This window comes from Propionivibrio sp., from assembly GCF_016790145.1.
Taxonomy (GTDB): domain Bacteria; phylum Pseudomonadota; class Gammaproteobacteria; order Burkholderiales; family Rhodocyclaceae; genus Propionivibrio.
Genome location: NZ_JAEUOI010000018.1, coordinates 1 through 48,759, shown reverse-complemented (window position 1 = coordinate 48,759; position 48,759 = coordinate 1). Strand labels below are relative to the sequence as shown.

The following is a 48,759-nucleotide window of genomic DNA, read 5'->3' as shown; positions in this document are numbered from 1 at the left end:
GCTGCTGTCGGCCTTCCAGTTGACCGTCGCGATGGGCGCCGAGGTGAGATAGAACCCGCCCTCGAAGTTGTAGTTGACGAAGGGCTGGATCAGGCCGTTGTTGTACGAACCGCCCTGCTGGTTGCTGGAGAGCGACCAGATGTTGTTGGCCAGCACACCGTAAACCCAGGGGTCGCCCTTTTCGAGGTGCAGGACGACGACCGATGGCCCCAGACCCCAGTTCTTGTTGCCCAGTTCCGAGTTGCTGTCGGTCGGCAACTGGAGTACCGGGCCGGCACCCCAGATCCAGTGCCCCGGAACGGCCGGTGACAGGAAGGCCGTAAACACGGTGTCGCCGATGCCGTTGGTGCGATCGTCGCCGGGGTAGAGCGAGGGATTCGAGATCACCGGTACGATGGTGCGGGTGATGACGTTCCACTCGCTATTCACCGAGATCGGGATCACCGGCTGGATGTTGAGGACGTTCTGCGTTCCCTTCTCGGGACCGAAGTTGAGGTTGGTGTTGTTCTGGAAGGGCAGGCTGATCAGGTTGCCGACCGGGTTCTGCGCGAGCTTGGCGAGTTCTTCGGCGCTCATTTCGGCCTGCGCGGGAGCGCACGTCAATGTCGCCGCGAGTACCATCAGAACCCCGGCAGACCAGGTCCGTTGATGATGCATGGCTATTCCTTATGGATATTCAGCGGGAATCGAAGCCGACGATTTGCCGATTCCCGACTGAATAGGGGTCTAGGGTCGGTTGGCCGAGGTGATGACGATCTCGACGCGGCGGTTTTTGGCGCGGCCTTGCGGCGTGTCGTTGCTGGCGACCGGGCGTGATTCTCCGAAGCCCTGGGCCGACATGGTGCTCATCGGGACGCCCTTGGAAGCCAGAAAGCGCAGCACATCGCCGGCCCGTGCCGATGACAGTTCAATGTTCGAGGGGAAACGCGACTTCAGCCCTGGCCCGATCGGAACATTGTCGGTGAAGCCCTCGACGATGATCTGCTGGCCCGGCAGATTGGACAGCGTCGGCGCAATCCTCGCCAGCGTCGCTTCGCCCTTGGCACTCAGTTGCCAACCGCCTTCGGGGAACAGGATCTCATTGACGATGGTGACCTTGAGCTGGTTCTGCAGGTCCTGGATCGTCGCCTGGTCCTGACCGAGTTCGGCCGAAAGCTGCTGGTTCAGCGCGGCGTAGGTATCGGCTTTCTTTACTTCGGTGTTGTACGTCTGTTGCGAAACGCAAGCGGCGGCCAGCAAGGCAGCGCAGAAAACGACACTAAGCTTGGATGACTTCATGGCTATTTCTCCTTGTGGAATTGAACAAAACCGCGCCGGTTTCATCGACCCCCGACGAACCGCGCCATGATACCTATCGTGCCGATCGATGTAAATCGATGTACCCGATGCGGGCGGCGCAAAGCCCTGCGGTTGCTTGGCAAAACAATGTGCATTCGCGCAGCGTCGTCGGCCAGGCAGGCCGTTCTCGACTTGGCCGCATGCACTCCGGTATCATCCCCCATCCCGAATGACCGAGATTCCCATGCTCACTGCGTTGCTGACGGTACTGGTCTGGCTGGTCCACCTGGGCTTCATGGCGCGCGCCATTCTGCGTCCGCACCGTGACCCGGCGTCGCGTTTCGCCTGGGTGATCGTCATGGCCGTGTTGCCGGGAGTCGGCATCGTCGCCTACCTACTGCTCGGTGAAACCAGCATTGGCCGCCGCCGCGTGGCCAGCCTGCGGGGCGTGCTCGGGCGGCTGCCGGATGTGGCCGACACGCCGGGTGCGCAGGACGTGAATTTCCAGGCGGACATTGCGCCGCACTACGCCCACCTGTTCCAGGTCGGGAGTTCGGTGAATGGCTTTCACCCGGTCGGCGGCAATCGGGCGCGTCTGATGCCGGATTCCGATGCGAGCATCGAGGCCATGGTCGCTGATATCGATGCCGCCAGCGAGCATGTGCATCTGATGTTCTACATCTGGCTGCCCGACAACAACGGGCTGAAGGTGGTCGAGGCGCTGAAGCGTGCCGCAAGGCGCCAGGTGGCCTGCCGGGCGATGGCCGACGGGCTGGGTTCGCGCACGATGATTGCCTCGGAGCACTGGCGTGACCTGCGCGCTGCCGGCGTCCAGGTGGCCACCGCGCTGCCGATCGGCAATCTGCTGGTGCGTGCGTTGCGGGGGCGCATCGATCTGCGCAACCATCGCAAGATCATGGTCATCGACAACCGGATCACCTATTGTGGCAGCCAGAATTGTGCGGACCCCGAGTTCCGCGTCAAGGCGAAGTTTGCGCCCTGGGTCGATGCCATGATCCGTTTTACAGGCCCGATCGCCCGCCAGAACCAGCACCTGTTTGCCAGCGACTGGATGGCCGAGGTCGATGAGGACATTTCCGACGTGCTGCGCCAGCTGCTGCCGCCGGGCGAACCCGGCTTCACGGCGCAGGTGATTGGCACCGGGCCGAGCGCGCGCTATTCGGCGATGCCGGAGGTGTTCGAGACGCTGATGTTTGCGGCGCGGCGCGAGCTCTTCATTACGACGCCCTACTATGTGCCCGACGAGGCGATGCAGGGTGCCCTGTGCGCGAGCGCACGGCGTGGTGTGGCGACGACGATCATCTTTCCGGCACGCAATGATTCGTGGATTGTCGGAGCGGCCAGTCGAAGCTACTACGCCGATCTGCTCGCCGCCGGAGTCCGGATCTTCGAATACCAGGGCGGTCTGCTGCACACCAAGTCATTGACCGTTGATGGGGAGATTACGCTGATCGGCTCGGCCAACATGGACCGCCGCAGCTTCGAGCTGAATTTCGAGAACAACATCCTGTTCCACGACGCGGCCCTCACCGCCGAGGTGCGTCGTCGCCAGGACGCCTACCTGGCGCAGTCCCGCCCGGTGACTGCCGCGATAGTGGCGCAATGGCCTTTGACTCGCCGGTTGTTGAACAACACCGTCGCGATGTTCGGACCGGTGTTGTGAGCGGAGCGACGATCCTGAAAACGCAGTTGAGCGCAATGCCAATATCGTAGGCCCTCATCCCCGGCCCTTCTCCCGCAGGGCGAAGGGTGCAAACCCCCTCTCCCTGCGGGAGAGGGTCGGGGTGAGGGCCAAAGACTCGTCTCTAGCCTGGTGTTGCGTGGCACGCACTCAACTGCGGTTTCCAGGATGCTCAACGCGCTTCGAGTTCCGCCACCAGCGCTTTGACATTTGCATTATCCGGCAGCAACCCGGCGAGTTCTCTGGCGTAACCCAGAGCCGCTGGCCTGTCGCCCGACTCGCGACTCATTGAAAGAAGTGCGCCGAGGATGTCGAGATTGCCGGGATGGCGCTGGTTGGCGTTGCGCAGGATGACCAGGGCCTGATCGCGCTGACCGGCCGAATGCAGAGCAATGGCCTGGACATAGGCATAGCGCGCGTTGTCCGGAGCGAGCCGGGCGGCCTCGACGAATTCCTTGAGCGCTGCCGCGCTCTCCTTCTTGCGCGTCAGCAGCAGGCCCAGCGCATGGTGCAGGTCGGCATCGCGCGGCATCACGGCCAGGCCCTGGCGCAAGACTTTCTCGCCTTCCGCTTCCCGCCCTTGCTGGCGCAGGGCGTCGGCCAGATTGACATAGGCCCCGGGGAATTTCGGGTCGAGTGCGATGGCCCGCTCGTAGGCGGCAATGGCCTCGGCGGCGCGGCCCTGGCGCAAACGCAGATTGCCGAGGTTGAGGTTGCCCGAAGGCCAGTCGGCCTCCAGCGCCAGTGATTCTTCAAGCTCCTTGCCGGCCGCCGCGCGCGCCGCGAGCTGGCCCGCCGGAAGCTGGCTGTCCGGCACATCGGACAGAAGACGCGCGGCCTCAATGCGAACTCCGCGGACGGGGTCGACGAGCGCTGGGGCCGCACTGAGCACGCGGTTGACGCGGTCCATCGGCTCGATCATGCCGAGCGCGGCGAGGCGAACCTGCGGATCGCTGTCCTTGAGCAGCGCACGCGCGTTGTGCAAGGTGCCGGGGCTGGCAAAGGGCTGCGCCAGCGTTGCCGCTGCCGCGCGCACCACGCCCGGTTGCGCGGTGTTGCCGGCCAGATCAAGCAGCTCGGGCAATGCTTTCAGGCCCTGCGTGGTGGCCGCATGCAGCGTCGTGCCGTAGTGCGGGCGCTGGCGCCAGGCGGTGCCGTACCAGGTGTCCATGGCGCTGGCCGCCCATTGCGGTTTCCTGTCGGTATGGCACTGGGTGCATGCATTCGGGCTGCCCAGCGCGATCGACAGATCGGGGCGCGGGATGCGCAGGCTGTGATCCTGCCGCGCATGGATCACCATGTAGTTCTGCGTCGGCATGTGGCAGGTGACGCACTGCGCTCCCTTGCCGTCGGCGACGTGCCTGTGGTGTTTGGGCGCATCGAACTCGGCGGCATTGTGGCAGCGTGTGCACAGCGCATTGCCTTCGGCGCGCGTCTTCAGCGAGTGCGGCTCGTGACAATCCATGCAGGTGACGCCGGACTGGTGCATTTTGCTCTGCAGGAACGAGGTCCACACATAAACCTCCTCCCGCTGCTGACCATCGGCGTGATAGTTCGGGGCCAGCGGCAAGGCCAGGCGATGGGTATTCTCCAGCGCTTCGCCGGCCTTTCTGTCTTCGCTCAGCGTCGAACGGCGGGAATGACATGCGGCACAGGTATTCATCCCGGCCGCCTCGGCCGGGTGGTCGCGCAAGGCAAACCGGGCGTCGGCTGTGGGGAATTTCCAGGCCTCCTGCCAGCGCGATTTCAGGCTGGGCAAGCCCTTGTCCCCGGTTGCCGGGTAGGGAGGCCGGGCGTTGGCCGCCCACTGCACATGGTTCGATCCCTGGGAATGACATGCTTCGCAGGCGACGTTGATTTCGCTGAACGTGGTTTTATAGGTGTTGCTGGCCGCGTCGTAGCCCTTGCGTAAATCGGTTGAATGGCACTCGGCGCATTGCAGGGCCCAGTTCTGGTAAAGGCCGGTCCAGTGCAGGGGATCCCTGGAATCGACTTTCTGGCCGGGTTGCAGGTGGAACCAGCGTTGCCCGCCCTGGCTTTTTGCCCGCGCGTCCCAGGCGTGCTGAAGAAACTGGTAGCGTCCGCCTGGAAAGGCGACCATGTACTGCTGCAAGGGGTAGGCGCCGAAGGTGTGACTGATTTCGTAGTCGGCCAGCTTGCCGTCCGGCCCGTCGGTACGCACCATGAACTTGTCGCCACGCCGGAAAAAGGTGGTTTCGATGCCGTTGTACTTGAACCTGGCGTTGGCGAAATCGCCGAGGACGGTGGCTTCGGTGGCGACTTGCATGGCCAGATCGTGATGCGAGCCCGACCAGGCCTTGAATTCGGGCTCGTGGCAGCTCTTGCAGACTTGTGCGCCAACGTAGCTCGCCGGACTGGCCGGCGGTGCGGCCGCTGCCGTGGCGAGAGGCGATGGCGATGAGAGGAGGGCGGGCGGTGGTGCCTTGGGTGAAGTGGCAAAGTAGACGATGACGGCGATCACAAGCAGCAGCGCCAGGCCAGAGACAAGCAGCACGTTGCGCTTGGGCTCTGCAGCGGCTGGGACGGGCGGCAAGGTAGCCGGAGGCGGGGTGGCCTTGCTTCTGGGTTTTCTGCTCATTTTGCGGCACGTTTTGCTGACGTTAAAGGCAGGCTGGCAGGCATCGAATCCGACTCGCCTGGGCCGGGGCGGGAATTGCGGCGAGTATAGCTGAATTGCCGCGGCCTCAGCATTTCACACCCATCAGATCCAAGATCAGATTTCTTTCTGGAAACTTATGGTCATTCCGGTGAATGCTGGAATAAAGATTAGTACATCTGATCGAGCTGTTTGGGCTTGGTCTCAATCAAGCGAGCCGGACAAAAGCGCACACGAGGTGAATAAACGACAGGAAGGACTTGGCAAGTTTGTCATATCCAGTGGCAATGCGTCTGCATTTCTTGAGACGAGCACATAAACGCTCGATCAAATTGCGCTCGCGGTAGAGATGGGAATCGAATTGGCGCGGGGAGCTACGATTGGAACAAGGAGGTATAAGCGCTTGGGCTCCCGTGGTCTCGGCTCTGGCGACGAAGTGCTCGGCGCCGTACCCTTTGCCGGTGATCACCGCCTGGGCTGGAAATTGGTCGATGAGATTCGGAGCCTGTTCGATATCGGAGACCTGCCCGGCCGAGAGAAGCACCCTCAGGGGATCGCCCAGGGCATCGACCGCCCCATGCAATTTGGAGGTTAAACCGCCGCACGATCGGCCGATTTCCTGGCCCTCCATTTTATTAAGGCGCCGACAGAATGCTGACGGGCGCTGACAATCGTAAAATCGATGAACAAGTACTCCCTATCAGCATCACCGCACAAGGCATCAGCCACCCGCTTCGAGGCACCGTTTTCGTGACAGCGCGCGACGCGTACATTGATTCGGTGCCAATGACCGTACTCGGCAGGCAAGTCCCGCCAATGGTTTCCGGTGCGAATGATCCCGAATAACGCCTCGACGAACGGACGATCATCCTTGGCAGTGCGGCCCGGATCCTTGACCTTGCTCTGCAATAGATTGTCAATGTGTTCCCATTTGTCATTTAGTAGCATCTTTCAGTACATCCTGACTCCACAGAAAAGTCAGGTTATGACCATAGTTAGTCTGCGTGAGCAGTACCTGGCTAGGTCATTGACTGTAGACGGATTTTCAGGCCCTGTTGCTATTGAATGTGATTACTTCTGATTGAGAACAGGCTGCTAGGCAGATCAAACGTAGCGCCACAATGAATATCAAGGAGCGACAGATTGAATATTGTCTTTCTTGGTGAAACTTCGTGCCCTTTGTTCCTTTGTGGTTCGCCTTTTTTACGGTTTTCTCGTTCCTCCGATGCCCTTCAATTCTTTTCTGGGTATCCCTGTTACAGGGTGCTTCTGCTATGCTTGGCTGCTCTACAGAACGGCTGGGCCATCATGAAATACTTGCTCCTGATCGCGTTGTTTTTTGTTGTGTTGTGGGCGTTGCGCAAGGCGCAATCTTCTCGCTCGGGGGTGCAAGCGCCGCCCACTTCGCGGGTGCCGGAACAGATGGTCAAGTGCGCGCACTGCGGTGTTAACCAGCCGATAAGCGAAAGTATTTTGACCCAGGGGCACTATTACTGTTGCGAAGACCATCGACATCAAGCCGAATTACGGGACACCTGATTCTCCATGCTGAATCTGCTTGAACCTGTTACCGGGCCGTTCTCTGAAACGCGTTGGACGTCGCTGCGTTATTTCAACCTTTACCGTTTGTGCATTGCCGGGCTGCTCTTTGCTTCCTCGGTTCTTCACTCCTCACCCTTTTCGATTCTCAGTCCGGGTCGCGGATCGTTTCACCTGGCTGTGACCAGCCTCTATCTGCTGGCTACGATTCTTTCCTTGCTCGGGCTGTATTTCTATCGCCAGCATTTCAATCTGCAACTGAGTGCGAATGTATTGATCGACGTACTGGTGCTGACCCTGCTGATGCACACCGGTGGCGGCTTGCGCAGCGGTCTGGGCGCCATGTTGCTGGTGACGCTGGCCGGCGCCGGTCTGGTTGGTCAGGGGCGTCTCGTGTTGTTTTACGCAGCATTGGCGACTCTCTCGGTGCTTTTCGAACAGTCCTATCGGGCGATGGAGGTTGACTTTGAAATGGTCGATTTCTTTCAGGCGGGTCTGTTGAGCGCCGGATTTTTCGCCATTGCCATTTCAGCTCGCCTGCTGGCACGGCGTTTGATTGCCAACGAAGAACTGGCGCGCAAGCGCGGAGTGGAGCTTAGAAACCAGACCTTGCTCAGTCAGCGCGTTATTGAGGAAATGCAGGACGGCGTTCTCGTGCTGGACCGTGACGGATGGGTCAAGCAGCACAATCCGCGTGCCGAACAACTGCTTGGCCTGGGCGATCCTGCCGAGCGCAAGCTGGCAAATTACTCGACCGAGCTGGCGCAGGGATTTGCCGACTGGTGCGCGCATGCCAGCGATGAGCCGATGCTGGTGAGGGCGCCGGCCAGTGGCATGCAGTTGCGCGCACGCTTTGTATCAACCGAGAGCTCGGAACGCGATGTGCTGGTTTTTCTTGAGGATATGGGGAGCTTGCAGGAGCAGGCGCGACAGCTCAAGCTGGCAGCACTCGGGCGTCTGACGGCGAATATCGCGCATGAGATCCGTAATCCGCTCTCGGCGATCAATCATGCCGGAGAATTGATGCGCGAAGAGTTTTGCAGCCCGACGAATGATCGCCTGTTGCGTATCGTGCTCGACAACACGCAACGGGTGGAGCGAATCGTGAGCGATGTGCTCGAGTTGGGGCGGCGCGACCGCGCGCACCAGGAACTGATCGAGTTGCGTCAAACCCTGCCGATTCTGGTCGAGGAATATACGGTGAAAGAGAAAGTGGCGAGCGGCGTGGTCGTGTGCGAATTTTTGGGGCTGGCGACACTGTTCTTCGACCGCTCACATTTTCATCAGGTGTTATGGAACCTTCTCGGTAACGCATTACGTCATTCGCAGGGCATGGCGGGAAGTATCCGTCTGCTGGTGCAGGATGCCAGCCGCGAAGGCTGGGTGGCCCTGCATGTCATCAACGATGGCGAGGGGGTTGACGATAGCCTCAGTGAGCAGATCTTTGAGCCATTCTTCACTACGCATAGTCAGGGTACCGGCCTGGGTCTCTACATTGCGCGTGAATTATGTGAAGCTAATGATGCGCGGCTCGAATTGTTAAGCAGCGAGTCCGGTGCTGATTTTTGTATCACGGGGAGGGCAGCCGAGTGTCAGTAAGCAAAGTGGGGCGTCGAGCACGTGGCGAGTTGGCGAGGGTTCTGGTGGTTGATGATGAGGCGGATATTCGCGAACTCCTCGATCTGACGCTGGCGCGCATGGGCCTTTCGGCTGATTGTGCAGGTACGGTGGCCGAAGCCAGGAGCTTTCTCGAGCGCGAGCATTACAGTCTGTGTCTGACCGATATGCGTCTTCCCGATGGCGAGGGTCTGGAAATAGTGCGCCTGATAGGCACGCACTATGGAGAAACACCGGTAGCCGTGATTACGGCCTTTGGTAGCGCTGATAATGCGGTGGCGGCGTTGAAGGCCGGGGCATTCGATTATCTGGCCAAACCGGTTGCACTGCATCAACTGCGAACCTTGATCAAGTCGGCGCTCAGTCTGCCGCAAGCCGGTGAATTGCAGGACGGCACATCGGCTGTTGCGGGTATGGCGGCGCAACTGATTGGCGAGTCTCCGGCCATCGACTATGCGCGCGAGATGATTGTCAAACTGGCGCGTAGTCAGGCGCCAGTATATATCTCGGGAGAATCTGGAACCGGCAAGGAGCTTGCGGCACGGCTGATCCACGGTCAGAGCGCACGTCATGCGGCACCCTTCGTTCCGGTGAATTGCGGTGCAATCCCCGAGAATTTGATGGAGAGCGAGTTCTTTGGATACCGCAAAGGAGCCTTTACCGGAGCCGAGAGTGATCGTGACGGTTTCTTTCAGGCGGCAAACGGCGGAACGCTGTTCCTTGATGAGGTGGCCGATTTGCCCTTGATCATGCAGGTCAAGCTACTGCGCGTGATTCAGGAAAAGAAAGTACGCAAGGTCGGGAGCACCAATGAAGAAACAGTCGATGTGCGCATCGTTTCGGCAACACACCGCAAGCTTAAGGATTGTGTTGATGCGGCGACGTTTCGCCAGGATCTGTATTACCGGCTGAATGTGATCGAGTTGAAAATGCCGACGCTGCGCGAGCGTCAGGAGGACATCCCGCTGCTGGTAAAGGCGATGCTCTCGCGGATTTGCGGAGCCAGTCCTCCGGAGTTGTCTCCGGAAGCAATGCGCGCACTTTGTGCTTATGCTTATCCCGGCAATGTGCGTGAGCTTGAGAACATTCTCGAGCGGGCAACCGCCTTGTGTGTTGACGGCAAGGTGGTGCTTGATGATCTTCAACTCGCGGCCGAGTCGGCTATTGACGGCGAAGTCGCCCGCAATGGCGAAACCCTTGATGATCATGTGAATCGTGTCGAAAAACAACTGATTCTCGAGGCGCTGGCTAAAACAGGTTTTAACCGGACGGCTGCGGCTAGGTTGCTCGGTGTGACTTTCCGCTCCTTGCGTTATCGCATTGAACGGCTCGGTATTGAAGAATGAACGGCATGGGTGAAGATCGGGCGGCGGCTGCCGGCCTCTCGATCGATGGCTGGATGAGTGCCGCACGGCGTATCGACTCGCCAAACTTTGATGATCGACCCGCCGGGGAGGCCATCTCGCTGGTGGTGGTACATGCCATCAGTTTGCCTCCCGCGCAGTTCGGCAGCGACGATATTGCGCGCTTGTTCACCAATTCGCTGGATCCCGACGCGCATCCCTATTTTTCCAGGATCAGCGGCCTGCGTGTTTCAGCGCATTTCCTGATTCGGCGCGACGGAGCATTGATTCAGTTCGTGTCCTGTCTGCAGCGTGCCTGGCATGCCGGCGTGTCATTCTGGAATGGCCGCGAGCGGTGTAATGATTTCTCGATCGGCATCGAACTGGAGGGTTGTGATGAGTTGCCCTTCGAGGTTGCACAGTATCTGCGGCTTGTCGATCTGATTCAGTCGTTAAGCGTGTGTTATCCGATTAATTCTGTCGTAGGACATTCCGATATAGCTCCAGGGCGCAAGACGGATCCCGGGCAGTGCTTTGACTGGCAGCGGCTTGCACCCCTTGGCGCATTGCTTGGGCGAGCGCGTTGATCTTTGTTGTGGCACGGGCGCTTTCTTTTTGTCATTATTTCTATATGGCGTACTAACGCTGCAGCACTATGCTATTCAGGTTCCACGTAATTGAAAAATTCGCGTTGTTGAATTGAGACAACTTGCATATTGTTTTTGAAATACATAATAAATTTCTTGCGTCAAGTGGTATGCGCTACTACAATTAGTCGCAATTTGCAAGGGCGGCACAACATCTAGTAGTTTGAGTGTGAGTGCCAAATTTCTACTTTGTGCTGGTTTTCGTGTCGGGCTGGTTTGCTTCGCTAGCCTCTGAATGCCGATTGTGATGGACGTAACCGGATTGCAAGAACAAGGAATTCACTTCTACTCATCATGCATATCGTGCTCACCGGCAACTTCCGGTCTTGCCCAGGCACCTGCCCCTCTTTGTTTTGCGCGTTTTTTTTCAACCTCCCGATTGCTTTCGGCAGCTTCAATTTTCCCTTACGCCGTGTCCCGGTTCTTGGATTATTGTCGCCTGGTTGATCGTTCCGTCGAGCGCTATGTTCGATCCACGATTTACACGAATGCGCCGTTGCCTGGTGCGCATGCAAGCCAGGATGTTTGTCATATTTCTCGGCGGAAGTCGCCGCTTACGGATTCAATAGGCGCATTTCAGATACGCCCATTGAATGGTCCGGTTTTTTCGGATCGTTTTTTGCAGTGCTCTAGCTTGAATTTTTCCTTGAAATCAGAGAAGGAGGTTGACATGGCAACAAGTGCAAAGAAACCCGCGGTGGCTGCGAAGCCGGCCGCCAAGAAGGTAGCGCCGAAAGCCGCTGCCAAACCGGCGGTAAAGAAGGCGGCTCCCAAGGCTGCGGCCAAACCGGCCGCCAAGAAGGCGGCTCCAAAAGCTGCAGCCAAACCGGCCGCCAAGAAGGCGGCTCCCAAGGCTGCGGCCAAACCGGCCGCCAAGAAGGCGGCCCCAAAAGCTGCGGCCAAACCGGTAGCCAAGAAGGCGGCTCCAAAAGCTGCAGCCAAACCGGTAGCCAAGAAGGTGGCTCCAAAAGCTGCAGCCAAACCGGCCGCCAAGAAGGCCGCTCCAAAAGCTGCAGCCAAACCGGCCGCCAAGAAGGCCGCTCCGAAAGCTGCGGCCAAGCCGGCCGCCAAGAAGCCAGCAGCAAAAAAACCGGCACCAGCGCCTCAGGCAGCGTCGGCCCCATCAACGGCAGCAACACCTGGATTAAAGTCGGCACTAAACCCGACTGGCGCCTGGCCGTTTCCGACGGGCTCACGTCCGAAGTAACTGCGGCATGGCCGGGTGGGGGCAGCCTGCTTGCCCCACCTGTTTTTGCTTTGCCTGAGGCGTAACGTTTTTTACGCCTCTTTTTTTGCATGGAGTTGCGCGCGAGTGTTTAGCGCGATTTGACCAAATAGTGGTGGATGCGATCCACGGCTTCAATCAGACGTTCGCTGCGGGTGGTATAGGCGAAGCGCAAGTGGGACTTTGCCGCATGCGAGCCGAAATCAAGCCCCGGTGTGGTTGCGACGCCGGCCGTATCGAGCAGGTCGCGGGCAAAGCGCTCACTGTCCGAGGTAAATTTACTGCAGTCAGCATAGAGGTAGAAGGCACCTTCTGGTTCGGCGCTCAAACGGAAACCGAGCTTTTCGATTTCGGGTACGAGATAGTCGCGACGTCGACGAAACTCGATGCGTCGTTTCTCAAGAATGGCGATCGTATCCGGCTGGAATGCCGCCAGTGCCGCGTATTGGGCCGGGGTGGAGGGGGCAATGAAAAGATTCTGCGCCAGCTTTTCGATATCGCGCGCAAATCGCTCCGGGACAACCAGCCAGCCAAGGCGCCATCCGGTCATGTTGAAATACTTCGAGAAGCTCTGCACGACAAAAATATCGTCTCCGAATTGCAGCGCCGTTGTGGCCTCACGCTCGTAGGTGAGTCCGTGATAGATCTCGTCAACGATCAGTTGTCCCCTTTTGTGCCTTACAAACCCGGCAATGGCCGCCAGTACATTGTCATCAAGCAGGGTGCCGGTGGGATTGGCTGGCGAAGCGAATAGGGCACCGGCCGTGCGCTCGTTCCAGTACTGTTCGAGATCGGTGAGCGTCGGCTGAAAGTTGTTTTCGGCGTGCACGGGAATGAAGACGGGCTTTCCCTCGAAGCTGCGCACGATGTTGCTGTTGCAGGGATAACCCGGGTCAGTCAGCAGCCATTCGCTGCCGGGTTCGGCAAGGCAAGCCAGCGCCAGCAGCAGAGCGCCCGAAGCCCCTGCGGTGACGACGATGCGCGAGGCCGGTACGGTGAGACCGTAGCGTGTTGCATAGAAACCGGCAATGGCACTGCGCAGTTCGGGCAGGCCAAGCGCAGAGGTATAGAACACACGACCGGTGGCAATGTGAGCCTGCGCGGCGGCAATGATCGGGTCGGGTGTCGGGAAGTCCGGTTCGCCGACTTCCATGTGGATGATATCCCGGCCTTCGGCTTCCAGAGCCTTGGCGCGTGTCAGCAACTCCATGACGTGGAAGGGTGCGATTCCGGCAAGGCGGCTGGCGGGAAAACCTGGCATGGCAAATTGAACGATACGGTAAGGATGCGGGTAGTTTAACCGGAACACCGGCGAAAAAAAGGCCGCCAAAGGGCGGCCTTTCTTGGTGTAACCGGGTCTGCTTAGGCGAACTTGGCTGCGAGATCGTCGCGGATGGTCGCCAGCTTGGCAGGAAGCTTGGTGCCCATCTTGCCGAACCATTCCTTGACGCCTTCGAGTTCGCCCTGCCAGGTTTGCTTGTCGAGGTTGGTCACGTTGGCAAACTGCGCCTTGGAGAAATCAGCACCGGTCCAGTCCATGTCTTCGTAGTTGGGCATTACGCCAAGGACGGTTTGCTGGCCGCCAACCTTGCCTTCACAGCGCTCGATGATCCACTTGAGAACGCGGGCGTTGTCACCGAAGCCAGGCCAGGCGAAGCCGCCTTTTTCGTCGGTGCGGAACCAGTTGACCACGAAAATCGGTACTTGCTTGTCGGCTACGGCGCCCATCTTCAGCCAGTGGCTGTAGTAATCGGCCATGTTGTAGCCACAGAACGGCAGCATGGCAAACGGGTCGCGACGGACAACGCCTTGCTGGCCGAAGGCCGCAGCGGTTGTTTCGGAACCAAGCGTGGCTGCAGCGAAAACACCGTGCTCCCAGTCGGCGGTCTGGCAGACCAGAGGCACGGTCGAAGCACGACGTCCACCGAACAGGAAGGCCGAAATCGGCACGCCGTCGGCGTTCGACCAGTCCTTGTCGATACACGGGCACTGCGAAGCCGGTGCGGTAAAGCGTGAGTTCGGGTGTGCAGCCTTGGTGCCTTTTTCCTTGGCAATTTCCGGCGTCCAGTCGTTGCCCTGCCAATCGATGGCGTGTGCCGGTGCCGGGCCCATGCCTTCCCACCACACATCGCCATCGTCGGTCAGCGCGACGTTGGTGAAGATGGTGTTTTCGGCCAGCGAGGCCATGGCGTTGAAGTTGGTCTTGTCGTTGGTGCCCGGGGCAACGCCAAAGAAGCCGGCTTCCGGGTTGATCGCGTAGAGACGGGTGACGCCGTTCTTGTCCTTGCGCGGCTTGATCCAGGCAATGTCGTCACCGATGGTGGTGATCTTCCAGCCCTTCATTTCCTTCGGCGGGACGAGCATGGCGAAGTTGGTCTTGCCGCAGGCCGACGGGAAGGCGGCGGCGACGTAGTGTTTGTCGCCGGCAGGCGATTCGACACCGAGGATCAGCATGTGCTCGGCCAGCCAGCCGTCGTCACGCGCCATGTTTGAAGCGATGCGCAGCGCCAGACATTTCTTGCCGAGCAGCGCGTTGCCACCGTAACCGGAACCATAGGACCAGATTTCACGGGTTTCGGGGTAATGAACAATGTATTTGACGGTCGGGTTGCACGGCCACTTCGGATCCTTCTGGCCGGTTTCCTTCGGTGCGCCGATGGTGTGAACGCAGGGCACGTACATGCCGTCGGTACCCAGCACCGGGAAGACATCCTTGCCCATGCGAGTCATGATGCGCATGTTGACCACGACGTAGGCGCTGTCGGTGATTTCAATGCCGATCTGTGCAATCGGGGAACCGATCGGGCCCATCGAGAAGGGGATAACGTACATGGTACGACCCTTCATGCTGCCCTTGAAAACGCCTTTAAGCGTCTCGCGCATCTTGGCCGGGTCTTCCCAGTTGTTGGTCGGTCCGGCATCTTCTTTCTTTTCGGAGCAGATGTAGGTGCGGTCTTCAACGCGAGCTACGTCGGAAGGATCGGAAAAGGCCAAGAAAGAATTCTTGCGTTTCTTTAGCTTGATGAAAGTGCCGGCTTCGACCAGTTCGTTGCACAGACGGTCATACTCTTCCTGCGAACCGTCGGCCCAAACAACACGGTCGGGCGTGACCAGAGCTGCGACTTCGGCGACCCACTTCTTCAGGCCTTCGTGCTTGACGTAATCAGGGGCATTGATGGATATTGTTTGAGTCATGACAGTTCACCCTCCAAGGACAGTTATAAAACAGGGAAACCATGCTGCGGCACATTAAAAACACGCCCGATGGATCCGGAACAGACCGGAACAATCCGGGCGCGGTGTTACATCGGTCGCGGCTGGATAAAAAACTTGTTCAGCGAAGGGCCCGATAATCTAGTCATGCCCGACGTTGGTTTTACTAGTTTTAGCAAAAAAAAATTATACCATAGCTCAATTCGGTCAAGCTGTCACAAGGCTGGTATTTCAAGTTAGCTGACCAAACGTCCTTTGCTGGCGGATTGTGGACGCCTCGTTCAGCTTGTGATCGCCCACTGTTGCCCCATAAAGCATCAATCCAGTTATCATTAGGCATACCATGAATCGACAGGGTTCTTTTTCGGTCAGCAACGGCAGAACGGCACTGATCCTAGCGGGTGGCGGTGCCCGAGCTGCCTATCAGGCCGGAGTATTGCTCGCCATTCGTGATCTGTTGCCCGAAGCCGGCCGCAATCCTTTTTCGATTCTCTGTGGCACCTCTGCCGGTGCCATCAATGCGGTAGCATTGGCTTGTAATGCCGACAACTTCAGCGTTGCTGTCGAAAATCTGGCGGATGTCTGGAGCAACTTTCGTGCAGGTCAGGTTTATCGCTCCGATCTTGTAGGGATCGCTGCTTCCAGCGCGAGCTGGTTGGGTGCGCTTATGTTTGGCTGGCTGTTCAAACAAACTCCGCGCTCACTGCTCGACAATACGCCATTGCGACAGTTACTGGAACAAAGGCTGGATTTTCGCAACATTGGCCGATCAATTGCCAGCGGTTCGCTCTATGCAGTCAGTCTCACGGCATCCGGATATAGCTCCGGTCAAAGCGTCAGTTTTTTTCAGGCCCGCCCTGATGTGGAAACCTGGGAGCGAACGCATCGCTTCGGCTGTCGCATACCGCAACTCAATATGGATCATTTGATGGCGTCCAGCGCGATCCCTTTCATCTTTCCAGCCGTTCGTCTTAATCGTGAATTTTTTGGTGATGGCTCAATGCGCCAGTTGGCACCAATTTCTCCGGCGATTCATCTTGGCGCAGAAAAAGTGCTGGTTATTGCTGCGGGTCGGATGTTCGAGAAAGCGGCGCGCGAAAGATCCAGCACCTATCCGACGCTGGCACAGATCGCCGGCCATGCACTGTCATCAATCTTCATTGATAGTATGTCTGTAGATATTGAACGAATGCAACGAATCAACCGTACCTTGTCGGCTATTCCTGATAATGTCAAAGAACAGATGAAAATTCCACTGCGGCCGATTATGACCCTGGTTTTTTCGCCATCGGAACAACTTGATTCACTAGCCACTCACCATGTTAATGCCTTGCCTTGGCCGGTGCGCTGGCTTCTTCGGGGGGTAGGAGCAATGAACTCAAAAGGTGGGGCCTTGGCCAGCTATCTCTTGTTCGAGAGTTCCTATACGCGCGTTCTGATCGAGCTCGGGTACAAAGACGCGATGGCACGCCGTGAAGAAGTCGCGGCTTTTTTCTCCGCATAATAATGTTTCAAGTCGTCTCTTAACTACTATCGCTATCTCGTTATTTTTCTTGATTTTATTATTTACGATGATAGACTCAGTCAGAATTGTTCTCATAATCGATTTTTGCGGGAGGTTTTTCCAATGCAGATCAGGCTGAAAACTGCGTTGTTGTTCTCTGCGTTGCTGGGCGTTGGAGTTACCAGCGTCGGTAGTACGCAGGCCGTTGAAAAAGATATAACCAGGACTGTTGCACAAAAGCAGAAGAGCAAATCGACGGTGTCGAAGAGTAAAGCCGTGCCGGTTGCCAAGAAGGGCAAAACCGCGTACGCAGCCAAGAAGAGCAAACCCGCGTACACCCCCAGGAAAAATCCAGCCAGTATTCTTGCGGCGAATAACTCGGCAGCATGGACGGAAACGAGCAAGCTGGTCGTGCAATCGGGTTCAGCACTGGTCATCGAGCAGGTCGGTGGCGACGCTCTCTACCAGAAGAACGCCAGCGCTGTGGTGCCGATCGCCTCGATCACCAAGTTGATGACGGCCATGGTTGTGCTGGACAGTTCGCCGAACCTGCACGCACCCATTACCATATCGGATGACGATGTCGATTACCTGCGCGGCAGCCGGTCGCGTCTGCATGTCGGTTCGGTAATGACACGTGAATACGCTCTGCTGCTTGCCCTGATGTCTTCAGAGAACCGTGCGGCCAACGCGCTGGCCCGACATTATCCGGGAGGAATGTCAGCGTTTCTGGCCGCCATGAACCTCAAGGCGCAAGCACTTGGCATGAGAGACACCCATTTTGAAGACCCGACGGGGTTGACCAGCAATAATGTATCGACGGCCCGCGATCTGGCAAAGATGGTTGCCGCAGCGCACCGTTACCCGCTGATTCGTGAATTTTCGACAACGTCCGAGGCTACGGTGGACGTCGGTGGTCGCGAGCTGGCCTATCGCAACACGAATCCGCTGGTGAAAAGCGCGGCCTGGGATGTCGGTCTGTCCAAAACCGGCTACATTCATGAAGCCGGCAAGTGCCTGGTCATGCAAGCACGCGTTGCTGACAAGCCGGTGGTCATCGTATTACTGGATTCGGCAGGAAAACAGACGCGTGTCGGCGATGCCAACCGGATCAAGCACTGGATGGAGAGTACGCAGACGCATACGCAGGCTTCGCGCAAACTTTCTCCGCAAGCCGCGCTTGCGCAGGAAAGTGCCCGCCGTCCGGGCTAACTGCTGCAACCGCATTCAGGAAAAAGCCACGGCGATCCGTGGCTATCGACCAGTCTATCCAGTGCGTGGCTGGCTAAAACCCAGAGCACGTGAAATCGCGGTTGCCGTGTCGTTGATTTGAGCCACCCAGCCGGGGTCGTGCCGATCTGTCGGTGCCGAGATGGAAAGACCGGCGATGATCAATCCTTCGTCACTACGAATCGGCGAAGCAATGCAGCGGAGGCCGATTTCTGCTTCTTCGTTGTCGTAGGCCACATCATGCCGACGAATCTTCTCGAGTTCCTTTTCCAGCGTGCCCAGATCGGTCAGCGAATGCGGTGTCCTGCCCGGCAATCCGGTGCGCCTGGCATAGGCGCGAACGTCTGTCACACTCTCGGCGGCAAGAAACAGTTTGCCCAGCGAGGTCAGGTGCAAGGGCGCACGACCTCCGACCAGATAGACGACGCGCACCAGCGAACGACCGCTTGAAGTGCGTTCAACGTAAATGATTTCGTCATTGTCGCGAATGCCGAGATTGATCGCTTCACCGATCGTTTCGTGCAGGCTCTGCATGAAGGGCAGGGCGACTTCGCGGATGTTGATCCGCGACTTGACGATACTGCCGAGTTCGAGCAGGCGAATGCCAAGCGCGTAGGTACTGGCATGGTGTCGTTCAACCAGACGTGCCCGGGTCATTACCGCCAGAATACGGTGCGCAGTTGAGGGATGCAGTCCGGTGGCCTGAGAGAGGGTCTTGAGCGATGCCGGCTCCGTAGAGTCGGCCATTACATCGAGCAGTGACAACATGCGCTCAATGACCTGGATCGACGCCTTTGCTTCGTATTGTTCGGCCATCACGGTCCTGTTTTACCTTTCGTTTTGTGCTTCGGCAGCATACTATTGGGCGCTCTGCCCGATCTAACGATTGAATACTCGCCGCGCCTTGTGCGCTGCAATAATCTTACTATCATGCGTGTTGCCCTGTTTGTCACCTGTCTTGTCGACCTCCTGCGCCCGAGTGTCGGATTCTCGGCAATCCGCCTGCTTGAGTCTGGCGGGTGCACCGTGTGCGTTCCTCCCACTCAGACCTGCTGCGGGCAGCCGGCGTTCAATTCGGGAGATCGCCTGGCCGCGGGCGCGCTGGCCAGGAAGACGATCGCCGAGTTCGAGGGCTACGATTATGTCGTCGTGCCTTCCGGCGCCTGTGCCGATCAGCTCAGGAACGAGTATCCGGGGCTCTTTGCCGGGAACCGGGTTTGGCGTGCACGTGCCGAGCGACTGGCCGCACAGGTCTATGAGCTGACCGATTTTCTGGTCAGCATCCTCAAACTTTCTTCGCTACCGGGCGAGTTTTCAGGCACGGTCAGTTATCACGATTCCTGCAACGGTCTGCGCCGTCTCGGCATCAGGGACCAGCCGCGTGCCTTGCTGGCCGGGATGACCGGCCTGACCCTCAGGGAAATGCCGGCGAGTGGCGAGTGCTGCGGGTTTGGCGGTTCCTTTTCAATCCGCTTCGGTGCACTCTCGGCAGCGATTGCCGAAAGAAAATGCGTCAATGTGCAGATCGCCGGTGCCGATGCCGTGGTGGGTGGCGAACTGGGCTGTCTGCTGAATATCGAAGGCAGGTTGCGCCGCATGGGTGACGAAAAGACTCGAGTCCTGCACGTTGCCGAAGTGTTGGCCGGAGCGGAAGGAAAGCTCGACTGATGCGCCAGCAATCGATGTTCTTCAGCGCACGGGTTGACGAGAAACTGGCCGATGTGCGCCTGCAAGCCAATCTGCGCAAGGTGAAGGACAATTTTGTCCATGTTTTCGCCGCAGCCAAGCACGACTACAATCAGGAGGCTGATTTCGAAGCGCTGCGCGATGCCGGTGCGGCCATCCGCAAGCGTGTGCTCGACAACCTGGATATCTGGCTGGAACTTTTCGAGCAGAACGCCACGGCACGCGGGGCCAGCGTACTCTGGGCACGCAACGGCAGGGAAGTCTGCGAGCATGTGGTAAACATCGCCAGGCAGCACGGCGTGAGCAAGGCGGTCAAGTCGAAGTCGATGCTCTCCGAAGAAGCCGATCTCAACGCGGCTCTGTCAGCGGCCGGCATTCAGGCGGTGGAAACCGATCTGGGCGAATACATCCTGCAGATTGCCGGCAATGAAGCGCCTTCGCACATCATCGCCCCGGCCATGCACAAGAACCTCGACGAGGTGGCCGATCTGTTCGCCAAAACACACCACACGCCACGCAAGACAGGGATTCCTGAACTCGCGCGCGAGGCGCGCGAGGTGCTGCGCGAGCATTTTACGAGCGCGCAGATGGGCATCACCGGCGGCAACTTCCTGATCGCCGAAAGCGGCAGTGTGGCGCTGGTGACCAATGAAGGCAACGCGCGCCTGGCGACGACGCTGCCCAGGGTGCATGTGGTCATCACCGGGATAGAAAAGATTGTCCCGACGCTGGAAGATCTGGCTACCCTGCTGCGTCTGCTGACGCGCTCGGCGACCGGTCAGTCGATTTCCAACTATGTCTCCGTGCTCGGCGGAACCAGGGAGCGAGCCGATCCGGAGGGCCCGCAACACAGGATGTTCATTCTGGTCGATAACGCTCGTTCCGGGCTGCTCGGCAGCGACATGCAGCCGATGCTGCATTGCATCCGTTGCGCGGCGTGCATGAACCACTGCCCGGTGTATCACAGCATTGGCGGTCACGCCTATGGCTGGGTTTATCCGGGGCCGATGGGCTCGATACTGACTCCCATGCTCACCGGTCTCGAGAACGCGCTCGAACTGCCGCAGGCGTCGACGCTTTGCAATCAGTGTGGCGACGTTTGTCCGGTACGGATTCCTCTGCCCGAACTGCTGCGCATGCTGCGCGAGAAGCAGACGGCCCGCGGCTTGCGTCCCTTCCGGGAGCGCGCGCTGCTCAAGGCCTGGGCGTGGCTTGCCGAGAGGCCGGGTTGCTATGCTTTGGCGACAAGATTCGCTCGGCGTTATCTCGCCTGGCTGGCCGGTGGCCGTGATCGGATTGATCATCTTGCTGTCGTCCCCGGCTGGAGCAAAGGCCGCGATTTCCCGGCGCCTCAGGTCCGGACTTTTCGCGATTTATACGCCAGTCAACAACGAACTCACTGCAGAGGAAGCTGATGCTGAAAACCGACGCTCCGCTGGCCATCCCCTTGTGGATCAATGGCCACGCTTACCTGACGCTGGCTCCAGCCTTTCAGGATGTCCGTAACCCGGTCAGCCACGAGGTCTTGCGGCGAACTCCGCTGTGCGGCGCCGCTGAGGCGCAAAAAGCCGTCGAGGCCGCGCACGCCGCGCTGCCGTTGTGGTGTGCACAGCCCGCAACAGCGCGCGCCGCCTTGCTCATTGCCGTGGGCGAAGCGCTGGCCGGCTACGCTGGGCATTTCGCGCGGCTGATTGTTGAAGAAACCGGCAAGGAAACGCCTGCGGCCGAGGCCGAAGTGGGCAAGGCGGTGGCCCTGTTGTGCGGCAGTCTGAACGCTAAGGCTTCCGGCGCGCCGGGAGTGGTGGGTATTGTCGGTAATGCGGCAGCACCCCTGCTTGACCCGCTAGGGCTTGCGGTCCCGGCCTTGATGGCGGGTGCGGTCGTCGTCATCAAGCCGGACCCTGAAATGCCATCGGCGATATTCGCGCTGGCCGAACTGACCGCCCGTTGCGCATTCCCCGGCGGTGTATTCAGCATCCTGCATGGCGCCGAGGCGGCGGTGGACGGGCTGCGTGCACTAGAGGGCGTCAGCCTGTTATTCGCATGACCGGTACAGATTCGCGTGATGACATTCTGGCGCGCGTGCGGGCCGGGCTGGCGCACGATCCGGCGCTGGTCGACACCCGGCGGCGAGCAGCGCTTGATTACCTCAGTGCGCGGGCACAGAACTCGCGTCCGCGGCTTGCGGGTGATTTGACGCAGCGCTTCTGCCAGCGCGCACTGGCGATGTCCTCGACGCTCGACAGGGTCGCCAGCCTGGCGCAGGTACCGGCGGCCGTTGCCCGCTATCTGACCGCCAATGGCTTGCCGTTGAAGGGCGTTTGCTGGACGTGCCATGCCGCGCTGGACTGGGCGGCGGCGGGGCTGCACGTCGAAGCGCGTGCGGCAGGTCATGACGATCTGGTCGGCATTACCGGTGCCTTCTGCGCGATTGCCGAAACAGGGACCCTGATGCTGCTCTCCGGGGCGGAAACGGCGGCCACGACCAGCCTGCTGCCGGAAACCCACATTGCGATCGTTCCTGCTTCGCGCATTGTCGCCGGGATGGAAGACGGCTTCGCCTTGCTGCGCGCCGAGCATGGCGAACTGCCGCACGCCGTCAATTTCGTTTCCGGCCCATCGCGTACCGGCGATATTGAGCTGACCCTGGTTCTCGGTGCGCACGGGCCATATCGAGTGCATCTGCTGATTGTCGCTGACGAATGAATTGCTCGACGCTGCAGGGTATGGACGAGTTTGAGTAGGTCGGGTTAGCGCTAGCGTAACCCGACTGGGCTCCAGTCCTGAAACGCCGGGTTACAGCCTGGCGGCCTGACCCGACCTACTCGCTACTCGCTGATCGCTTCGTGATCAAGCATTCATGCCCTTATAATCATTCGACACGCATTTGACTTGAGGTTTTTATGGAGCTGACTTGTCGCGATATCGGCACGGTGCGCGTGCTGTCAGTTGAGGGGCGTATCGATCATTCCCGTGCAGCGGATTTCCAGCAGGCCCTGGCGCCGTACCTGAATGATTGCAGCGCCCAGGGACAAGCGCTGGTGCTCGACTTTGGCGCGGTGGATTACGTAAGCAGCATCGGCTTGCGTGCCCTGATGCTCGCCGCCAAGCAAGTCAAGGCGCAGAACGGCCAGATCGCCATTGCGGCGCTGTCTCCGGTGGTTTCGGAGGTGTTTCAGATCAGCCGTTTCAATCTCGTCTTCACTATTTACGACAGCGTTGACGCCGCCGCCGCGGAGCTGGCCAAATGAAAATCCGGTTCTGGGGGACACGCGGGTCGATTCCGGTTTCGCTGACTACGGCTGACATTCGGGTCAAGCTGATCGAGGCCGTCCAGGGCGCACGTGATCGTCGTCTCGATCACCGCGCCGATATCGAGGCCTATATCGACGGTCTCGGCTTTGACATTGCCGGTACCTATGGCGGGCACTCCAGTTGCGTGCAGATCGAGGCCGGCGGCGATGAGTTTGTCGTTCTCGACATGGGCAGCGGCGCGCGCCCGTTCGGTCAGTCAATGATCGAGCGCTTCGGTCCGGGCAAGCCGCAGACCTACCACGTATTCATGTCGCATCTGCACTGGGATCACATCATGGGGTTTCCGTTTTTTACCCCGATCTACATTCCCGGCAATCGCATCGTTGTCCATTCATGCCATGAAAACGTCGAGTATGCCTTTCGCCGCCAGCAACGCGAGCCCTCGTTTCCGGTCGATTTTGAACAACTGGGCGCCGACATCCGGTTCGACGTCCTGCAGCCGGACACGCCGTATTCCATTGCCGGCCTGACGGTGCGTGCCAAACTTCAGCGCCATGCCGGCGATTCATACGGCTGGCGTTTCGAGCACGAGGGCAAGAGCGTCATATATTCGACGGACTCCGAACACCGACTCGAAGACGAAGCCGAATGCGCCGCTTTTGCCCAGTTCTTCGCCAACGCCGATGCCGTCATTTTCGATGCCATGTATTCGCTGGCCGATGCCATTTCGGTCAAGGCCGACTGGGGGCATTCGAGCAACATTGTCGGCGTCGAACTGTGCCAGATGGCGCGTGCTCGACGGTTGGTCATGTTTCATCATGAGCCGGCCTATGACGATGGGCGCATCGAGCAGGTTCTCGGCGAGACCCGTCGCTTCGAGGAAATTACGCGTGACGGCCATGCGGTGGAGGTTCTTTCCGCCTGGGATGGGTTGGAACTGACGCTTTGAAGGCATTGTTCGGCCGGCTGAAGAAAATCTTCCTGGCCGGGCGGGGACGCCCGGTTGCCGCAGGAATCCTGCTCTGGATGCTGTTTGCCAGCGTGATCAGCGAAGCCGATCTGCCGGCCTGGTGGAGCGGGTCGTTGCCCGGTCAGGCAATGGAAATCGCCGCCCATCCGTTCAAGGCCGGGCGCCAGTTCCTGTTCGACGGTTATCAGCGCACGTTCCCGCGCCAGCCGGAATCGCAGCCGGTCACCATCGTCGCCATCGATGAACAAAGCCTGAAACTGCTTGGACAGTGGCCGTGGCCGCGCAACCGGCTGGCCGACCTGATCGATGCCATCGGCAAACACCGGCCCGCAGCCGTCGGGCTCGACATGTTCATGCCGGAACCGGATCAGACTTCTCCCGCTCGTGTGGCCGCCAATCTGCCACCGGAGCAGGCAGCGCTGGCGCGTGCACTCGAACGCCTGCCGAGCCATGAGGCCCGGTTGGCGCAGTCGCTGCACGCGGTGCCCAGCGTGCTCGGCGCCACCGGTTTTGATTTCGCCACGTACAGCACCAGCTCCGGGATGCGCACGGTTCCGCTCAGTGTTACCGGCGGCGACGCGCTGCCCTATCTGAAAAATTTCCCTTATGTACTGGCCAGCCTGCCCGAATTGCAGGCCGCAGCCCACGGGCAGGCGTTGCTCACCGTTTCCCGCTACGAAGGGGGCGTCGTTCGCCGGGTGCCGCTGATCCTGGCGCTCAATGAGCAGCCGGTGCCCGGACTGGCCATGGAAATGCTGCGTGTGGCCAGCGCATCGTCGGCCCTTGAAGTGGAGGTTGGGGGGCAGGGCATAACCACCGTCCAGGTTGCCGAGTTGCGGGTGCCGACACAGAGCGATGGCGAAGTGTGGCTGTATTATGCGCCAGTCAGGGCCGGCGCAGCACGCACCCTGTCGGCCGCCGACGTGCTGGCGGGCAAGGTCGACCCCGAACGGCTGGCAGGAAAACTGGTGCTGATCGGGCTGACCGGCTCGGGCCTGTCTGACATGCGCATGACACCCCTGGGCGATCTGGTGCCCGGTGTCGAGATCCAGGCGCAATTGATCGAGAGCTTGTTCGACGGCCATTTCGTCCTGCGGCCATGGTGGATGAAGTGGCTCGAATCATCGGCGATGGCGCTGATCGCGCTGGTCATGATCGCCTTCATACCGCGTACCGATGGCAAGGTCGCGCAGGTGCTGAAAAAGTCGGCACGTGCGCCAACGTGGGTTGTGATGGGCCTGAACGCGCTGATCATTTCACTTGGCTACCTCCTGTTCTACGGCAGCGGGCTGATGTTCGACTCGGCGTCGACGTTCATCGGCCTTTCCGCCGTGCTCGGCAGTCTGATTTCAAGCGCGATGATCGAGATCGACCGGCAGACCCGGCGGCTCGAGGAAGACCGTCAGCGCCTGCGCGAGAATGAGGCGCGGGCGGCTGGCGAACTGGCCGCAGCACGGCGTATCCAGCTCGGTTCGCTGCCCGATGCAACGCGCCTCTTTGCCGGCGAGACGCGCTTCTCGCTGGCAACCCTGCTCGAACCGGCGCGTGATGTCGGCGGCGATCTTTACGATTTTTTCATGATTGACGAGAAACATCTGTGCTTCATGGTCGGCGACGTATCCGGCAAGGGCGTCCCGGCCAGCCTGTTCATGGCCATCGCCAAGACACTGGCCAAGAGCATCGCCATGCGCGTGCACGAAGGCCTTGGCGCCATTGCCACCCTGGCCAACCAGGAACTCGCGCGCGAGAACGCCGAGCTGCTGTTCGTGACGCTGTTGATCGGCGTTCTCGATGTCGACAACGGCGAACTGTCGCTGGTCAATGCCGGCCATGATGGCCCGTGGCGAATCGCGCTCGACGGCCACTTCGAGCATATCGTTTGTCCGCTCGATGCCGGGGGACCGCCGCTCTGCGTGATCGACGATTTTGCTTACGTCGCGCAGCAGGTGCGCTTGTCGCCGGGCGATACGCTGTGCCTGATTACCGATGGCATCAGCGAAGCGATGAACGCCGCAGGCGAGGCCTACGGCAGCGAGCGTCTGGTGCAAGTGCTGAAAGCGGCTTCAGCCTGCGCGTCTCCCGCCGATGTGGTGCAGCGGGTGCAGGACGACCTCGCCGCTTTTGTCGGCGAGGCCGAAGCGTCAGATGACATGACGCTGCTGGTATTGCGCTGGACAGGCTTGGCAGAGGCTGTCCGGGCTGGTTGTCCGTCGGATTCAAATGCATTGCCGGCAAGGCAGGTTCCTGGTTCAGCGTAGTGGCAGACCCGCAGGCCGGCTGGGCATCTCATGGCCCTGACCGCCTGTCCCAAGCGAATTCACGGCCTGTTGCGCCAGCGCTCTGCCGCTCAGCCATGCCCCCTCGACCTTGCCGCCGTTGAGCCAGTCGCCGCACAGTCCCAGACCGTGCTCGGCCTGCCAGGCGCAGGCCATTTCCAGTGCCGGGTCGCTGTCGGCATAAAGCCAGCGGTGCGCCGTCCACGCTTGCGGGGAGGTGCCGCCGAGTTGCTCGAATGCGTGCAGCAGGAGCGCAGCAATGTTGTCGGCGTCTTCGGCAAGATGAGCTTCGCTCCATTCCGCGCTGGCATGCAGCAACCAGGTTTCTGTTCCGTTGCGCCCGGGTTTGCTGCTATCGCGCGCGATCCAGCGCAGCGGGCCTTGATTGACGAAAGCGGCATCGAACGGCAGCTCAAGCGGCGTCGCATAGCGCAGCATCAGCGCCCAACTGCCGCGCATCACGGCACTGCCGGCCAGCGCGCCGAGTTGTACCAGGGCGGATGACGTCTGCTGCAGCAAGGTCGCGGCCTGTGGTGCCGGGAGTGCCAGCAGAATGGCGTCAAAGCATTCAGGCAGCACCCCGTGTTCAAGCGATAGCAACTGCCAGCCCTCCTGGTGGCGTTGCAATTGCTTGATCGTGGTCTGCGCGCTGAACGCCAGAGAATCGGCCAGCCAGCAGGCCGGCGCTGTCATGCAGGGAACGCCGACAAAACGCTCGAGCGTCGAATCCCGGTCTTGCGAGGATAGGCCATCAAATACTTTCAGTCTGGGCTTCCACAGTCCAGCCACGCCGGCCTCTACCCAACGCGACACTTCGGCCCGGAAGTCAGGGTCGCGGGCGGTGAAATACTGGGCGCCGTGGTCGCACTGCCAGCCGTCCCCGTGTCGGGTACTCATGCGCCCGGCCGGTCCGCGGCTCTTGTCGAACAGGCTGACCTTGAGGCCGGCCTGCTGAAGCGCAGTGGCACAGGACAAGCCGGCGATGCCGGCGCCGATAACCGCAAAATGATGATTGAAATTGATCATTCCCGACCCGGTAGTCGAAAACCTTGACAAGAACAGGACGGGCGAAGCGCCTGCAAGGCCGTGACCTGGGTGTTCCCGCTCACTGCCAGCCCTGCAGCCACTGACTGCTGTCATTCAGCACACGCCACGGCAGGGTATATACGCGCCGGGTGAACACCGCTTCCAGTTCTATGCTTTTGATCCGCGTAGCGTGCGCTTCCTCAGCAGTCACCCGGGTAACCAGGAAATGCTTTTCCTTGCTCTGCGGATTGGCCGCCGTCCACTTGCTGAGCAGCAGCTTTTTCGGGCTCAAGCGGCGGGTGCTTTGCGGATTCATTGACTTTGCCTAAGCGACATCGCGGGTCATCCTAAGCGTCATCGCGCGTCTGGCTTACCCAGATCAATTGCTCGACATCAATCCCCAGTTCCCTGGCCTGGCGCAGCAGTTGCCCACGCACATCTGCCGGCAACTGCTTGTCCCTGGACAGTATCCACAGATAATCGCGCTCGGGTCCGACCACCATCGCCCAGCGATAATTTTGCTGATCGAGCGCAACGACATGGTAGCCCCCATAAAACGGCCCGAAGAACGAAACCTTCAGCGAGGCGCGGTTCGGGTCGCCGGTGAACAAGGCCCGGCCGCTCGCCTGGCGCCAGTCACCCTGCTTGTTGTCGTAACCCCGGTTGATGACCTCCAGGCTGCCATCAGCTTTCTGGCTGTAGGTGGCGCTTACGTCGCTCAGACCGCGCTCGAAGGAGTGGTCGAGACGAGCGACTTCGTACCACTTGCCGGCATAGCGCTTGATATCGAACGGGGTAACGGCGGTCACCCCGTCGGGTGGCGTTGTCGAACAGGCGCCCAGGCCGATCAGGGAAGCCAGCAACAGCAAGAGCAGCCGAATCGAAAGCGCGCCGGTCTGCTGCGAATTACGCAAATCGTGAGTCATGGTCAATGCCTGAAAAAAAGGGTTGTCAGGAGGAGTATCGTATACCCTGATAAGGGACCTACAGGCCATACTTCAATTGAAAAAACGAGAATTTACTTTAATTGTCCTAGACAAATAATAAATAAAGTCTACAATAAATGAAAATAACGTGTAATACGTGATAATTTTTATTTATTGTCCAGGACGTTAGTATTGATCTGATTGTTTTAACATCACGATATCAGACACCGTAACAAGCTGGTGCATGATACCTTTCTACGACGAGGCAACGAGAAGCATAGTGGAGGTCGCATGGAAAAAGTAGCACTGGTCACCGGCGCCGCTGGCGGGCTGGGCCAGGCGGTGGCTGACAAGCTTGCCGCTGCTGGCTGGAAACTGATCTTGAGCAGCCGTGACGGTGAGCGTCTGGCTCGTGCCTACGGTAACAGACATCTCCAGATCGTAGCGGACTGCTCCAGCGTTGCCGGAGCGCGCCTCATTCTCGAAGTCGCCAAGGCCCATCAATTCCAACCCGTCGCTCTCGCCCACTGCGTTGGCAACATTCGTCTCGGCGCCTTGCATCGCATGTCCGAGAGCGACTTCATGGACTGCCTCAACGCCAATCTGATCAGCGCCTTCCATACCTTGTCGGCCTTTGTCGGCGCGTTGAAAGACGCCAACTCTGCTGGCGCAGCGGTGCTGGTGTCGTCGGCGGCGGCGCGTATCGGAACGCCCAATCACGAGGCCATAGCGGCGGCCAAGGCCGGTGTCGAGGGCTTGGTGCGCGGTGCGGCGGCGACCTATGCGGCTTCAGGCATCCGCATCAACGCCGTCGCGCCCGGCATCATGGACACCCCGGCGGCGGCGCGTATTCTCGGCAGTGCGCCGGCCCGCGAAGCGGCGGCTCGCCAGTACCCCCTGCCCGGCATTGCCACCCCCGATCAACTCGCCGAACTGATGGTCTGGTTGCTCTCTGAAAGTGCCGCCCGCGTCACCGGCCAGGTGTGGTCGATGGACTCCGGTTTTTCCAGCATCCGGCCGCTGATCAAGTAAATCGCCATGAACTCACCTCTGCCCGCTTCTCTCCCGCCCACCGTCGCCTGGCTCGGCTATGGCGGGTTGCTGCCGTTTATTTTTCTGACGCTGGCTATCTTTGTTGACGATCAACATGCCCCGATCTACAGCAGTGCGCTTATCGCCTACGGGGCCGTGATCCTCAGCTTCGTTGGCGCCCTGCACTGGGGCTTCGCCATGACCCTGAGCGAACTCAACCATGAATCCAACCATCATCGTCGCAATGCATGCTTTATCTGGAGCGTTGTTCCGGCCATGCTGGCCTGGCCGGCACTTCTGCTCTCGCCGATACTCGCGAGCATTCTGCTGATTACCGGTTTTATCGTTCACCTGTTGCAGGACACTCGTCTTGGCACCCACGCCAGACTGCCCCCATGGTATCTGCCTTTGCGTTTCCGATTAAGTCTGATTGCCTGCGTTTGTCTGGCCGCAGCCGCCATGGCCAAGTTTTGACAAGAACTCTGACCTATCCTGACGGAGAACCGAGGATGAACTTTTTTACCAAATTACCCGGATTTACGAAGTCCCCTCCAGGTCTGGAGCGTGAGGTACTGCGTCTTTTACCCAGAATACTCCTGCTCGGAACGCTTTTCCTGTGCGTTCCATCGCTCCTGGCCCGGCTGTACCCTTGGGATGGCAGCGAAACGCTGGTCGCCATGCGTATCACCAGCATAGACATCTACATGATCAGTGCAGTCATCCTGCACTGGAGCATTGTCTGTACCGTAGCCATCGCGGCCTTTATCGTCATGGTGATGAAAGGCCCGGCCTATGTCGCCGATGCCTATCCGCTTGAAGATTCGGATAATCCGGCGGTGGCGAAGAGTGCGAAATCTGCGAAGACCGGGAACGTCCCCCGTCCCGGTTCCTGAGTGAACGGGGATAGCCCCGAAGCCAAGACCTTACCGGTTCCCGGCGGACGCTGGTCAAGGCTGGCCCGACTAGGTAGCCTGGCTACCGGTGTCGCCGGCGGCATGCTCGCCGAAGGAGCCCGCCAGTTCGCCCAGGGCAAGCGTCCGAGTGTCAGCGATATGCTGCTCACACCGGCCAATGCACGTCGCGTTACCAATCAACTTGCGCAATTGCGCGGCGCTGCGATGAAGGTCGGTCAACTGCTGTCGATGGATGCAGGAGACCTGTTGCCGCCCGAACTGGGCGATATTCTGGCGCGCCTGCGCGCCGATGCCCGCCCGATGCCGATGAGTCAACTGGTTACGGTGCTCAATGCCAATTGGGGAGAAGGCTGGGACCGGCACTTCCGGCAGTTTTCCTTCTCTCCCGTTGCGGCAGCGTCGATTGGTCAGGTGCATCTGGCGCAGACCATCGACGGCCGCCACCTGGCGATCAAGGTCCAGTACCCCGGCGTACGCCAGAGCATCGACAGCGACATCGATAATGTCGCCTCGCTGCTGCGCATTTCCGGCCTGCTGCCCAGTGGGCTGGATATCGAACCGCTGTTGCAGGACGCCAAGCGCCAATTGCACGCCGAAGCCGACTACCTGCGCGAAGGCGGCTGGCTGAGCCAGTACGGCAGGCTGCTGGCCGAGCAGCCTGAGTACCTGCTGCCGGAAATGCACGCCGATCTGACGACCGAGAACGTCCTCGCCATGTGCTGTATGGGTGGAGTTCCGGTCGAATCCCTGATTCATTCCCCGCAGGCCGAACGGGATCGCGTGGTGGGTTTGCTGATCACCCTGCTGTTCCGGGAAATTTTTGATTTCCAGCTCATCCAGACCGACCCGAACTTTGCCAATTTCCGCTATGACACGGCGACCCGGCAATTGATCCTGCTTGACTTCGGCGCCACCCGGGTCTACCCGGCCGCCATCGTCGATGCCTATCGCCGGCTGCTGCTCGGCGCCATGTCTGGAGATCGTCCGGCGATGAGCACCGCCGCCTCGGACATCGGCTACTTCCAGGGCAGCATTCAGGAAAAACACCGCCAGGCGATACTCGATATTTTTGCGCAAGCCTGCGCACCCTTGAGCCATGCCGGGGAATTCGATTTCGGACAAACCGACCTGGCGGCACGCATCCGTGATGCGGCGCTGGTGTTGAGCAGGGAAAAGGATCTCTGGCATACCCCGCCGGCCGATGCGCTGTTTCTGCACCGCAAACTCGGCGGGCTCTATCTGCTGGCCGTAAAATTGAAGGCACGGGTCAATGTGCAAAGTCTGGTAAAGGGCTTTTTGTAACGCCAGGGGGAGGAAGACTCTGCGTATCCGTGGTGCATCTCGCGGCCCGGGAGACCTGTTCCGGATAGAACAGCTTCGCAATTATCCCCGGGGTGTCCGATAATACGCAGAAACCAACCGGATCTGCCTCCATGTGCCAACTCCTGGGGATGAATTGCAACGTCCCTACCGACATCTGTTTTTCGTTCACGGGCTTTCAGGCGCGTGGCGGAGTCACGGATGTGCATCGCGACGGATGGGGCATCGCTTTTTTCGAGGGCCGCGGCGTGCGCGTCTTTCTCGACCCGCAGCCCTCATGCGAATCGCCGGTCGCCGAGCTGGTGCGCCATTACCCGATCCGTTCGCTGAACGTCATTGCCCATATCCGCAAGGCCACCCAGGGTGCGGTCGGCCTCGAAAATACGCACCCCTTCATGCGCGAACTCTGGGGCCGCTACTGGATCTTTGCACACAACGGCAATCTCGAGGATTACCTGCCGGAGCTCGATGGCAGCTTCCTGCCGGTCGGTCAGACCGACAGCGAGCTTGCGTTCTGCCACCTGCTGCAAACGCTTCGCCTGCGCTTTCCCGCTGGTTCGCCCGATCGTCTGGCGCTTCGTGAAGCCCTGGAAGAATTCGCGGCGCAGGTCAGGCCGCACGGGCCCTTCAATTTCATGCTGTCGAACGGCGATTGCCTGTTCGTCCACCGCTCGACCGAATTGCACTACATCGTCCGCCAGGCGCCATTCACTGTCGCCCACCTCAAGGATCAGGACGTGGCGGTCGATTTCAGCGAATTGACCACACCGGAAGATCGCGTGGCGCTGATCGCCACCCTGCCACTGACCGACAACGAAACCTGGACGCCGCTGCCGGTCGATCGCGTGGCGATGTTCGCCGAAGGTTCGTATCAACCCGCCTGATCCAGACTGGTCTCCCGCGCCACGGTTTCAGGCCGCAAGGCCGGGCGACAACACTTTCCCGAAGCCCGGCATTGCGCAGCGGAAAATGGCTTAGTGAGCAGGGTATTTGGCTGGATCAGCCATTTTCTCGGTAAGCTTGTTCAGTTCGTCAAGCGTGAGTTTTTCGTCATAGACCCCGGCGGCGACCTGGATTCCGGTCGAGAAAGCGATATTGGCGGTGAGTGCATAGGACAGCTTGCGCGATACGCGTCCGGCCCCCGGCCGCGTCCAGACGTACTCGACCCAACCGCCACGAGGCTGGGAACCGACCTTGCACAGTTCCTTGAAGACGTACTTGCCGTTGTTGTCGGTGATCTGCATGATTGGGCGACCAACCAGGTCCGGACGCATCGGATGGGCGACCATCCGGTCAAGGCGACAGTCAAAGGCGAAGACATAGCTGTCTTTCCAGACCCAGGGACCATCCTTGCTGTTCAGCGAAGCAAAACCGGACACTCCCTTGTCTTGCAGGAATTTTGCCGCAGACCACACCTTGGTGATGACCTCGTCGGGTGTAGCCGCCTCGTCGGCGACCGGGGGCGCGGCGCAGGCCAGACCGGCAAACAGTGAAACCAGCAACGCAAGTACGTAATTCCGGATTAGTAGCATTTCAGACTCTCCAAATGATTCAAACAATGTCCCATGCACGCGCACGGAAGAAACCGGGCATGAAGTTCCATGCCTCGTTCAAAGCCAGGGCTTGCCGACCGGCAGCACATCGCGACCGAAGACGTCGGCAAAAATGATGTGCGCCATTATGTACCAAGCCATCGCTGCCGTTGCCATCAGTTCGTAGCCGGCGACCACGGTGAGCTCGGGAAAGCCGAAATGTGCCAGATCGAGCAGCACGAAGCCAATCAGCAGCAGCGTGAAGGTCAGTCCCAAAGCGCCGCTGATGCGCATCGATCCGATCCAGAGAATCGCTGTAAAGGCCGTCCAGGCGACCAAAAACCAGCCGATGTCGGTTTTGCTCGACACATAGATGTTGAACTGGTTGCCAATCAGCAGCAGCGCAAGTGATATCCAGAAACAGCCATAGGCCGTAAACGCACAATAGCCGAAGTTGTTGCCGGTTTTCATCTCCTGCAGCCCGGCAATCATCTGCGCCAGACCACCGAAAATCAGACCCAGCCAGATCACCGGACCGATACCCATCCATCCAACATTATGGAATTGCAGGATCATCGTCGTCAGACCGAAGCCTGCCAGACCGACGACCGCCGGGTTCCCCAATTTTTGCTCTGCCATTTTGCCGCTCCTGTGGTTAATCAAACCTGTACCATGATCACAGCCCTTTTCCGGCGTCATGCGATGCGCATTTAATGATCAGAAAAAACCTTGTTCCGAATTATTATTTCATTTATTTTACTAATCGTAATTTAGTATTGTAATAGCTGCTGAGAGGAAAGCATTATATTGTAAGCCTTGCAAAGATTTTACCGCAACAGCTGACGCTTTCATAGAATCTTGATTACGGTTGATGCAATTTTTGTGGAGGGTGCTTCGAGAGCGGTGATAAAAGCTTCCGGGCGTGTTTCCTGTCTTCGCGGGGCACAGATTCTGTGCGATCGGAGTGGCGGGAACCTTGAACACTGGCCGTAGCGGATTCCCGGTTCGGGCTTAAACAGCCAATGAAGTAACTGCAGCGAACGAGGCGGATCGCTCGGTAGAAACCGCTACTTCGTCGCCAGCCAGACTGCCGGGTCAGGCGAAGGTTCGCGAATAGTTGAACAGCAGGTACGCAGAAGCCGATATCAGTGAAGTGAACGTCATGGACATGCCGGCGACACGAAAGGTGTAGTTTTCGTTGGCCTGGCTAACGCCATAGGCATGGGACAGTCGTCCAGCCAACAGGCACAGGCCAAGTGCGTGAATGAACAACGCATGGGCGCCCTGCATTTCCGCCAGGTAAATCAGGAAAAGGGTGAGTGGCACGTACTCGGCAAAATTTGAATGGACGCGCATTGCACGGAGCATTTGCTCATTTCCGGCATCACCGATCCCGATCCTCAGCCTTCGCCTCAGGCGAAGAGTCCGGATGCTGAGTGCTACGAAAAGCAGGGCGAGAAGCGCGGCGTAGAGTGGCAGAGTATTCATGACGTCCTTCGACAAAAGCGGCGGGTGGATCGGATGTTTCCCCAGGTTAGCAAGGTAGCAGAAATCATTGACAGCGATGGAAGGATGTCGCGCCGTCCCGGCGGAAGCCGGGACCCAGCAGAGGGCGTCATTCAGGACACCAGCGTTCGCCGGTGTGACGTGCTTTGGCGAAAGGGGATGAAGACAGGGGGTGAATGCCCGGTTGATGTCATTGGCTTACGCTCGTGCCATTTCCCACGGGATCCTGGGGCTCCTGACTTCGCGTCCATGCTGACACTCTGATTGAATATGGAATCTGCACTGAGCCGGCAATGACCGCTTTTCTCCAACAGCGTGATTGCCAGCGAGGCTGTTGTCTCCTACCAATCATCACCGAGGCCTGCCAGGTAAAAACGGGAGCTGAGGCTCCCGTTCGTGCCTGCCTTGCCGTGAGGCTCAGGCCGTGCCTACACGCTGTCGGCGGCGGGCGATCGCCCCCAGCAGGCCGAGGCCGGCCATCAGCATGGTGTAGGTTTCAGGCTCCGGTACGGAGGTAACAACTGGTCCGCTGAGTCCCTGTGCAAAGAGTCCTGCCACCGAAGGCACCGATCCCTTTCCTGTCTTCAGGTCATAAGATGCAGTGCTCTTGGGCCCACGTGATCCGTCGGGTTTCTGGCCCCAGTAGTCCAGTGTCACCTTGTCGTATGAGAAAGAAGCATCCACAAAGGGTTTGTTGCCGCCAGACCCTTGCAAGGAGACCTCTGACAGTAAAACATCGTTGAATGTCATTTTAAAGTAAACGATGGGTTTATCACCGGATGACTGGAAGTCGACAACCGCTGTCTTGATATGCTTGCCTGAGGCAACGTAGGAAAACAAGCCAGTAACACTCTTGTCCAACCCCTGTGACCAACTGAAATCATCAAATACTGCTTTGCCACTCCCGCTACCACTACCACCAATAGGAGCGCTATTACTAACTCCCCAACTGAAAGAGTTAAAGTTGATCCAGTCTTTGTGATCTTTGTCTGTACTTTCGCCTTTGATTCCATCGAGTTGCAGAAAATAAGCGGCTTGAGCGTCTGATGGAATGAGCGCCACGGCCATGAGGCCTGCAGACAGGATCTTGAGCGGTGACCATTTGGCTGAAAAAATCGTTTTCATATTGCCTCCAGATAAGGTAAGAAAATCACAAACTGCAAACCAACTTAGACTCAAGCGGACGAGAAAGCAAGACCGCATACGCCGCCTCCAGCGGTTTGTTTTCTATGCGCCTATCTATTTCTTGCACCTTCGAAGTTGTGGTGTTATCGGCAAAACAACCCCGCTGAGTCTGCTTGTCGTCCGAATCTGTGGTTTTGCGCAAATTTCCCGTCTTCGGATCTTTTTTGCTGTTGTCTCGCGCCCTGATCGCTATAGACGGAGAATTCGCAAACAAGCAAGACCATCATCAGGGAATTATCAGAGGAGATGTTGCCTTACCAAGGAAACACCGATTCAGCGCAGGAATCCACCCACTCGCGATCTGCGCTTTAAATTGACGTGTAGCGGTTCGGCGCTGTTCTGCTTCTGCGCTTATGGTGCCTTCCCTTAGGGGTTGTTCATCCACGGTCACCGTACTGCAAGCGAACGCTCTGCAAAACACGGCAGCGGGCGCTTTTGCCTTAACGAGTGTTAAGGGTCAAGAGCGCAGGCTCTCAGTGCGCGGCGCGTGCCGGCAAAGCCGAAACCAGACCGGCGGGCTCGATCAGCGCAGGTTGATCTCGACGCGCCGATTCGCTGCTTCCGCTATCTCGTCGGCCGTCGGGACGAGCGGTTCGCGTTCGCCGCGACCGGCGACTTCCATCGTGGCCGGGATGCCGGAGGCTTCCAGCATATCTCTCACGGCTTGCGCGCGTTTGAGCGAGAGCGTGTCATTGTCCTCAAGACTGCCGACCCGGTCAGTGTGGCCGATGACGGTGATTTCCGGCGCCGGACGGCTGACGATGGCGGCCTTGAGTTGTTCGAGAACCGGTATCGATTCGGGTGTCAGTTCCTGCGCCGAAGCGGTAGCGAAATAGAGCGTGAAGGAAACCGGCCGCGCTGGTCGGGCATCGAGCAGGGTGCCGTAGCGGGCCTGAACGCTGGCGGCGTCCTCGCTGCGCACGGCGATGTTGCCGCTGGCGTCGATTTCCGAGGCGGCGTAGGCCTTGTCCAGCACCTGCTGGCTGGTGGCGCTGCGCACGACGAGCTGGCCGACCTGGCCATCGGCATCGGGTAGCAGAATGACGCGCTCGGGCGTCGGCGACAGGTGGCCGATCAGGATGACAACAGCCGCAACAACAGGAATCACCAGGGGGCTCATGCTACTTGTCTCCGTCTCGTTGGCCGGCGTCGATGATGAATTCGGTTCCGCGTACCCCGAGCGCTACCGATGGGGTATTGAAAATCACATTGTCGGGCGACGCCTTGGCGATCTTGCCGGAGACGACCGCCAGCGTGCCACGCTTGACGGTGGCATCGAGCGCGCCGGCATGGGTCGTGCTGTCGAAGACAAAGCGATTGAGCACCAGCGTCGAATTGGCTCCGGCCGAGAGCAGTGTATTGTCGCGCAGCGTGATGCCGAGCGAGCTCTCGGGGCCGGTCTGGATGCGGTCGCTGACCATCACCTTGTCGCCAAGCACCGCCAGTGTTTTTTGCCCGCTCCGCTCAACGCTGGCCGTGCCTTTGAGCGTCTTGATGGTGCCCGCCTCGTCACTGGCCAGGGCGCTGCCGCCCACGGCCAGCAGCCCGGTGAAAGCAAGTACTGCGCATGTGAGTGTGAACATCCGGGTAGACGCTGTGCCGTTTCTCATTTAACTTGCTCCTTCAAGAAAATTATTCCGCAACCTGACCAACGATCATGGATCGAGCGCTGCAATCCTTTCCTGCACATCCTGACGCCCTGCCCGCGGTGCTGTCCTGTATCGACAACTGTCGGGAGGATATCGACCCCGACACCTTAATACGCGCCCGAATTGCCGTCGAGGAATTATTCATGAATTTTGTCCGGCACGCTCGCCCGCAAGGCCAGGGTGAGTCCTTGCAGGCCTGGCTGGGGGTGATTTGTGCTGGCGGCCGCTTGCACCTGTGCTTCGAGGATTCAGCGGCGCCCTTCGATCCCTTTGCCGGTCTGGATTCTGTGCGTGAGGCGCTGGAGCAGCCGCTGGAACTGCGCTCCGAGGGCGGGGTCGGCCGTCTGCTGATCAGGCAACTGGCCGACTCGGCAAGCTATACGCGTAGCGATGGACGCAATCGCATCGAGCTGTTGTTTGCCCCGCGTTCGCGGTGATGGCTGGCCAATGTCTAAAAAATACCGGCGATACCCCAGCCGTTTTGCTAGATAATTAGTGTTTTCTAATGAACTACGAGATCTGCCATGTCAGCGCCAGCCAGCACCTATCCCGGTTTTTCTGAAATTGCCCGCAGCTTCGCGCCGGGCTGGTTTGCTGCGGTCATGGGCACCGGCGTCCTGGCCATCACCACGCACGCGCTCGCAGCCAGATGGTCGCTGCTGGCAACTTTGGCGTTGGCGCTGCACTACTTCAATCTGCTGCTTTTCGTTGTCCTGTCGCTGCCCTGGCTGACGCGCTGGATTGCACACCGCGACGCTGCGTTGGCGACGCTGAAGCATCCGGTTCAGGCCAGCTTTTACCCGACGTTTTCAATCGCCATGCTGGTCATCGCCGCGCAGTTTCTGGCCTTCGGGCAGCAGGTCGATCTGGCACTCCTTTTCTGGTGGCCGGGTGCGCTGCTCACCTTTGTTTTCAGCTTCGCGGTGCTCTATTCGATGTTCAGCGGCGAGCATGTCGGACTAGAACACGTGACGCCAGCCAAGTTCATTCCGGCCGTCGGCCTGGTCGTCATCCCGATGGCCGGCGGCCCCTTGCTCGCACACCTGCACGGAGCGGCGCACGAGCTGGCGCTGTTCGCCAATATCTTTGGTCTGGGTGCCGGAATGCTGATGTATATCGGCTTGCTCAGTCTGACCCTCCAGCGAAAGTATCTGGCCAAACCGGCGTTCGGCATTCTGGCGCCGACGGTGTGGATTCATCTGTCACCGATCAGCGTCATTCCGGTGAGCCTGCTCAATCTCGTCGAACACTTGCCTTTCCCGGCGGATAGTGGCGTTTTCATCGTCATCGGTCTGCTCTTCTGGGGCTTCGGCGTGTGGTGGGTGGTCATGGCGTCGCTGCTTACCCTCGCCGCGCGGCGTCGCGGGATGCTGCCCTTTGCGCTGTCGTGGTGGGGCTTCACCTTTCCGCTGGGCTCCTTCGTCGTCTCCAGTTTCCGGCTTTCCAGGGTGTCGGGAATCGAATCCGTCGGCTGGGTCGGTACGGCGGCCTGGGGCCTGCTTCTTGCGCTGTGGCTACTGACTCTGCTCAATACGCTGCGCGGCGTTGCCAGTGGCGCGGTATTCCGACCGCATCCCTAACGCGCAAGGCGGAAGTTGGTCTTTGGCACCTATAATGCTCGCACCATCGGCAAATGCGATCAGCACCGCCAAGCCAGACCAACACCAAGTCAGCCAATGAGCGATAGCGCCCTGCAGAATATCTCCAACATTGAAGACAGCCTGTGGGCGGCCGCCGATCAACTGCGCGCCAACTCCAAGCTGACCAGTAGCGAGTACTGCATGCCGGTGCTCGGCGTCATCTTCCTGCGCCACGCCAGCAACCGCTACCAGGCCGCAGTGCAAGCCATCGAGGCCGATCAGGCCGCCGGCAGGATGCCCAGGCGCGCCTTGGTCAAAGGTGATTTCATCAAGCGCCGGGCGCTGATGCTGCCCGAAATCGCCCGCTACGAGCATCTGCTCAAACTACCCTCCGGAACCAATCTTGGCACGGCGCTGGTCGACGCGATGAACGCCATCGAAGCCGACTTCGAGCCGCTGGCCGGGCAACTGCCCAGGGACTACGAGCGCTTCGACAACAAGCTGCTCGAAGACCTGCTGCGCAACTTCGATTCCGCCGCCCTGCGCAGCGCCAGCGGCGACGTTTTCGGCCGTATCTACGAATACTTCCTGATGAAGTTCGCCATGCAGGGCGCGCAGGACAACGGCGAATTCTTCACCCCGCCCTCGCTGGTGCAGACGCTGGTCAACGTCATCGAGCCCGACCACGGCGTGGTGCTGGACCTGGCCTGCGGCTCCGCCGGCATGTTCGTCCAGACCAGCCACTTCATCGAGCACGAAGGGCTGGACACCCTACAGCGCGTCACCTTCTACGGCCAGGAAAAAACCGCCACCACCATCCGCCTGGCCAAGATGAACCTCGCCGTGCACGGGCTGGAAGGCGACATCCGCGAAGCCAATTCCTTCTACGACGACGTGCACCGCCTGCAGGATGGCCGCGCCCTGTGGGGCAATTGCGACTTCGTCATGGCCAATCCGCCGTTCAACGTCGACATGGTCGACGCCGAGCGCGTCAAGGACGACCGCCGCCTGCCCTTCGGCCTGCCCGGCGTGAACAAGGACAAGCGCGTATCCAATGGCAACTACCTGTGGATTTCCTACTTCCACAGCTACCTGTCGGCCACGGGCCGCGCCGGCTTCGTCATGTCATCACAGGCCAGCAGCGCCGGCCACGGCGAAAAGGAAGTACGGCGCAAACTGGTCGAAACCGGCGACGTCGACGTGATGATCGCCATCCGCTCCAACTTCTTCTACACCCGCACCGTGCCCTGCGAACTCTGGCATTTCGACAAAAATAAGCCCCCTCTCCCTCAGGGAGAGGGTCGGGGTGAGGGTGGAGGGCTGAACCACAAGGGCAACGTCCTCATGCTTGACGCCCGCAACATCTACCGCAAGGTTACGCGCAAGATCTACGACTTCAGCCCCGAACAGCAGGCCAACCTCGCCGCCATCGTCTGGCTCTATCGCGGGCAGCGCGAGCGCTTTCTCGGGCTGGTGCAGGACTACTGCGAGCGGCTCGCCACCGCGAGTGCCGCCATCGCCCCGGCGCTCACCGCCTTTGAAACGCAGCTCGCGGCGAGCCAGGCACCGCTGGCTGCCTTCGCCGCCAGCGTGGCCGATCTCGACGCCATCCCGTCCGCGAAGCGGCAGCCTCTTGCCGATGCCCTGGCCGAGTGCTCGCAAGCCGCCAAGGCCTATGTCGCAGACCGTGCCACTCTGCTGGGCGGACTGACGGGCTTCATTTCCACCGCTATCCCAGTGGCCTACAGTAGGCCGACTGAATTACCGTCATCCCGGCGCAAGCCAGGATCCAGGCTTGTGGCGCACCAACCGGATCCCGGCTTGCGCCACGATGACGGAGCATTACAGACGTGCGCACACGACTGCCCTGCGGCAGAGGCGCCAGAGTCGGGTTTACTTGGCGAGAGCGAAATCAACACAGCCCAGCATAAGGCCAGGCAAACCTTGGACCCCTTGGCCGATGCCGCGCGTGGCCTGATCAAGCAGATCGACCTGCTCTACAAGCTAGCCGCTCGTGCCGCGCAACTGGCGCAGGATCTGTCGACGGATGAAGTCGCCAGCGAGTTTTTTGACCGCCGCGCCACCGGCAAACTCATCAAGCAACTCGACGAAGAGCGCAAAACCGCTGTCGAACAACTCAAGGCCGCCATCTCTCTCCACCGCCAGATTGCCTGGCTGCAAGACCGCTTTCCCACGGCTGAAATGCAGGATGTGCCTGGCTTGTGCAAAGTCGTCAGCCGCGCCGAGATCGAAGCCGCCGACTGGAGCCTCACCCCCGGCCGCTACGTCGGCGTCGCTCCGACCGAGGTCGATGCAGACTTCGACTTCGAACAAACCCTGCGCGACATCCATGTCGAGCTGGCCGACCTGAACCGGGAGGCGGTGGAACTGGCAGCGAAGATTCAGGAGAACTTCGAGGAGTTGGGGGTATGAAGTGGACAACAAAGCCTTTGGCTGAAGTTGCGGAGTTTCGCTTAGGCAAAATGTTGGACGAAAAGAAGAACAAAGGGGAACCCTTACCTTATCTTGCCAACATCAACGTGCGCTGGGGCGAATTCGATCTTGATAACCTACGCGAGATGCGTTTTGCACATGACGAAATGAACCGCTATGGGCTGAAGTATGGTGACATCGTAATGTGTGAAGGAGGAGAGCCCGGGCGATGTGCAATCTGGAAAGAGTCGGTGCCAGGGATGATGATACAAAAAGCGCTTCACCGCATTCGACCGCATGACGGCCTCGATTATCGGTTCTTGTTCTATTCACTCCTGCACAAGGGGAGGATTGGGAGTTTTGTTCCTCTATTTACAGGCTCGACGATCAAGCACCTTCCGCGTGAAAAACTGGCAAAGGTTGAGATTGTGTTCCCTCGGCTTGATGTTCAGTGCCACATCGCCGACATCCTCTCCGGATACGACGACCTTATCGAAAACAACCGGCGGCGGATGGCGCTGCTGGAGGAGTCGTCGCGGCTGCTTTACCGCGAATGGTTCGTCCACCTGCGCTTCCCCGGTCATGAACACACCCGCATCACCGACGGCGTGCCGGAGGGATGGGAGCGGAAGTCGCTTGGCGACTTGTGCAGCGAAATTCGCGAGTCAGTATCGCCCGAGAATTTGGAACCCGATACGCCTTACATCGGGCTTGAACATATGCCGCGCCGATCAATTTCGCTCAACGATTGGGGCAAGGTTGAGGAAGTAACGAGCAGCAAGAATCGGTTCAAAACCAGAGAAATTCTGTTCGGTAAAATTCGACCTTACTTCCACAAAGTGGGGGTCGCATTCGTCGATGGCGTTGCATCGTCCGACACCATCGTGATTCGCCCCATGAACGAGAAGCTGCATGGCTTGGTGCTGATGGCTGTTTCGAGTGACGAATTTGTCGCAGTTACCGCGCAACAAATGAAGGAAGGCTCCAAAATGCCCCGCGCCGATTGGAAGCAAATGCAGTCCTATTGCGTTCCTCTGCCGCCATCCGGTTTGTTGAGTACTTTTGATGGGGTGATTCAGCCGATCATTTCCCAGTTGAATGCGCTGACCTTTGCCAACCAAAAACTCCGCGCCGCCCGCGACCTGCTGCTGCCGCGCCTGATGAGCGGGGATTTCGCCGTATGACCGAGCCGAACATCACCGATTTCAGCGACTACGTCGTTTTCGTGGACGAGAGCGGCGACCACGGACTGGCAAACATCGATCCGGACTATCCGATGTTCGTTCTGGCGTTTTGCATCTTTCACAAGCGCGAATACATAGATATCGTTTGCCCTGCGATGCAGCGGCTCAAGTTCGCGCATTGGGGCCACGACACGGTTGTTCTGCACGAACATGACATTCGCAAACCGAGTGGTACTTACGGGTTCTTGTTCAATCCGGCGCGCCGCCATGCCTTCCTGGCGGACATGAATGCGTTGGTGGTGGATGCGCCCTTCACACTGATCGCTTCGGTGGTTCGCAAGCGTGACCTCAAACAGGTCTACGCCTTGCCGGGCAACCCCTATCATCTGGGCCTGGAATTCGGGCTTGAGCGACTCTACAAGTTTCTCGAAGGCAAAGGCCAGGCGGATCGGCTCACGCATGTGGTAGTGGAACGCCGTGGCCGCCGCGAGGATGCCGAACTGGAACTGGAGTTCCGTCGTATTTGCGATGGTGCAAATTTCATGAACCGCCGGTTGCCCTTCGACATTGTGATGTCGTCAAAGGAGTCAAATGCCTCGGGGATGCAACTGGCGGATCTGGTGGCTCGCCCCATAGGCATCAGGGCGCTACGCCCTACGCAGGCTAATCGAGCTTACGAAATTCTGGAGCCTAAATTCCGCCGTAGTCCGAAAGGAGAGATACAGGGATGGGGTCTGAAAAGCTTCCCCTGAAAAAGCGAAGGGCCTCCAGGAACCCCAGAAGCCCAGCGCCGACCGGAAATTTCCAGTCCGACTTGGAAGTAAGAATAGCACGCGGTGCAAGAAATTTCATCATTTTGCTGCTGTCCTGAACTGGCAAGAACTCACACCAGCGCTTGCAGTCGAGGCGACGCATAAAGGACACGAAGCGGGGTAGTTTTCGTGAGGCCACGTGTTCCTGTTCCAACGAATTTGTGCAACATTATGATTTTTATAAGTTTCTATGAAGGGAATGATTTTGATTTGTCCTTTATGAAACGTCGATTTGTCCGATAGAAGGCAACGCATGGCCTCCGCCGACACGGTGGATGGCGTGTCAATGCGGTTGGTGGCTCATACGGTACGTGACGAAGGTGATAATGAATTCATTCGCATCATCTCGGCACGGGTGGCAACGCGAAAGGAGAAGCGAGAACATGAGCAAGAAACTTGTTAAACACGAAGTCGACCCGGCCAGACCGACGCCGCTCACGGCAGAGCAACAGGCGGAAATAACCGCCTTGCACGCCATGCCGGACGGCGAGATCGATACCAGTGATATTCCACCATTGACGAATGAGTTCTGGAAAAGTGCGGTTGGCAACGCGTTTTACAAACCGTCCAAGACTGTAAATGATTCAATGGTTTCAAAGTTACCTGATGCCGACATGCAGGCGGCACCCAAAGCCATACTGCGAGCGGCTCAGCGGGCGCGCGAAATTGCCCGGCAGACCAATACGCCGCTGGTGCTGGTACGCGACGGTGTGCTGGTCGAGGAGTATGTGAGCGATGCGGATACGAGCGATAAAGAAACTGCCGCTGGCGCTTGAAAAATGTCTCACTTCCATTTGGCTCAAATACCTTCCAATCGAACCAATATTTTCAGTGTTTTGAGCCAAATGACTCCATGGTTTATCTGTAACTTGCTATTTTCAAGTCGTTTTTTATCTGTCCGCGCATGGCGAATGAGCCAAATTCAAGTCAATAGATGAGCTAACGCATGGCCTACACCGACATCAACAGCGAAGACCGCCTGGTTCAGGCGACCTTTGCCGATCACCTGGAAAAGGTGCTGGGCTGGGAGAGCGTCTATGCCTGGAACCAGGAGACCTTTGGCCAGTTTGGTACGCTGGGCCGTGCCAGCGAGCGCGAGGTGGTGCTGGTGCGCGATCTGCGGGCCGCGCTGGCGAAGTTCAACCCGGCGTTGCCGGAGACGGCAATCGACGAGGCGGTGGCCAAGCTGACGCATCATGATTATTCGCGCTCGCTGCTCCGGCACAATCAGGCTTTTTACAAGCTGATCCGCGACGGTGTGCCGGTGAGCTATCGCGACGCGCAAGGCACATTGCGTCACGCGCAGGCCAAAGTCATCGATTTCCGGGTGCCGGCCAACAATCGCTTTCTGGTGGTGCGCGAACTCAAGATCACCGGGCTGCGCACGCCCAACTACAATCGCCGCGCCGACCTGGTCTGTTTCGTCAATGGTCTGCCGCTGGTATTCGTCGAACTGAAGGCGGTCTACAGGAACATCCGCGCCGGGTTCGACGGCAATCTGCGCGACTACCTTGATGAAAACGTCATTGCCCATGCCTTCCACCACAACGCTTTCCTGATCGTGAGCAATGGCCACAATGCGCGCTATGGATCGATCACCAGCGCCTGGGAGCATTTCGGCGAATGGAAGCGTCTCGACGAGCGGGATAAAGGCAGCGTGGCGGCCGAGATGCTGCTCAACGGCATGCTGGCCAGGGATCGTCTGCTCGACATCGTCGAGAATTTCATTCTGTTCGACGCCAGCAAGGCTGGCGCAGTGCGCAAGGTGGTGGCGCGCAACCATCAGTTGTTGGGGGTGAATCAGGCGGTGGCGGCGGTGGTGCAGCAGGAGGCGCTGAAGCATCAGTTCCCGCCGGCAGAGCGTCTGAAACACCACTTGGTCGAATTGCCGGTGCCGATCCTCGAGCGAGCCGCTAACGAGGCGCGCCTGCCTTATCCGAAAGCTGCCCAGCCTTTGGCCGAATATGCGGTAAGCGCGGAGGATCAAGCGCCCCGTACCTTGCAAATCATTGAGCGGGCGCACCCCGACCTCGGTCGATTGGGTGTGGTCTGGCACACGCAGGGCAGCGGCAAGTCGTATTCGATGGCCTTCTTTGCCGAGAAAGTACGGCGCACGCTCGAAGGCAATTTCACCTTTGTGCTGATGACCGACCGCGACGATCTGGACAGCCAGATCTACAAGACCTTCGTCGGTTGCGGCGTGGCCGACGACCAGACGCCGCGCGCCGGATCGGGCAGGGCGCTGGAACAACTGCTCAGGCAGAATCACCGCTATGTGTTCAGCCTGATCCACAAGTTCAATCAGGACGTGAAACCGGGTGAGCCGTACAGCGAGCGCGACGACATCATCGTCATCTCGGACGAGGCGCATCGCACCCAGTCCGGCAAGCTGGCGCGCAATATGCGCCTGGCGTTGCCGAACGCTGCGTTCATCGGCTTTACCGGCACGCCGCTGTTCAAGCACGACGAACTGACCAAGCGGATTTTTGGCGACTACGTTTCGCGCTACGACTTCAAGCGCAGCGAGGAAGACGGCGCGACGGTCAAGCTGGTTTACGAAAACCGGGGCGAAAAGCTGGGGCTGGCGCGTCTGGATTTGAACGAGAAAATTGCCCGTGCCGTAGATGCCGCCGACCTCGATCCCGACCAGACGGCTTTGCTGGAAAGATTGCTGGGCAAGGACTACGAAGTCATCACCGCCGACCAGCGGCTGGAGAAAATCGCTGCCGATTTTGTCGAGCATTGCAGTACCCGCTGGGAGTGCACCGAAATGCGCGGCAAGTCGATGCTGGTGTGCATCGACAAAATCACCTGCGCCCGCATGCTGATGCGGATAACACCGAAGTGGAAGGCGAAGGCCGCTGCGCTGCGCGCTGAGGCTGAAAGCAGGCTGGCCCGGATCGCTTCTGCGCCGGATGACGAAACCCGGCAATCCCTGCATGCGCAGCGTGATCGCTTGCTGGCCAAGGCCGCCTGGATGGATGAGACGATCATCGAGATCATCATCTGCGAGGCGCAGAACGAAGTCGAGGACTTCAGGAAATGGGACTTCGACATCATCCCGCACCGGGCGCGCATGAAGCAGGGCTTCGAGACGCCGGATGGCCAGCGCGTTGAGGTGCGAGTTGACGTAACCTCGGCATTCAAGAATCCGCTACACCCGTTTCGCGTGGCGATTGTCTGCGCCATGTGGCTGACGGGCTTCGATGTCGAGTGCCTGTCGACGCTCTACATCGACAAGCCGATGCGCGCGCATACCCTGATGCAGGCCATCGCCCGCGCCAACCGGCGTTTTCCGGGCAAGGACTTCGGTCTGATCGTCGACTACAACGGGATGCTCAAAAGCCTGCGCGAAGCACTCGCCCAATATGCCCTGGGCGACGACGCCGGCGATGAGGAAATCGTGGCGCCGCTGGAGGAGCGCGTGACCGCCTTGCGCGATGCCATCGAGGTGACAGAAGCGCATCTGTGCGCTCTGGGATTCGACCCGGTACTGCTCATCGGTGCCAGGGGATTCACGCGAATCCAGGGGCTGGCAGATGCGGTCGAGGCGGTCTATACCAATGACGAAGCGAAGCGCCGTTTCGAGATTCTGGCGCGGGTGCTTTTCAGCCGCTTCAAGGCGCTGCTGGTCGAGCCCTCGGTGCTGAGCTATGCCGAGCGCCACGACAACATCGAGGCGATTTACCGGAAGCTCGGCGAACGCCGCGATACGGCCGATGTGAGTGCGCTGCTCAAGGTGCTACAGCGTATCGTCAATCAGGCAATTGCCACGCAGACTCCGGGAGCCGATCAGGCACAAGGGCTGACTGTCGATCTCTCGCAGATCAACATGGAAAAGCTGCGCGACGAATTTGGCAGGAAAGTGAAACGCAAGGCGAGCGTGATCGAGGATATTCGCCAGATCGTCGAGGAGAAATTGGCGCAGATGCTGGCCAAAAACCCGCTGCGCATGAACTACGAGAAAAAATACCAGGAAATCATCGCCGCCTACAACGCCGACAAGGATCGGGCCACCGTCGAGGACACCTTCGCCAGGCTGCTCGACCTGGCCAATAGCCTCGATGCAGAGCAACGGCGCGCCATCGAACTGGGGCTGAGCGAAGAGCAGTTGGCGCTGTTCGATTTGCTCAGTAAGGAATCGCTGAACAAAGCCGAGCGCGAACTGATCAAGCAGGCGAGCCGCGAACTGCTGGCGGAATTGCAGCGTCTGATAGCCCCACTGGAGCAGTGGACCGAAAAGGAACAAACGCAGGCCGAGGTCGAGGTCTTTATTCTCGACCATGTCTATCAGGCGCTGCCCGAGCCGCCCTACACGGTCGAGGACAAGAAAGTACTTGCCGGGCTGGTTTATCGCCATATCTGGCAGCAGAGAGCAAACGGGATGTTTGCTGCGTGACAAGGCAGGGATTCATTATTCTTCGATCATATCGAATTGAAGGGTCAGGACAATGCTCGATGAGCTGATCAGCCGCGCTACTCTCGCAGAACTTGCCGGTTCTGCGGCCTTCCAGCGCGGCGAAACGTATTTTTCCGTCGGCGCAGTCGGGCCTCTGATTGTCGCCGAAGACAGAGTAACTGCCCGTGTGGAAGGCGGTGAAACCTATCAAGTCGAACTGCGCGATGACGATGGCGATCTGGCCCACGACTGCACCTGCCCGCGTGCCGCCGATGGTTACTTCTGCAAACATTGTGTAGCGCTCGGATTGGCGTGGCTGGCCGAAAATTCCGCTTCCGCATCCGGCACGAAGGCCGGGCGCGAGCCTTGGCGTGACATCAAGGACTATCTGTCCACGCAAACCCCGGAGAGCTTGATCGGGTTGTTGCTGGAAGTCGCCCGGCGCGACGAGCGGCTTTACCAGTCCTTGTTGCTCAAGACCGAGCAAGCCGGTGAGGGTGGCAACGTGGCCAGGGCTTTCCGTCGGGCCATCGATCACGCGACGCGCGTCAATGGTTATGTCGATTGGCGGGAGGTTCGTAAATTCGCCGGCAATATCGACGAAGTGGTCGATTCCCTGGCGGAACTCCTGAAGCCCGACACGGCGACCCTGCTGGTGGATCTGGCCGAATATGCCATCGAACAGGTGGAAAATTCGCTGGAGCAGGTTGACGACTCGAATGGCGAGATCGGCGGTATCGTCTGCCGTCTGGGCGAATTGCATGTGCAGGCCTGCACCATGGCGCGACCCGATCCCGCCGACCTGGCCGAACGCCTTTTCGAACTGGAGACCACACTGCCTTTTGGGGTGTGCAGCTTCGATGTCAAAACCTATCGCGATGCCCTTGGCAATGCAGGCCTGCTCCGTTATCGAGAACTGGTGGAAACCGAGTGGCGCAAGCTGAAACCGCGTACTGCGCAGGACGGCTACGATTACCAGCGGGCGAAGATCACCCGCATAATGGAGCAGGTGGCCGAGGCCAGCGGCGATGTGGACGAACTGGTGGCGATCAAGTCGCAGGATCTCACCCGGGGTTATCACTATCTTGAGATCGCCGAAATCTGGACCAAGGCAGGGCAGCCGGAAAAGGCGCTGGATTGGGCGGAACGTGGCTTGGCA

45 protein-coding genes are annotated in these 48,759 nt (G+C 59.2%); 28 read left to right on the top strand and 17 right to left on the bottom strand.

Annotated features, from left to right (window positions below; translation table 11 throughout):
• Together JNM42_RS01990 and JNM42_RS01985 are read right to left on the bottom strand one after the other, a co-directional pair.
• The coding region (locus JNM42_RS01990) for a transporter (protein WP_294265360.1) at window positions 1–657 on the bottom strand (657 nt) is incomplete at its 3' end.
• A 69-nt stretch (window positions 658–726) separates the two neighbouring features.
• On the bottom strand, window positions 727–1,278 hold the full coding sequence (locus JNM42_RS01985; protein WP_294265356.1) for an OmpA family protein: 552 nt from the start codon (window positions 1,276–1,278) through the stop codon (window positions 727–729).
• A 244-nt stretch (window positions 1,279–1,522) separates the two neighbouring features.
• On the opposite strand from JNM42_RS01985, the gene cls reads away from it, so the two are divergent.
• The gene (gene cls, locus JNM42_RS01980; RefSeq protein WP_294265354.1) at window positions 1,523–2,962 is read left to right on the top strand and encodes a cardiolipin synthase; all 1,440 of its coding nucleotides are present in this window, start codon (window positions 1,523–1,525) and stop codon (window positions 2,960–2,962) included.
• Between the two features lie 190 nt (window positions 2,963–3,152).
• Here cls and JNM42_RS01975 read toward each other — a convergent pair whose 3' ends face one another.
• The 3 genes from JNM42_RS01975 to JNM42_RS01965 form a co-directional block, all read right to left on the bottom strand.
• On the bottom strand, window positions 3,153–5,579 hold the full coding sequence (locus JNM42_RS01975) for a tetratricopeptide repeat protein (protein ID WP_294265351.1): 2,427 nt from the start codon (window positions 5,577–5,579) through the stop codon (window positions 3,153–3,155).
• Window positions 5,580–5,805: 226 nt separating this feature from the next.
• Complete coding sequence (locus JNM42_RS01970; RefSeq protein ID WP_294265349.1) at window positions 5,806–6,228, bottom strand: IS5 family transposase; 423 nt, start codon at window positions 6,226–6,228, stop codon at window positions 5,806–5,808.
• Window positions 6,189–6,545, bottom strand: coding sequence for a transposase (locus tag JNM42_RS01965; protein ID WP_294265347.1), 357 nt, complete (start codon window positions 6,543–6,545; stop codon window positions 6,189–6,191). The genes JNM42_RS01970 and JNM42_RS01965 overlap by 40 nt, the downstream gene beginning before the upstream one ends.
• 360 nt (window positions 6,546–6,905) lie before the next feature.
• Between JNM42_RS01965 and JNM42_RS01960 the strand changes: the two genes are divergently transcribed.
• The 5 genes from JNM42_RS01960 (at window position 6,906) to JNM42_RS01940 (ending at window position 11,950) form a co-directional block, all read left to right on the top strand.
• Window positions 6,906–7,136, top strand: a complete 231-nt coding sequence (locus tag JNM42_RS01960) for a PP0621 family protein (RefSeq protein WP_294265344.1) — start codon at window positions 6,906–6,908, stop codon at window positions 7,134–7,136.
• A 6-nt stretch (window positions 7,137–7,142) separates the two neighbouring features.
• Window positions 7,143–8,735 (top strand): ATP-binding protein, encoded by a 1,593-nt coding sequence (locus JNM42_RS01955; RefSeq protein WP_294265342.1) that lies wholly within the window; start codon window positions 7,143–7,145, stop codon window positions 8,733–8,735.
• Window positions 8,726–10,099, top strand: coding sequence for a sigma-54 dependent transcriptional regulator (locus JNM42_RS01950; protein WP_294265339.1), 1,374 nt, complete (start codon window positions 8,726–8,728; stop codon window positions 10,097–10,099). The genes JNM42_RS01955 and JNM42_RS01950 overlap by 10 nt, the downstream gene beginning before the upstream one ends.
• A gap of 53 nt (window positions 10,100–10,152) precedes the next feature.
• Entirely contained in the window at window positions 10,153–10,683 is a 531-nt protein-coding gene (gene ampD / locus JNM42_RS01945) for a 1,6-anhydro-N-acetylmuramyl-L-alanine amidase AmpD (RefSeq protein ID WP_294265363.1), read from the top strand.
• A 295-nt stretch (window positions 10,684–10,978) separates the two neighbouring features.
• Window positions 10,979–11,950 (top strand): hypothetical protein, encoded by a 972-nt coding sequence (locus tag JNM42_RS01940; RefSeq protein ID WP_294265334.1) that lies wholly within the window; start codon window positions 10,979–10,981, stop codon window positions 11,948–11,950.
• A 109-nt stretch (window positions 11,951–12,059) separates the two neighbouring features.
• On the opposite strand, the gene JNM42_RS01935 is transcribed toward JNM42_RS01940, so the two are convergent.
• On the bottom strand, window positions 12,060–13,229 hold the full coding sequence (locus JNM42_RS01935) for a pyridoxal phosphate-dependent aminotransferase (protein ID WP_294265331.1): 1,170 nt from the start codon (window positions 13,227–13,229) through the stop codon (window positions 12,060–12,062).
• A 101-nt stretch (window positions 13,230–13,330) separates the two neighbouring features.
• On the bottom strand, window positions 13,331–15,163 hold the full coding sequence (locus JNM42_RS01930) for a phosphoenolpyruvate carboxykinase (GTP) (RefSeq protein ID WP_294265328.1): 1,833 nt from the start codon (window positions 15,161–15,163) through the stop codon (window positions 13,331–13,333).
• A 361-nt stretch (window positions 15,164–15,524) separates the two neighbouring features.
• Here JNM42_RS01930 and JNM42_RS01925 point away from each other — a divergent pair, with 361 nt between their 5' ends.
• Together JNM42_RS01925 and pbpG are read left to right on the top strand one after the other, a co-directional pair.
• Entirely contained in the window at window positions 15,525–16,685 is a 1,161-nt protein-coding gene (locus tag JNM42_RS01925) for a patatin-like phospholipase family protein (RefSeq protein WP_294265325.1), read from the top strand.
• Between the two features lie 123 nt (window positions 16,686–16,808).
• Complete coding sequence (gene pbpG, locus JNM42_RS01920) at window positions 16,809–17,897, top strand: D-alanyl-D-alanine endopeptidase (protein WP_294265322.1); 1,089 nt, start codon at window positions 16,809–16,811, stop codon at window positions 17,895–17,897.
• A 54-nt stretch (window positions 17,898–17,951) separates the two neighbouring features.
• On the opposite strand, the gene JNM42_RS01915 is transcribed toward pbpG, so the two are convergent.
• Complete coding sequence (locus JNM42_RS01915; RefSeq protein WP_294265319.1) at window positions 17,952–18,731, bottom strand: IclR family transcriptional regulator; 780 nt, start codon at window positions 18,729–18,731, stop codon at window positions 17,952–17,954.
• A 114-nt stretch (window positions 18,732–18,845) separates the two neighbouring features.
• On the opposite strand from JNM42_RS01915, the gene JNM42_RS01910 reads away from it, so the two are divergent.
• The 7 genes from JNM42_RS01910 to JNM42_RS01880 all read left to right on the top strand — a co-directional run bounded on the left by JNM42_RS01910 (window position 18,846) and on the right by JNM42_RS01880 (window position 26,084).
• A complete protein-coding gene (locus JNM42_RS01910; RefSeq protein WP_294265316.1) occupies window positions 18,846–19,583 on the top strand; it encodes a (Fe-S)-binding protein in 738 nt (245 codons plus the stop codon).
• A complete protein-coding gene (locus JNM42_RS01905) occupies window positions 19,583–21,016 on the top strand; it encodes a lactate utilization protein B (RefSeq protein WP_294265313.1) in 1,434 nt (477 codons plus the stop codon). Before JNM42_RS01910 ends, JNM42_RS01905 begins: the two co-directional genes overlap by 1 nt.
• Window positions 21,016–21,648: an aldehyde dehydrogenase family protein gene (locus JNM42_RS01900; RefSeq protein WP_294265310.1), complete on the top strand. Its 633-nt coding sequence runs from the start codon at window positions 21,016–21,018 to the stop codon at window positions 21,646–21,648. The genes JNM42_RS01905 and JNM42_RS01900 overlap by 1 nt, the downstream gene beginning before the upstream one ends.
• The gene (locus JNM42_RS01895) at window positions 21,645–22,307 is read left to right on the top strand and encodes a lactate utilization protein C (protein ID WP_294265306.1); all 663 of its coding nucleotides are present in this window, start codon (window positions 21,645–21,647) and stop codon (window positions 22,305–22,307) included. Before JNM42_RS01900 ends, JNM42_RS01895 begins: the two co-directional genes overlap by 4 nt.
• A gap of 197 nt (window positions 22,308–22,504) precedes the next feature.
• Entirely contained in the window at window positions 22,505–22,852 is a 348-nt protein-coding gene (locus JNM42_RS01890) for an STAS domain-containing protein (protein WP_294265304.1), read from the top strand.
• Window positions 22,849–23,805: an MBL fold metallo-hydrolase gene (locus tag JNM42_RS01885; protein WP_294265302.1), complete on the top strand. Its 957-nt coding sequence runs from the start codon at window positions 22,849–22,851 to the stop codon at window positions 23,803–23,805. The genes JNM42_RS01890 and JNM42_RS01885 overlap by 4 nt, the downstream gene beginning before the upstream one ends.
• A complete protein-coding gene (locus tag JNM42_RS01880) occupies window positions 23,802–26,084 on the top strand; it encodes a CHASE2 domain-containing protein (protein WP_294265300.1) in 2,283 nt (760 codons plus the stop codon). The genes JNM42_RS01885 and JNM42_RS01880 overlap by 4 nt, the downstream gene beginning before the upstream one ends.
• Here JNM42_RS01880 and JNM42_RS01875 read toward each other — a convergent pair.
• From JNM42_RS01875 to JNM42_RS01865, 3 genes are all read right to left on the bottom strand, one after another.
• The gene (locus JNM42_RS01875) at window positions 26,076–27,128 is read right to left on the bottom strand and encodes an FAD-dependent oxidoreductase (protein ID WP_294265299.1); all 1,053 of its coding nucleotides are present in this window, start codon (window positions 27,126–27,128) and stop codon (window positions 26,076–26,078) included. The genes JNM42_RS01880 and JNM42_RS01875 overlap by 9 nt on opposite strands.
• A 79-nt stretch (window positions 27,129–27,207) precedes the next feature.
• Window positions 27,208–27,444, bottom strand: coding sequence for a TIGR02450 family Trp-rich protein (locus tag JNM42_RS01870; protein ID WP_294265296.1), 237 nt, complete (start codon window positions 27,442–27,444; stop codon window positions 27,208–27,210).
• Between the two features lie 31 nt (window positions 27,445–27,475).
• Window positions 27,476–28,054 (bottom strand): lipocalin family protein, encoded by a 579-nt coding sequence (locus tag JNM42_RS01865; protein ID WP_294265292.1) that lies wholly within the window; start codon window positions 28,052–28,054, stop codon window positions 27,476–27,478.
• Between the two features lie 291 nt (window positions 28,055–28,345).
• On the opposite strand from JNM42_RS01865, the gene JNM42_RS01860 reads away from it, so the two are divergent.
• From JNM42_RS01860 to JNM42_RS01840, 5 genes are all read left to right on the top strand, one after another.
• Window positions 28,346–29,086, top strand: a complete 741-nt coding sequence (locus JNM42_RS01860) for an SDR family oxidoreductase (RefSeq protein ID WP_294265290.1) — start codon at window positions 28,346–28,348, stop codon at window positions 29,084–29,086.
• 6 nt (window positions 29,087–29,092) lie between these two features.
• Entirely contained in the window at window positions 29,093–29,560 is a 468-nt protein-coding gene (locus tag JNM42_RS01855; RefSeq protein ID WP_294265287.1) for a DUF3429 domain-containing protein, read from the top strand.
• 35 nt (window positions 29,561–29,595) lie between these two features.
• Window positions 29,596–29,979: a hypothetical protein gene (locus tag JNM42_RS01850; RefSeq protein ID WP_294265284.1), complete on the top strand. Its 384-nt coding sequence runs from the start codon at window positions 29,596–29,598 to the stop codon at window positions 29,977–29,979.
• The gene (locus JNM42_RS01845) at window positions 29,980–31,302 is read left to right on the top strand and encodes an AarF/ABC1/UbiB kinase family protein (RefSeq protein ID WP_294265280.1); all 1,323 of its coding nucleotides are present in this window, start codon (window positions 29,980–29,982) and stop codon (window positions 31,300–31,302) included. It abuts the gene before it with no gap.
• A 131-nt stretch (window positions 31,303–31,433) separates the two neighbouring features.
• Entirely contained in the window at window positions 31,434–32,204 is a 771-nt protein-coding gene (locus tag JNM42_RS01840; protein ID WP_294265278.1) for a class II glutamine amidotransferase, read from the top strand.
• A 90-nt stretch (window positions 32,205–32,294) separates the two neighbouring features.
• On the opposite strand, the gene JNM42_RS01835 is transcribed toward JNM42_RS01840, so the two are convergent.
• From JNM42_RS01835 to JNM42_RS01810, 6 genes are all read right to left on the bottom strand, one after another.
• Window positions 32,295–32,852 (bottom strand): cache domain-containing protein, encoded by a 558-nt coding sequence (locus JNM42_RS01835; RefSeq protein WP_294265276.1) that lies wholly within the window; start codon window positions 32,850–32,852, stop codon window positions 32,295–32,297.
• Between the two features lie 78 nt (window positions 32,853–32,930).
• A complete protein-coding gene (locus tag JNM42_RS01830) occupies window positions 32,931–33,491 on the bottom strand; it encodes an acetate uptake transporter (protein ID WP_294265273.1) in 561 nt (186 codons plus the stop codon).
• A 456-nt stretch (window positions 33,492–33,947) separates the two neighbouring features.
• A complete protein-coding gene (locus tag JNM42_RS01825; RefSeq protein WP_294265270.1) occupies window positions 33,948–34,340 on the bottom strand; it encodes an MAPEG family protein in 393 nt (130 codons plus the stop codon).
• 435 nt (window positions 34,341–34,775) lie between these two features.
• Window positions 34,776–35,483: a type VI secretion system tube protein Hcp gene (locus tag JNM42_RS01820; RefSeq protein ID WP_294265267.1), complete on the bottom strand. Its 708-nt coding sequence runs from the start codon at window positions 35,481–35,483 to the stop codon at window positions 34,776–34,778.
• 583 nt (window positions 35,484–36,066) lie between these two features.
• Window positions 36,067–36,663, bottom strand: a complete 597-nt coding sequence (locus JNM42_RS01815; RefSeq protein WP_294265260.1) for an OmpA family protein — start codon at window positions 36,661–36,663, stop codon at window positions 36,067–36,069.
• Between the two features lies 1 nt (window position 36,664).
• The gene (locus JNM42_RS01810; protein ID WP_294265257.1) at window positions 36,665–37,153 is read right to left on the bottom strand and encodes a FecR domain-containing protein; all 489 of its coding nucleotides are present in this window, start codon (window positions 37,151–37,153) and stop codon (window positions 36,665–36,667) included.
• Window positions 37,154–37,200: 47 nt separating this feature from the next.
• On the opposite strand from JNM42_RS01810, the gene JNM42_RS01805 reads away from it, so the two are divergent.
• The 8 genes from JNM42_RS01805 to JNM42_RS01770 form a co-directional block, all read left to right on the top strand.
• A complete protein-coding gene (locus JNM42_RS01805) occupies window positions 37,201–37,629 on the top strand; it encodes an ATP-binding protein (protein WP_294265254.1) in 429 nt (142 codons plus the stop codon).
• A gap of 87 nt (window positions 37,630–37,716) precedes the next feature.
• Complete coding sequence (locus JNM42_RS01800) at window positions 37,717–38,772, top strand: C4-dicarboxylate ABC transporter (protein ID WP_294265251.1); 1,056 nt, start codon at window positions 37,717–37,719, stop codon at window positions 38,770–38,772.
• A gap of 96 nt (window positions 38,773–38,868) precedes the next feature.
• Window positions 38,869–41,205, top strand: a complete 2,337-nt coding sequence (locus JNM42_RS01795) for an N-6 DNA methylase (RefSeq protein WP_294265249.1) — start codon at window positions 38,869–38,871, stop codon at window positions 41,203–41,205.
• On the top strand, window positions 41,202–42,389 hold the full coding sequence (locus JNM42_RS01790) for a restriction endonuclease subunit S (protein WP_294265247.1): 1,188 nt from the start codon (window positions 41,202–41,204) through the stop codon (window positions 42,387–42,389). The genes JNM42_RS01795 and JNM42_RS01790 overlap by 4 nt, the downstream gene beginning before the upstream one ends.
• On the top strand, window positions 42,386–43,141 hold the full coding sequence (locus tag JNM42_RS01785) for a DUF3800 domain-containing protein (protein ID WP_294265244.1): 756 nt from the start codon (window positions 42,386–42,388) through the stop codon (window positions 43,139–43,141). The genes JNM42_RS01790 and JNM42_RS01785 overlap by 4 nt, the downstream gene beginning before the upstream one ends.
• 443 nt (window positions 43,142–43,584) lie before the next feature.
• Window positions 43,585–43,977 (top strand): hypothetical protein, encoded by a 393-nt coding sequence (locus tag JNM42_RS01780; RefSeq protein ID WP_294265242.1) that lies wholly within the window; start codon window positions 43,585–43,587, stop codon window positions 43,975–43,977.
• A 170-nt stretch (window positions 43,978–44,147) separates the two neighbouring features.
• The gene (locus tag JNM42_RS01775; protein WP_294265238.1) at window positions 44,148–47,600 is read left to right on the top strand and encodes a type I restriction endonuclease subunit R; all 3,453 of its coding nucleotides are present in this window, start codon (window positions 44,148–44,150) and stop codon (window positions 47,598–47,600) included.
• Between the two features lie 52 nt (window positions 47,601–47,652).
• Window positions 47,653–48,759 (top strand): DUF6880 family protein (locus JNM42_RS01770; protein WP_294265235.1); only part of this gene is annotated, 1,107 nt, incomplete at its 3' end.

What these genes read in the sequence shown, in the direction of transcription:
- JNM42_RS01840 (WP_294265278.1), top strand. Translation starts at nt 31,434, where the DNA reads ATGTGCCAACTCCTGGGGATGAATTGCAACGTCCCTACCGACATCTGT.
- JNM42_RS01860 (WP_294265290.1), top strand. Translation starts at nt 28,346, where the DNA reads ATGGAAAAAGTAGCACTGGTCACCGGCGCCGCTGGCGGGCTGGGCCAG.
- JNM42_RS01790 (WP_294265247.1), top strand. Translation starts at nt 41,202, where the DNA reads ATGAAGTGGACAACAAAGCCTTTGGCTGAAGTTGCGGAGTTTCGCTTA.
- JNM42_RS01780 (WP_294265242.1), top strand. Translation starts at nt 43,585, where the DNA reads ATGAGCAAGAAACTTGTTAAACACGAAGTCGACCCGGCCAGACCGACG.
- JNM42_RS01870 (WP_294265296.1), bottom strand. Translation starts at nt 27,444, where the DNA reads ATGAATCCGCAAAGCACCCGCCGCTTGAGCCCGAAAAAGCTGCTGCTC.
- JNM42_RS01960 (WP_294265344.1), top strand. Translation starts at nt 6,906, where the DNA reads ATGAAATACTTGCTCCTGATCGCGTTGTTTTTTGTTGTGTTGTGGGCG.
- JNM42_RS01800 (WP_294265251.1), top strand. Translation starts at nt 37,717, where the DNA reads ATGTCAGCGCCAGCCAGCACCTATCCCGGTTTTTCTGAAATTGCCCGC.
- JNM42_RS01930 (WP_294265328.1), bottom strand. Translation starts at nt 15,163, where the DNA reads ATGACTCAAACAATATCCATCAATGCCCCTGATTACGTCAAGCACGAA.
- JNM42_RS01890 (WP_294265304.1), top strand. Translation starts at nt 22,505, where the DNA reads ATGGAGCTGACTTGTCGCGATATCGGCACGGTGCGCGTGCTGTCAGTT.
- JNM42_RS01965 (WP_294265347.1), bottom strand. Translation starts at nt 6,545, where the DNA reads ATGCTACTAAATGACAAATGGGAACACATTGACAATCTATTGCAGAGC.
- JNM42_RS01850 (WP_294265284.1), top strand. Translation starts at nt 29,596, where the DNA reads ATGAACTTTTTTACCAAATTACCCGGATTTACGAAGTCCCCTCCAGGT.
- JNM42_RS01820 (WP_294265267.1), bottom strand. Translation starts at nt 35,483, where the DNA reads ATGAAAACGATTTTTTCAGCCAAATGGTCACCGCTCAAGATCCTGTCT.
- JNM42_RS01935 (WP_294265331.1), bottom strand. Translation starts at nt 13,229, where the DNA reads ATGCCAGGTTTTCCCGCCAGCCGCCTTGCCGGAATCGCACCCTTCCAC.
- JNM42_RS01910 (WP_294265316.1), top strand. Translation starts at nt 18,846, where the DNA reads ATGCGTGTTGCCCTGTTTGTCACCTGTCTTGTCGACCTCCTGCGCCCG.
- JNM42_RS01975 (WP_294265351.1), bottom strand. Translation starts at nt 5,579, where the DNA reads ATGAGCAGAAAACCCAGAAGCAAGGCCACCCCGCCTCCGGCTACCTTG.
- JNM42_RS01835 (WP_294265276.1), bottom strand. Translation starts at nt 32,852, where the DNA reads ATGCTACTAATCCGGAATTACGTACTTGCGTTGCTGGTTTCACTGTTT.
- JNM42_RS01895 (WP_294265306.1), top strand. Translation starts at nt 21,645, where the DNA reads ATGACCGGTACAGATTCGCGTGATGACATTCTGGCGCGCGTGCGGGCC.
- JNM42_RS01825 (WP_294265270.1), bottom strand. Translation starts at nt 34,340, where the DNA reads ATGAATACTCTGCCACTCTACGCCGCGCTTCTCGCCCTGCTTTTCGTA.
- JNM42_RS01955 (WP_294265342.1), top strand. Translation starts at nt 7,143, where the DNA reads ATGCTGAATCTGCTTGAACCTGTTACCGGGCCGTTCTCTGAAACGCGT.
- JNM42_RS01805 (WP_294265254.1), top strand. Translation starts at nt 37,201, where the DNA reads ATGGATCGAGCGCTGCAATCCTTTCCTGCACATCCTGACGCCCTGCCC.
- JNM42_RS01925 (WP_294265325.1), top strand. Translation starts at nt 15,525, where the DNA reads ATGAATCGACAGGGTTCTTTTTCGGTCAGCAACGGCAGAACGGCACTG.
- JNM42_RS01815 (WP_294265260.1), bottom strand. Translation starts at nt 36,663, where the DNA reads ATGAGCCCCCTGGTGATTCCTGTTGTTGCGGCTGTTGTCATCCTGATC.
- cls (WP_294265354.1), top strand. Translation starts at nt 1,523, where the DNA reads ATGCTCACTGCGTTGCTGACGGTACTGGTCTGGCTGGTCCACCTGGGC.
- JNM42_RS01865 (WP_294265292.1), bottom strand. Translation starts at nt 28,054, where the DNA reads ATGACTCACGATTTGCGTAATTCGCAGCAGACCGGCGCGCTTTCGATT.
- JNM42_RS01905 (WP_294265313.1), top strand. Translation starts at nt 19,583, where the DNA reads ATGCGCCAGCAATCGATGTTCTTCAGCGCACGGGTTGACGAGAAACTG.
- JNM42_RS01915 (WP_294265319.1), bottom strand. Translation starts at nt 18,731, where the DNA reads ATGGCCGAACAATACGAAGCAAAGGCGTCGATCCAGGTCATTGAGCGC.
- JNM42_RS01775 (WP_294265238.1), top strand. Translation starts at nt 44,148, where the DNA reads ATGGCCTACACCGACATCAACAGCGAAGACCGCCTGGTTCAGGCGACC.
- JNM42_RS01795 (WP_294265249.1), top strand. Translation starts at nt 38,869, where the DNA reads ATGAGCGATAGCGCCCTGCAGAATATCTCCAACATTGAAGACAGCCTG.
- JNM42_RS01940 (WP_294265334.1), top strand. Translation starts at nt 10,979, where the DNA reads ATGCCGATTGTGATGGACGTAACCGGATTGCAAGAACAAGGAATTCAC.
- JNM42_RS01785 (WP_294265244.1), top strand. Translation starts at nt 42,386, where the DNA reads ATGACCGAGCCGAACATCACCGATTTCAGCGACTACGTCGTTTTCGTG.
- JNM42_RS01985 (WP_294265356.1), bottom strand. Translation starts at nt 1,278, where the DNA reads ATGAAGTCATCCAAGCTTAGTGTCGTTTTCTGCGCTGCCTTGCTGGCC.
- JNM42_RS01885 (WP_294265302.1), top strand. Translation starts at nt 22,849, where the DNA reads ATGAAAATCCGGTTCTGGGGGACACGCGGGTCGATTCCGGTTTCGCTG.
- JNM42_RS01810 (WP_294265257.1), bottom strand. Translation starts at nt 37,153, where the DNA reads ATGAGAAACGGCACAGCGTCTACCCGGATGTTCACACTCACATGCGCA.
- JNM42_RS01855 (WP_294265287.1), top strand. Translation starts at nt 29,093, where the DNA reads ATGAACTCACCTCTGCCCGCTTCTCTCCCGCCCACCGTCGCCTGGCTC.
- JNM42_RS01875 (WP_294265299.1), bottom strand. Translation starts at nt 27,128, where the DNA reads ATGATCAATTTCAATCATCATTTTGCGGTTATCGGCGCCGGCATCGCC.
- JNM42_RS01830 (WP_294265273.1), bottom strand. Translation starts at nt 33,491, where the DNA reads ATGGCAGAGCAAAAATTGGGGAACCCGGCGGTCGTCGGTCTGGCAGGC.
- ampD (WP_294265363.1), top strand. Translation starts at nt 10,153, where the DNA reads ATGAGTGCCGCACGGCGTATCGACTCGCCAAACTTTGATGATCGACCC.
- pbpG (WP_294265322.1), top strand. Translation starts at nt 16,809, where the DNA reads ATGCAGATCAGGCTGAAAACTGCGTTGTTGTTCTCTGCGTTGCTGGGC.
- JNM42_RS01970 (WP_294265349.1), bottom strand. Translation starts at nt 6,228, where the DNA reads ATGGAGGGCCAGGAAATCGGCCGATCGTGCGGCGGTTTAACCTCCAAA.
- JNM42_RS01900 (WP_294265310.1), top strand. Translation starts at nt 21,016, where the DNA reads ATGCTGAAAACCGACGCTCCGCTGGCCATCCCCTTGTGGATCAATGGC.